This window comes from Affinundibacterium danionis (assembly GCF_042432465.1).
GTDB classification, from domain to species: domain Bacteria; phylum Pseudomonadota; class Gammaproteobacteria; order Burkholderiales; family Burkholderiaceae_D; genus Undibacterium; species Undibacterium danionis.
The window spans coordinates 57672-115342 of record NZ_JBHLXJ010000014.1 but is presented as its reverse complement, the minus strand read 5'-3'; the positions used below and the strand labels follow the sequence as shown (position 1 = coordinate 115342).

General features: G+C 45.3%; 53 protein-coding genes (1 of these 53 only partly in view). 31 read left to right on the top strand and 22 right to left on the bottom strand.

Features of this window, described 5'->3' with window-relative positions; all coding sequences use genetic code 11:
• The 18 genes from gspK to ACFFJH_RS13125 all read left to right on the top strand — a co-directional run.
• Window positions 1-590 carry the 3' portion of a type II secretion system minor pseudopilin GspK gene (gene gspK, locus ACFFJH_RS13210; protein WP_390213299.1) on the top strand. It extends 487 nt beyond the left edge of the window, so the window shows 590 of its 1077 coding nt (coding positions 488-1077); its start codon lies beyond the left edge, outside the window; its stop codon occupies window positions 588-590.
• Between the two features lie 168 nt (window positions 591-758).
• Window positions 759-2114, top strand: a complete 1356-nt coding sequence (gspL, locus tag ACFFJH_RS13205) for a type II secretion system protein GspL (RefSeq protein WP_390213298.1) — start codon at window positions 759-761, stop codon at window positions 2112-2114.
• On the top strand, window positions 2111-2614 hold the full coding sequence (gene gspM / locus ACFFJH_RS13200) for a type II secretion system protein GspM (protein ID WP_390213296.1): 504 nt from the start codon (window positions 2111-2113) through the stop codon (window positions 2612-2614). Before gspL ends, gspM begins: the two co-directional genes overlap by 4 nt.
• 39 nt (window positions 2615-2653) lie before the next feature.
• Window positions 2654-3433 (top strand): type II secretion system protein N, encoded by a 780-nt coding sequence (locus tag ACFFJH_RS13195; protein WP_390213295.1) that lies wholly within the window; start codon window positions 2654-2656, stop codon window positions 3431-3433.
• Between the two features lie 46 nt (window positions 3434-3479).
• Window positions 3480-5636: a type II secretion system secretin GspD gene (gene gspD / locus ACFFJH_RS13190; protein ID WP_390213294.1), complete on the top strand. Its 2157-nt coding sequence runs from the start codon at window positions 3480-3482 to the stop codon at window positions 5634-5636.
• Window positions 5637-5641: 5 nt separating this feature from the next.
• A complete protein-coding gene (gspE, locus tag ACFFJH_RS13185) occupies window positions 5642-7072 on the top strand; it encodes a type II secretion system ATPase GspE (RefSeq protein WP_390213293.1) in 1431 nt (476 codons plus the stop codon).
• Window positions 7073-7132: 60 nt separating this feature from the next.
• The gene (gene gspF, locus ACFFJH_RS13180) at window positions 7133-8353 is read left to right on the top strand and encodes a type II secretion system inner membrane protein GspF (RefSeq protein ID WP_390213291.1); all 1221 of its coding nucleotides are present in this window, start codon (window positions 7133-7135) and stop codon (window positions 8351-8353) included.
• 115 nt (window positions 8354-8468) lie between these two features.
• On the top strand, window positions 8469-8948 hold the full coding sequence (locus ACFFJH_RS13175; protein WP_390213290.1) for a type II secretion system protein N: 480 nt from the start codon (window positions 8469-8471) through the stop codon (window positions 8946-8948).
• 18 nt (window positions 8949-8966) lie between these two features.
• Complete coding sequence (locus ACFFJH_RS13170; RefSeq protein WP_390213289.1) at window positions 8967-9758, top strand: uracil-DNA glycosylase family protein; 792 nt, start codon at window positions 8967-8969, stop codon at window positions 9756-9758.
• A gap of 369 nt (window positions 9759-10127) precedes the next feature.
• Entirely contained in the window at window positions 10128-11384 is a 1257-nt protein-coding gene (locus ACFFJH_RS13165) for an HD-GYP domain-containing protein (protein ID WP_390213288.1), read from the top strand.
• Between the two features lie 110 nt (window positions 11385-11494).
• Window positions 11495-12232, top strand: a complete 738-nt coding sequence (surE, locus tag ACFFJH_RS13160; RefSeq protein WP_390213287.1) for a 5'/3'-nucleotidase SurE — start codon at window positions 11495-11497, stop codon at window positions 12230-12232.
• On the top strand, window positions 12229-13092 hold the full coding sequence (locus ACFFJH_RS13155) for a protein-L-isoaspartate(D-aspartate) O-methyltransferase (RefSeq protein WP_390213286.1): 864 nt from the start codon (window positions 12229-12231) through the stop codon (window positions 13090-13092). The genes surE and ACFFJH_RS13155 overlap by 4 nt, the downstream gene beginning before the upstream one ends.
• Window positions 13093-13128: 36 nt before the next feature.
• Window positions 13129-14094: a peptidoglycan DD-metalloendopeptidase family protein gene (locus ACFFJH_RS13150; protein WP_390213285.1), complete on the top strand. Its 966-nt coding sequence runs from the start codon at window positions 13129-13131 to the stop codon at window positions 14092-14094.
• Window positions 14095-14193: 99 nt separating this feature from the next.
• Window positions 14194-15261 (top strand): RNA polymerase sigma factor RpoS, encoded by a 1068-nt coding sequence (gene rpoS / locus ACFFJH_RS13145; protein WP_390213284.1) that lies wholly within the window; start codon window positions 14194-14196, stop codon window positions 15259-15261.
• 144 nt (window positions 15262-15405) lie between these two features.
• Window positions 15406-16740: a 23S rRNA (uracil(1939)-C(5))-methyltransferase RlmD gene (gene rlmD, locus ACFFJH_RS13140; RefSeq protein WP_390213283.1), complete on the top strand. Its 1335-nt coding sequence runs from the start codon at window positions 15406-15408 to the stop codon at window positions 16738-16740.
• Between the two features lie 266 nt (window positions 16741-17006).
• On the top strand, window positions 17007-18377 hold the full coding sequence (gene ppnN, locus ACFFJH_RS13135; protein ID WP_390213282.1) for a nucleotide 5'-monophosphate nucleosidase PpnN: 1371 nt from the start codon (window positions 17007-17009) through the stop codon (window positions 18375-18377).
• Window positions 18378-18752: 375 nt separating this feature from the next.
• Window positions 18753-19709: a chemotaxis protein gene (locus ACFFJH_RS13130; RefSeq protein ID WP_390213280.1), complete on the top strand. Its 957-nt coding sequence runs from the start codon at window positions 18753-18755 to the stop codon at window positions 19707-19709.
• A 192-nt stretch (window positions 19710-19901) separates the two neighbouring features.
• The gene (locus ACFFJH_RS13125; protein ID WP_390213279.1) at window positions 19902-20126 is read left to right on the top strand and encodes a hypothetical protein; all 225 of its coding nucleotides are present in this window, start codon (window positions 19902-19904) and stop codon (window positions 20124-20126) included.
• A 128-nt stretch (window positions 20127-20254) separates the two neighbouring features.
• Here the strand turns inward: ACFFJH_RS13125 and ACFFJH_RS13120 are convergent, their stop codons facing one another.
• The 3 genes from ACFFJH_RS13120 to ACFFJH_RS13110 all read right to left on the bottom strand — a co-directional run bounded on the left by ACFFJH_RS13120 (window position 20255) and on the right by ACFFJH_RS13110 (window position 24428).
• A complete protein-coding gene (locus ACFFJH_RS13120) occupies window positions 20255-20521 on the bottom strand; it encodes a hypothetical protein (RefSeq protein ID WP_390213278.1) in 267 nt (88 codons plus the stop codon).
• 123 nt (window positions 20522-20644) lie between these two features.
• Complete coding sequence (locus ACFFJH_RS13115; RefSeq protein WP_390213276.1) at window positions 20645-22933, bottom strand: OPT family oligopeptide transporter; 2289 nt, start codon at window positions 22931-22933, stop codon at window positions 20645-20647.
• A 208-nt stretch (window positions 22934-23141) separates the two neighbouring features.
• Window positions 23142-24428 carry an MFS transporter gene (locus tag ACFFJH_RS13110; RefSeq protein ID WP_390213275.1) on the bottom strand — a complete coding sequence of 429 codons (1287 nt, stop codon included), beginning with the start codon at window positions 24426-24428 and terminating at the stop codon, window positions 23142-23144.
• 185 nt (window positions 24429-24613) lie between these two features.
• Here ACFFJH_RS13110 and ACFFJH_RS13105 point away from each other — a divergent pair, with 185 nt between their 5' ends.
• The 4 genes from ACFFJH_RS13105 to dcd all read left to right on the top strand — a co-directional run bounded on the left by ACFFJH_RS13105 (window position 24614) and on the right by dcd (window position 27300).
• Window positions 24614-25270, top strand: coding sequence for a 3'-5' exonuclease (locus ACFFJH_RS13105; protein ID WP_390213274.1), 657 nt, complete (start codon window positions 24614-24616; stop codon window positions 25268-25270).
• Between the two features lie 43 nt (window positions 25271-25313).
• Window positions 25314-25514, top strand: coding sequence for a DUF1653 domain-containing protein (locus ACFFJH_RS13100; RefSeq protein ID WP_390213272.1), 201 nt, complete (start codon window positions 25314-25316; stop codon window positions 25512-25514).
• Between the two features lies 1 nt (window position 25515).
• Complete coding sequence (locus ACFFJH_RS13095; RefSeq protein ID WP_390213271.1) at window positions 25516-26511, top strand: XdhC family protein; 996 nt, start codon at window positions 25516-25518, stop codon at window positions 26509-26511.
• A gap of 222 nt (window positions 26512-26733) precedes the next feature.
• Window positions 26734-27300: a dCTP deaminase gene (gene dcd, locus ACFFJH_RS13090; protein WP_390213270.1), complete on the top strand. Its 567-nt coding sequence runs from the start codon at window positions 26734-26736 to the stop codon at window positions 27298-27300.
• A 187-nt stretch (window positions 27301-27487) separates the two neighbouring features.
• Here the strand turns inward: dcd and ACFFJH_RS13085 are convergent, their stop codons facing one another.
• The 5 genes from ACFFJH_RS13085 to rarD form a co-directional block, all read right to left on the bottom strand.
• Window positions 27488-28939, bottom strand: a complete 1452-nt coding sequence (locus ACFFJH_RS13085) for a DUF1501 domain-containing protein (protein WP_390213269.1) — start codon at window positions 28937-28939, stop codon at window positions 27488-27490.
• 13 nt (window positions 28940-28952) lie between these two features.
• On the bottom strand, window positions 28953-31442 hold the full coding sequence (locus ACFFJH_RS13080; RefSeq protein ID WP_390213268.1) for a DUF1800 family protein: 2490 nt from the start codon (window positions 31440-31442) through the stop codon (window positions 28953-28955).
• A 105-nt stretch (window positions 31443-31547) separates the two neighbouring features.
• Complete coding sequence (locus ACFFJH_RS13075) at window positions 31548-32534, bottom strand: flagellar brake protein (protein ID WP_390213266.1); 987 nt, start codon at window positions 32532-32534, stop codon at window positions 31548-31550.
• 163 nt (window positions 32535-32697) lie between these two features.
• The gene (locus tag ACFFJH_RS13070) at window positions 32698-34968 is read right to left on the bottom strand and encodes an Orn/Lys/Arg family decarboxylase (RefSeq protein ID WP_390213265.1); all 2271 of its coding nucleotides are present in this window, start codon (window positions 34966-34968) and stop codon (window positions 32698-32700) included.
• 284 nt (window positions 34969-35252) lie between these two features.
• On the bottom strand, window positions 35253-36146 hold the full coding sequence (gene rarD, locus ACFFJH_RS13065; protein ID WP_390213264.1) for an EamA family transporter RarD: 894 nt from the start codon (window positions 36144-36146) through the stop codon (window positions 35253-35255).
• 279 nt (window positions 36147-36425) lie between these two features.
• Here rarD and ACFFJH_RS13060 point away from each other — a divergent pair, with 279 nt between their 5' ends.
• Window positions 36426-37232, top strand: coding sequence for a M90 family metallopeptidase (locus ACFFJH_RS13060; RefSeq protein WP_390213263.1), 807 nt, complete (start codon window positions 36426-36428; stop codon window positions 37230-37232).
• Between the two features lie 55 nt (window positions 37233-37287).
• On the opposite strand, the gene ACFFJH_RS13055 is transcribed toward ACFFJH_RS13060, so the two are convergent.
• From ACFFJH_RS13055 to ACFFJH_RS13010, 10 genes are all read right to left on the bottom strand, one after another.
• Entirely contained in the window at window positions 37288-38130 is an 843-nt protein-coding gene (locus ACFFJH_RS13055) for a cobalamin-binding protein (protein WP_390213262.1), read from the bottom strand.
• A gap of 95 nt (window positions 38131-38225) precedes the next feature.
• Window positions 38226-39065 (bottom strand): pantoate--beta-alanine ligase, encoded by an 840-nt coding sequence (gene panC / locus ACFFJH_RS13050; RefSeq protein WP_390213261.1) that lies wholly within the window; start codon window positions 39063-39065, stop codon window positions 38226-38228.
• 72 nt (window positions 39066-39137) lie between these two features.
• On the bottom strand, window positions 39138-39992 hold the full coding sequence (locus ACFFJH_RS13045; RefSeq protein ID WP_390213260.1) for a segregation and condensation protein A: 855 nt from the start codon (window positions 39990-39992) through the stop codon (window positions 39138-39140).
• A gap of 75 nt (window positions 39993-40067) precedes the next feature.
• Entirely contained in the window at window positions 40068-40277 is a 210-nt protein-coding gene (locus ACFFJH_RS13040) for a DUF3460 family protein (protein ID WP_390213259.1), read from the bottom strand.
• 180 nt (window positions 40278-40457) lie between these two features.
• A complete protein-coding gene (locus ACFFJH_RS13035) occupies window positions 40458-41033 on the bottom strand; it encodes an LOG family protein (RefSeq protein WP_390213258.1) in 576 nt (191 codons plus the stop codon).
• A gap of 9 nt (window positions 41034-41042) precedes the next feature.
• The gene (locus tag ACFFJH_RS13030; protein WP_390213257.1) at window positions 41043-41717 is read right to left on the bottom strand and encodes a TetR/AcrR family transcriptional regulator; all 675 of its coding nucleotides are present in this window, start codon (window positions 41715-41717) and stop codon (window positions 41043-41045) included.
• Between the two features lie 218 nt (window positions 41718-41935).
• A complete protein-coding gene (locus ACFFJH_RS13025; protein WP_390213256.1) occupies window positions 41936-42457 on the bottom strand; it encodes an RDD family protein in 522 nt (173 codons plus the stop codon).
• Between the two features lie 63 nt (window positions 42458-42520).
• The gene (locus ACFFJH_RS13020; RefSeq protein WP_390213255.1) at window positions 42521-43120 is read right to left on the bottom strand and encodes a DUF3106 domain-containing protein; all 600 of its coding nucleotides are present in this window, start codon (window positions 43118-43120) and stop codon (window positions 42521-42523) included.
• 83 nt (window positions 43121-43203) lie between these two features.
• The gene (locus ACFFJH_RS13015; protein WP_390213253.1) at window positions 43204-43635 is read right to left on the bottom strand and encodes a DUF3619 family protein; all 432 of its coding nucleotides are present in this window, start codon (window positions 43633-43635) and stop codon (window positions 43204-43206) included.
• On the bottom strand, window positions 43632-44201 hold the full coding sequence (locus tag ACFFJH_RS13010; protein ID WP_186920584.1) for an RNA polymerase sigma factor: 570 nt from the start codon (window positions 44199-44201) through the stop codon (window positions 43632-43634). The genes ACFFJH_RS13015 and ACFFJH_RS13010 overlap by 4 nt, the downstream gene beginning before the upstream one ends.
• Window positions 44202-44826: 625 nt before the next feature.
• Between ACFFJH_RS13010 and ACFFJH_RS13005 the strand changes: the two genes are divergently transcribed.
• From ACFFJH_RS13005 to ilvC, 3 genes are all read left to right on the top strand, one after another.
• Window positions 44827-46611 carry an acetolactate synthase 3 catalytic subunit gene (locus tag ACFFJH_RS13005; RefSeq protein ID WP_390213251.1) on the top strand — a complete coding sequence of 595 codons (1785 nt, stop codon included), beginning with the start codon at window positions 44827-44829 and terminating at the stop codon, window positions 46609-46611.
• A complete protein-coding gene (gene ilvN / locus ACFFJH_RS13000) occupies window positions 46611-47102 on the top strand; it encodes an acetolactate synthase small subunit (RefSeq protein ID WP_186889435.1) in 492 nt (163 codons plus the stop codon). Before ACFFJH_RS13005 ends, ilvN begins: the two co-directional genes overlap by 1 nt.
• A 168-nt stretch (window positions 47103-47270) precedes the next feature.
• Window positions 47271-48287: a ketol-acid reductoisomerase gene (ilvC, locus tag ACFFJH_RS12995; RefSeq protein ID WP_390213250.1), complete on the top strand. Its 1017-nt coding sequence runs from the start codon at window positions 47271-47273 to the stop codon at window positions 48285-48287.
• Window positions 48288-48351: 64 nt separating this feature from the next.
• On the opposite strand, the gene ACFFJH_RS12990 is transcribed toward ilvC, so the two are convergent.
• Window positions 48352-49206: an AAA family ATPase gene (locus ACFFJH_RS12990; protein WP_390213248.1), complete on the bottom strand. Its 855-nt coding sequence runs from the start codon at window positions 49204-49206 to the stop codon at window positions 48352-48354.
• A 294-nt stretch (window positions 49207-49500) separates the two neighbouring features.
• On the opposite strand from ACFFJH_RS12990, the gene ACFFJH_RS12985 reads away from it, so the two are divergent.
• Entirely contained in the window at window positions 49501-49833 is a 333-nt protein-coding gene (locus tag ACFFJH_RS12985; RefSeq protein WP_390213246.1) for a c-type cytochrome, read from the top strand.
• A gap of 13 nt (window positions 49834-49846) precedes the next feature.
• Window positions 49847-50191 carry a c-type cytochrome gene (locus ACFFJH_RS12980; protein ID WP_390213327.1) on the top strand — a complete coding sequence of 115 codons (345 nt, stop codon included), beginning with the start codon at window positions 49847-49849 and terminating at the stop codon, window positions 50189-50191.
• A gap of 93 nt (window positions 50192-50284) precedes the next feature.
• Here the strand turns inward: ACFFJH_RS12980 and ACFFJH_RS12975 are convergent, their stop codons facing one another.
• The gene (locus ACFFJH_RS12975) at window positions 50285-50716 is read right to left on the bottom strand and encodes a DUF1841 family protein (RefSeq protein WP_390213245.1); all 432 of its coding nucleotides are present in this window, start codon (window positions 50714-50716) and stop codon (window positions 50285-50287) included.
• A 160-nt stretch (window positions 50717-50876) separates the two neighbouring features.
• On the opposite strand from ACFFJH_RS12975, the gene ACFFJH_RS12970 reads away from it, so the two are divergent.
• Window positions 50877-51461 carry a malonic semialdehyde reductase gene (locus tag ACFFJH_RS12970; protein ID WP_390213243.1) on the top strand — a complete coding sequence of 195 codons (585 nt, stop codon included), beginning with the start codon at window positions 50877-50879 and terminating at the stop codon, window positions 51459-51461.
• Window positions 51462-51498: 37 nt separating this feature from the next.
• Here ACFFJH_RS12970 and nth read toward each other — a convergent pair whose 3' ends face one another.
• Both nth and rsxB read right to left on the bottom strand, forming a co-directional pair.
• Window positions 51499-52146, bottom strand: a complete 648-nt coding sequence (nth, locus tag ACFFJH_RS12965) for an endonuclease III (protein ID WP_390213242.1) — start codon at window positions 52144-52146, stop codon at window positions 51499-51501.
• A gap of 23 nt (window positions 52147-52169) precedes the next feature.
• The gene (gene rsxB / locus ACFFJH_RS12960) at window positions 52170-52841 is read right to left on the bottom strand and encodes an electron transport complex subunit RsxB (protein ID WP_390213240.1); all 672 of its coding nucleotides are present in this window, start codon (window positions 52839-52841) and stop codon (window positions 52170-52172) included.
• A 367-nt stretch (window positions 52842-53208) separates the two neighbouring features.
• On the opposite strand from rsxB, the gene carA reads away from it, so the two are divergent.
• Window positions 53209-54375, top strand: coding sequence for a glutamine-hydrolyzing carbamoyl-phosphate synthase small subunit (gene carA / locus ACFFJH_RS12955; RefSeq protein ID WP_390213326.1), 1167 nt, complete (start codon window positions 53209-53211; stop codon window positions 54373-54375).
• Window positions 54368-57586: a carbamoyl-phosphate synthase large subunit gene (gene carB / locus ACFFJH_RS12950; protein WP_390213239.1), complete on the top strand. Its 3219-nt coding sequence runs from the start codon at window positions 54368-54370 to the stop codon at window positions 57584-57586. The genes carA and carB overlap by 8 nt, the downstream gene beginning before the upstream one ends.
• Window positions 57587-57671: the final 85 nt, after the last annotated feature.

Sequence of the window (57671 nt, the reverse complement as noted above, 5' to 3'; positions counted from 1 at the left end):
CTCAAATTGCTTTGACCCAAGAGCGTCCATTTACTGGACCTCCTGGGCCTGGTGGTTCGACTGGTACTACCGATACCGACAAAGGTAGTGATAAGGGTAGCGGCTCCACTAGCAAACCAGGAAGTGAAACGCCTGTTGGAGAATCGTCTAGTGGTCTATCGACAAGCTCAGGTTCCGAAGTACAATTCTTAAGATTTAGTCAAATCGATGACTTATTGGCAGTACCCGGTTTTTCGCCGGAGATGCTGATTCGCTTAAAGAATTTTGTGACGGTATTGCCTGTTGAAACAAAAATTAATGTCAATACTACCAGCCCCGAGGTATTATCCGCGCGTCTGGAAAATGTCAGCGTGAGTGATGCGGCATTGATGATCGCAGCCCGAGACCGTGCGTATTTTTTGGATTTTGAACGGTTTAAGTTGCAATTTTCAGATAAAGTCAGTGAATCGGCGAGAGACGTGCTGGATTTTAGAACTAAGTTTTTTGTGATTAATGGCAGAGTGAAATTGAATCGTTCTTTGTTAGAAGTCAACGCTTTATTTGAGCGCGATGGGCAACGTGTACAAGTGTTATGGATAAAAGAGAGTTAAGTTAGCTCAGAGAATTGAGACAGTTCGGATTGAGCGCATATCAAGCGCATATTCAGCGCACGTAAGTTGCAATATGAAACCTAGGCAGTGTTTTTCTAAGCGTTACAGAAATAAAAATGAGATAAAAAAGAGCAAAAAAACTCAATTGATCAAGGGATATGGGAGAACATGGCAAGTACGCTTTATTTACAAATGCCTGCAAGGGCAGCCGTTGTTGGCAATGCAGCCGTCAGCAAGATGGGCGCAGGCACTGCGCTTGGCGCCGATCAGCAATGGCGTGAATTTCTATTTCCTTATTGCGTAGCGTCAGCTGAAAAAAATATCCTACAGCAGGGAAAGTTGAGTCTAGCGGCTTTGTCGCCGCTGGCACAAAGCGTTGCACAAATTTTTGTATTGGTATCTGCCAGTGACGTGACGATGTTAAAGGTCAAGGTGCCACCTATGCCTTTTGCAAAATTGAAGTTGGCATTGCCTAATCTCTTAGAAGAACAATTGTTGGCAGATCCTGCGGACTTATTGTTTATTGCCGCACCACCGGTAGATGGCATGTGTGTGGTTGCGGTTGCATCCCGCTCATGGATGGAACTGCTTTCTCGTCTGTGTGAGTCATTTGCTGTTCGAAAAATTGCTGCATACTCGATAGCATCTGGTTTGCCATTAAATGCAAAAGAGCTTGGTGACTCAGATACAGCAATTAAAACGTCAGTTTTAATCGAGTCTTTGCCAGAAATTCATGGCGGTTTTGACCTCAGTGTTTGTGCACGAGATCAACTAGCTGCCGGTCTTTATCTTGACGCCTCTCCGAGTGCTTCGAATCCTACCGCTTTCAATGAGCTCATATGGAATGCCTTGCAGCTATTGGCACCGCGAGGTGACTTGGATGTGTATGTTGATCCTAGTTTGATGCCTGTGCTAAAAAATAACGCGTCCTTAGCACAAGAGCGAACCGTACATTTTTTTTCTAATGATTGGAAATGCAAACTCGCATCCATTTCATCTCACTCTTTAGATTTGTTTTCTAGCTTGCAATTAGAGGGTAAAAAAACCTTCGATTGGATGCGATGGCGCTGGTCTATCATGTTAGCCGCATGTGCATTGTTGTTGAGCGTGTTGGGATTGAATTGGGAATGGTGGACCTTGCAACGAGAATCAGATTTGATTCGTGCTTCCGTACTAGCAACTTACAAGACAAGTTTTCCAAATGAAACTGTGATACGCGATCCATTGGCGCAAATGCAGCAAAAAATTAATGCTGCAAAAAAAATGACTGGGCAGTCAAGTAACGATGATTTTCTGGTGTTGAGTGGTTTATTTGCGCAAGTATGGGAACAAACCCTTGGTGTCTTACCTGTCGCGAGTGTCTCGAGCATGGAATATCGTGAACGTAGTTTGTATGTGACGCCTAAAAATATGGGTGATGTGCCAATTGATCGATTACGTGCTGGATTGAAAGAGCGTAGCCTTAGTTTGGACATCAAAGAAGGTATTTTGAAAATCTCAGTAGATACAGGTGTAGCACGATGAATCAGCTAGCTTTTTTGAATGAATTGCGTGAGCACTGGGATAAACGTGAGTTAGGCGAACGACGCATTTTATTAGTCGTGGGCATTTTAATTTTTGCGAGTTTAGTTTATTTGATCGCGGTACAGCCTGCTATGAGTCACAGTAAGAATTTACGTGAGTTCACGCCCAAGTTGAAACAACAAGCCGCAAGTATGGCAATGATGGCAGATCAATACGCGCAATTGTCTAAGACTATGACCGAGGCCGTACCGGTTGTGACGCGCGAATCGATAGAGGCGAGTTTGTTACGCAGAAATATTAAAACGCAGTCTTTGACGGTGGTGAGCGAGACAGTGCGTTTACAGGTCAATGCGGTCGCCTATGCCAATTTGATGGAATGGATGTTGGAAATGCAAAGAGCGGCGCGCTTGACGGTCGATGACGTCAAATTGACTGCTTTGACCGAGCCTGGGCAAGTGGGTGCAGTGATTAGTTTGCGTCAACAAAGACCGAATAGCTGAGATGTAAAAATTAAGATGTGAAAGTTGAGATGTGAAGAGATGTTCAGAAAAAAAGTTTTATTTTTGTCGGTTGTAGCGCTCATTAGTATTGTTGCGACGATTTTATTTTCATTGCCCGCAAGCTGGGTTGGATTGTTGATAGAGAAGCAGACGGCAGGGCGCATCGTATTAGGTGATGTCCAAGGAAGTTTCTGGCGCGGTTCTGCATTTATTGGTGTGGCTGCTGATAAAAATTCTGCGGTTACGCCTTTATTTCCAGGTCGGTTTAATTGGCAAATTTCTCCCATGGTTTTGCTGGGGCAAGTGTCGGTAAGCATTGAGAATACAGCCTCTTTATCGGCTCCCGTACAGGTGACGGGGAGCTTTGCGCAATGGCGAGTAAGCCCTGCTAGTTTGAATTTGCCGTCGGAGCGCTTGGAGGGATTAGGGGCACCTTTGAATACCATAGGACCGACTGGGAAAATTGTGTTGAGTTGGGCCGAGTTAGAGCTGATGCACATGGAGGCGAAATTGATGTTGAATGGACGTATGGAATTGGAGATGAGCGAAATGGCTTCGAGAGCGTCTTCAATTAAACCTCTGGGGAGTTATAAAGTCGCGATGCAGTGGCGCGGTGATGCAGCAGACTTGAATTTGACGACTACCAAAGGACCTATGATGTTGGAAGGAAATGGCAAGCTTAATCAAGGACGGTTTCAGTTTTCTGGTAAGGCCTATGCGGAAACTGGGCAAGAAGAAAAAATGGCAAATCTATTGAATTTGCTGGGGAGACGTCGCCAAGAAGGTGACAAACAAATCATCGCTTTAGAATATAAGTGAGTCGAATAGTATGAAGAATAAAATGAAAACATCAGGATCAACACCAATGTCAAAGCAAATCGTGAACAGTAGTTTGGTGACCAGTATGCAAAGAAAATGGCAAAGTGTATTGGTCGGTGGAGTCGCATTTACTGCACTGAGTTTGAGTGCTGCCCTGTTGCCACATACCGTACTCGCACAAGATGCTGCGCGCGATGCTGCTAGTTTGAATTTTGTGAATGCGGATATTGAATCCGTGATTAAAGCCGTGGGCCATTACACAGGCACCACGTTTGTGATTGATCCTCGGGTTAAAGGTCAATTAACTTTGGTCGCTGAAAAACCACTAAGCAAAGAGCAGGCTTTCAAACTCTTGACATCCAACTTGCGCATGCAAGGTTTTGCAGTGGTCACTTCAGATGGTTTTTCTAAGGTCGTTCCTGAGACCGATGCTAAATTACAAGGTGGCCCGACCCAAGTTAAAAGTATTAAGGGCGATCAAATTATCACGCAAGTTTTTCGGGTGAATTACGAACAAGCCAATAATATCGTAACAGCTCTGCGTCCTTTAATTTCGCCCAATAATGTGATCAATGTTAACCCGGGCAATAATTCCATCGTGATCACTGATTACGCCGATAACATGCGCAGGATGGCGGAGGTAATTGCCTTGTTGGATGTGCCAGTCAACCCAGAGCTAGAAATTATTCCTATTAAACATGCGATTGCAAGCGATATCGCCGCATTAGCATCACGTTTGACCGAGGGACAGGCGCCAGCAGATTCAGGGCGAACCGTGATTCTTGCAGACTCCAGAACGAATTCAGTATTAGTGAAAGCGCCATCTGTTGCTCGTACTAATTTGGTTAAGTCATTAGTTAAATCATTAGACCAGCCGACCGAGTTACCCGGCAATGTTCATGTGGTGTATTTAAAGAATGCAGAGGCCGTGAAGTTGGCGCAAACCTTGCGCTCGATTTTAAGTGGAGATAGCTCTTTGCCCGCCAGTTCGGCCAACAATTCGAGCTTATCTGGTAGTACATCAGGGAGCAATATCAATAGTAATCAATCTATGGCAGGTACCGCCTCATCGAGTGGTAGTAGTAATCTAAGCTTGCCGATTAGTTCATCGAGTACTTCGCAAGCACAGGCAGGTGGAAGTGGTGGTTTTATTCAGGCCGACCAAGCGACCAATACCTTAATTATTACCGCCAGCGATACCGTGTATCGTAATTTGCGTGCCGTGATTGATCAACTCGATGCACGACGGGCGCAAGTCTATATTGAGACGCTCATCGTAGAAGTGTCGAACGAAAAAGCCAGCGAGTTAGGTGTTGAGTGGCTGGGGGCGACTGGCGATGCGAATAGTAAATATCGCTTAGGTGGTGTGACTTCCTTTCCAAGCGATACTGGTTTAGTTGCCCTTGGTGGTAATTCCACAGCACAATTGGGGGCAGTGACCGGTAAGGGCTTGACCGTTGGTTTGTTTCGACAAGTGGGAGGGCAGTTGGGCTTAGGTGCACTGGCGCATGCTTTGGCGACCGACGGCAATACTAATGTGTTGTCTGTTCCTAACTTAGTCACCTTGGATAACGAAGAAGCCAGCATAGTCGATGGTAAAACGGTGGGGGTAGTCACTGGGCAGTACACATCGAATACCGGTACAGTAGGTCAAAATCCGTTTCAAACGATAGCCCGAACAGAAATTGGTATTAAATTGAAAGTGAAACCGCAGATTTCCGAAGGTGGCACGGTACGTTTAGCCATCGCGCAAGAAGTGTCTAGCATTGGTCAACCGGTGGCGGGCGGCGTTGGTATCACAACCATAGTGCGCTCCATTGCAACCAATGTTTTGGCAGAAGATGGTCAAATTATTGCCTTGGGTGGATTGATACGCGACACCAACGATGATGCCGTTGAAAAGGTGAGCGTGCTGGGCGATATCCCCATTATCGGTAATTTATTTAAGTACAAAAAACGTACCAACGGTAAAGCCAACTTGATGGTGTTTTTGCGTCCAACTGTGATCCGTAGTGCTGAACAAAGTAATAGCGTGTCGGTCGATCGCTACGATTATTTGCGGACTCAATATTTACAATCTTTGGATAAAGATACTAACGGTGAATTGTTGAAACTGGAAAAAGGGAAGTTAATCGTCCCCGCCTCGATGGATGCGGCGAAAGATAAAGCGGCCGATAAAAATGCTGCCAAAGAAGGTAAATAATTCGTATGTCAGACAATCGATTATTACCTTTTGCCTTTGCGCGTGATTTTTCAATTTTGGCGAATCGTCGCGACGATTTGGAAGGCGCTCCGGTAGAGCTGAAAGTCTCTTCTGAGTCTAAGCAGAGCGCAATTTTAGAAGCAGGACGCCGCTTTGGACGGGTTCATTTGCAGCTGATGCCGCATGCAGATTTATTGGCAGAAATTGCCCGTGCTTATGCCGGATCAGGTGGTGACGCGGCTGATGTGGTGGGTGAAGTTGAGTCCGATATGGATTTGGCTAAACTCATGCAAGACATGCCAGCGATTGAGGACTTGCTAGAATCCGCCGATGACGCGCCCGTGATTCGTATGATTAATGCCTTGTTGACGCAGGCTTTGCGTGAAGGGGCATCGGATATTCATATTGAACCGTTTGAGCAAATTTCCGTGGTACGTTTTCGAGTCGATGGCGCATTGCGCGACGTGATTCGTCCCAAGAAAGCGATTCATGCCTCTTTGGTATCGCGTATCAAAATTATGGCGCAATTGGATATTGCAGAAAAACGTTTGCCTCAGGATGGTCGGATTACTTTGCGCATAGGTGGCAAGCCGGTTGATGTGAGGGTTTCTACCTTACCGACTGGTCATGGCGAACGCGCCGTATTACGTTTGTTGGATAAAGAAGCCGGTAAGTTAGATTTGACTCATCTGGGGATGAGCGCAGAAGTGCTTACACAATTTGATCATTTGATCGCACAACCGCATGGCATCGTTTTGGTAACTGGGCCAACAGGCTCTGGTAAGACTACCACGTTGTATGCAGCACTTTCGCGCGTGAACGCTGGCACCACGAATATTCTGACGGTCGAAGATCCGATCGAATATGAATTAGCCGGAATTGGACAAACTCAGGTTAATGCCAAGATTGACATGACCTTTGCGAAAGCTTTACGGGCAATTCTGCGACAAGATCCTGACGTTATTATGATAGGTGAGATTCGCGATCTAGAGACTGCGCAAATTGCCGTTCAAGCTTCATTGACAGGTCACCTGGTATTGGCGACTTTGCATACTAACGACGCAGCAGCAGCCGTAACGCGCTTGTTAGATATGGGCATAGAACCTTTCTTATTGTCGTCCTCTTTGTTAGGTGTGGTTGCGCAACGCTTGGTGCGTAAATTATGTAAGCACTGCAAGTTACAAGAGGCGGGTGTTTGGAAATCGGTTGGTTGCGAACACTGCGGTCATACAGGTTATCAGGGGCGAGTTGGTGTGTATGAATTGTTGCTGACGACAGAAGCGATTTCCGCCCAAATTCATCATCAAGCCTCAGAAGCGGAAATTCGTCTGGCGGCGCAGGGGGATGGTATGAAGGTCATGCGTGAAGACGGGCAGCGTTGGTTGGATGCCGGCGTGACGACGCGGGAAGAGTTGTTGCGCGTGACCAAAGAATAGTAATCGTCATAATGCGAAGTTTGTTCTGAAGACATAAAAACATAGAAGAGAGTACAGCAAGTGCCAGCATTTCGTTATGAAGCTATAGATCAACTAGGCGTGAATAAAAAGGGTGTGCTTACCGCTGACAGTGCACGTGCGGCACGTTCTGATTTAAGGAGCCAGCACTTGGTTCCGGTCTCGGTAGAGTTGATTACCACTCAAGCCGCTGGTGACGCAAAAAAATCTAGGGCTTTTTTCGGTGAACATCTGTCTACTGTCGAGCTTGCTTTATTTACGCGCCAGCTCGCCAGTTTGTTAGAGGCAGGTTTGCCTTTGGAACAGGCATTCTCGGCCTTATTGGAACAAGCCGAACGTGTATATATTCGTGATTTAATCGCCTCGGTTCGTTCGGAGATTTTGGCCGGATCTTCTTTATCGGACGCATTGAAACAGCACCAAAATGATTTCACGGATATTTACTGCGCTCTAGTCGCTTCAGGTGAACAGATCGGGCAATTGTCACGCGTCTTGTCGCGCTTAGCGGATTACATTGAACGCCGCAACGCCTTAACGCAAAAAGTGAAATTGGCGTTTACTTATCCGGCTATCGTGACCGTCGTTGCATTTGCGATTGTGATTTTTTTGCTGACTTATGTGGTACCGCAAATTGTTTCTGTGTTCGCCAACACTAAGCAGAAATTGCCTATTTTGACGGTGATCATGTTGGCTGTTTCCGATTTTGTGCGTGCCTATGGCTGGATGCTTGCGGTCGCCATAGTCGGTATCGTGTTTGGATGTCGCAAAGCCTTACAGAACCCGCAAATTAAAATGCGTTGGCATACTTGGTTGCTTGATGCGCCTATGTATGGAAAGTTTGAACGCAGTTTAAACACGGCGCGATTCTCTAGCACTTTGTCGATTACCACCGGATCGGGCGTACCAATTTTAACGGCCTTGCAGACTAGTCGAGAAACCTTGTCTAACGTCGCTATGCGGGCGCAAGTTGAAGATGCGACCAATAGCGTGCGTGAAGGTGTGAGCTTAGCGCGAGCGCTATCGGCAAATAAACATTTTCCTCCCATGTTGATTCACATGATACGTGCTGGTGAAGTCACAGGGGAATTGCCTGCGATGTTGGAACGAGCCTCTTCAGCGCAAGAGCAAGATTTGGAACGTCGTGCTTTGACCATTGCCGGTATGTTGGAGCCACTGTTGATTCTTGCCATGGGGGTGGTGGTCTTGCTGATCGTTTTGGCGGTCTTGATGCCGATTATCGAAATTAATCAATTGGTGCGATAGTGTAGTGTGTGTTCGCGTGCGTTGGCGGGCGATCAATGTGCTCGTCAAGCAACGTGTATGAGCTGTAATCGGCCGAGATAAAGTAATTCAGAAAAGATTGAGAAATGAGTAAATTATGAAGCGTCTTCCTATGTTAGCGACGGTAGTCGCATTCGCGCTACTTTGTGCAGTAATCAGTTATTGGGGTTTGCAGATTTTTAAACCAAAAATTCGTCCGATAGCAGCACCTGTCATGACCGCAAGTTATGAACCTGCGGTAGGTCAGTGGGGGAGCCTATTTGGTCAATCTGCGGTAGCAGAGATCGCGCCTAGTAATTATCAATTGAAAGGCGTTATCGTCGCCGCGAAAGCGAAAGACAGTGCGGCCATTATCGCAGTCGAAGGCAAACCAACTATGACGATAGGCGTGGGTAAAGAGTTGCTCAATGGTGTGAGTTTGTCTGAAGTTCATCGTGATCATATTGTCGTATCTGAGGCGGGAATTAGTCGTCGTATAGATTTACCGGCTGTGCCTATGCATGCTGGTATCACATCTCCAGCGTTTCCTGCTAACGCTCCGTCTGCACCCTTACCACCGCCAGCGCAACGGCCATAATTTCCCCATTGAATAAAAATGAGTTTGCCAGTCTATTTTGAGCAAGCACTTGACACAGTGCATCCTAGTTGGCGTGAGATTTTGCATGACGCTTTACTTGCTATGCAAAGTAAATCGCCAGATTATTTAAAGGATTTGGCGCACGATGATTTTTTGCCTGATGGTCAGAGAATTTTTGCCGCATTCTCGCTTCCCATCGACAAAATTCGTTATGTTTTAGTGGGAGAAGGGCCGTATCCACGTGCGGCTAGCGCTAATGGTTATTGTTTTATGGATGCTGCGGTCGACAGTCTTTGGTCAAATGAAGCGAAGGGCGGCTTGAGTAAGTCAGTTAATCGTGCCACCTCACTGCGTAATTTCATGAAGATGCTGCTACTTGCAGAACGGGTGCTGACTATTGAAAATTTGAATTCAGAATCTATGGCAGCGGTGTCGCGCCGAGCGCGGGAAGACGACTCTGGAATGATTAAAACTATGGCGGATTTACATCGCAATTTTTTATCAAATGGATTTTTGATGCTCAATGCTTCTTTAGTTTTTCGGTCACATGTTGCGCCAACCATCGATGCCAGAGCTTGGGAAGTTTTTCTATTAGCGATATTTAAGGCTTTAAATGCATTGCCTCAAAAACCTGTCGTGATTTTGTGGGGGAAGATAGCGGACCGTTTGTCTGCTATCGGCGATGATCTTCATGTAAATTGTTTGGACCAATTTCAAATTGCGAAGTCAGAACATCCGTACAATTTGAGCTTTATCACCAATGCCTCTATGCATGCCTTGTTCGCAGAACTTAAGTTGCTGCGCACTTGACGATATTTGCGAGTTCGTATTTGCGACTGCTTAGTTGCTTCAGCTCACTTGCAACCGCTTACTTGATACTTCTTTGTACTATGCTCTTCTAATTTTGTCACGGAGCATGATTGCCATTGCTTGGTTAATCTGGCTGTGTCGGTAAAATGCACAAAATTACTCTAAATCAATAGTGACTTTGGAAACTTTGTGTTGAAGCGGAGTGGCCTACTGTAAAATAAATTGAAATTGCTTAAAATTGATTTTGGGAAATATATTAATATATAGCGCTAAATGAAGATGGTTTGTCAAAACCATAATTTAATAATTTTTGATGCCCTCTTTGAGCCGTCTATCGTATAACGAATACCTTGAAGGACAGTAGCTAGTATGTTAAAGAAAATTCAATTTGATCAAATCCGTCAAGGGATGTACATCAAAGAATTATGCGCGTCTTGGATGTCCTCACCCTTTTGGCAAAAATCTTTTCTGATAGATGACGCGGCTACTATTGAAAAAATTCGGCAAGCAGGAATACGTGAAGCCTGGATCGATACTAGCAGAGGCTGCGACGTGCTCGCACCTGTTGTCAAAGATGAGCCAGCGCCGACACCTGTTGAGCCGATTGAAGTCGTAGAAGTCGCTAAGCCAGTCGCTGCGCCGACGCCGTATAGCGAAATTGTTCCAACATCAATGGATGCCGAATTGGGTCGCGCCGCAAAAATCGTGGGCAAGTCTAAGACTGCGGTGTTTTCGATGTTTAGCGAAGCGCGTATGGGAAATGCGATTGAAGCCGAACACGCAATGCCGCTCGTCGAAGAGATTGCTACTTCGGTGATGCGCAATCCCGGCGCTTTGATCGGTTTGGCTCGTTTAAAAACGGCGGATGATTATACGTATATGCATTCGGTCGCGGTTTGCGCTTTGATGATTGCTTTGGCGCGCCAATTAGGATTGAGTGACGAGGAAACCCGCGAAGCAGGTTTGGCGGGGCTATTGCATGACATCGGTAAAATGGCGGTGCCGCCAGAAATTCTCAATAAGCCAGGACGATTGACCGATGAGGAATTCGTTTCGGTGAAAGAACATCCAAGCGCTGGTTATGAAATGCTGTTGGAAGCGAAAGGGGTAGGCAAGATTGCTCTGGACGTGTGTTTGCATCATCATGAGAAAGTCGATGGTAGCGGCTATCCTAAAGGCTTACACGGTGATCAGATTAGCTTATACGCGAAAATGGGAGCGGTATGTGATGTGTACGACGCTATTACATCGAATCGTCCTTATAAAGCGGGTTGGTGTCCTGCCGAATCCTTAAAGAAAATGTCGGAGTGGAGTAAAGGACATTTTGATGAACGTGTGTTTCAAGCTTTTATTCGTAGCATAGGAATTTATCCTGTAGGAACACTGGTCAAATTGCATTCGGGACGTTTAGGCGTCGTGGTTGAACAGCAAGCAGGTAAGTCACTACTACTTCCCAAAGTTCGGGCTTTCTTTTCTTCCAAATCGATGGCGTATATCCCACCAGTATTATTGGATCTTAGTGGTCCAGGTATTCAAGATAAAATCGTATCGCGTGAGGACGCGTCAGCGTGGGGATTAAAAGATGTAAATCGTTATTGGCTGGGAGATGCCGCCGAGAATATGTGATTCGTTCTCACATTTTGGAATAGTCGCTGAAAAACCAACGTCTTTACAACGACATGAAATAAATCCCATATGCTGTGATTTTCATAGTGCTCATCAGGTAAAATGAGCTTATGAAAATTTTGATTAGCAATGACGATGGTTACTTAGCCCCTGGGATTATCGCCTTGGCGGGTGCTTTAGCTGACATCGCTGAAATTACCGTGGTCGCGCCTGATAGTAATCGTTCCGGCGCCTCGAATGCCTTAACATTAGATCGACCATTATCGGTACAACGTGCCGATAATGGTTTTTATTTTGTGAATGGCACGCCTTCTGATTGTGTCCACATCGCTTTGACCGCATTGATGTCTGAAAAACCTGATTTGGTGGTGTCGGGTATTAATAACGGACAAAACATGGGAGATGACACGCTTTATTCCGGTACCGTTGCGGCAGCTACTGAGGCTTATTTATTCGGCATTCCTGCCATTGCTTTTTCGCAGGTAGAAAAGGGCTGGCATCAATTGGACAGTGCTGCACGTGTCGCTAGAGAATTAGTGCAACGTCAATTTTCTTCTCTAACTCGCCCTTTTTTACTGAATGTAAATATCCCAAATCTGGCTTATGCGGATATTGGCGGTGTCCGCAGTGCACGGTTAGGCAAGCGTCATATGTCTGAACCTGTCATTCAAACTCAAGATCCAAGCGGCCGTACCATTTATTGGATAGGGCCGGTGGGTGCAGTGAAAGACGCTAGTGAGGGAACCGATTTTGCGGTTACCTCGCAAGGTTTGGTGTCTGTGACACCACTGCAAATAGATATCACAGATATCCAACAAATGCATTCCTTGGCCGCGGATTTGGCATGACGACAAAAGAAAAACGTTTCCCATTAAGTCTGGCCTCGGTCGTTGAGCAACGTGGCAAATCATCGAGTCAAGCAGCTACCGCGATGCCTCAGACAGCGGTGAAAAATGCCGCTAACCATACCTTATCCAAATCACCTGTATTTGCCCCCACAAAGAAGTCATCAGGCTTTCCTTTTCTGCCAGATCATGGCAAATCGATTCATAGCACAGTACCAAGAACCGAAGTGATGGTTTCAGAAAAGATTCGTCAAGCAATGGTAGCGCGTGTCGCGCAGCAAGGTGTGAGGGATCAGTTGGTGCTAGGTGCGTTGGAGGCGATTCCACGACATATGTTTATTGAGCCAGGATTGTCGAGTCAAGCCTACATTGATGCGTCTTTACCGATAGGCCATCATCAAACGATTTCTCAACCCTATATCGTTGCGCGCATGACGGAGATTATGCGAAACGGTAAAGCACTCGATAAAGTGTTAGAAATAGGCACTGGTTGCGGTTATCAGGCGGCCGTATTATCTTTGGTCGCAAAAGAGGTTTACTCCATAGAGCGTATCAAAGCCTTGCACGAACTCGCTAAAGAAAATCTACGTCCTATGCGAATTCCGAATATTCGCTTGCATTATGGAGATGGCATGTTAGGTTTGCCACAAGTTGCGCCATTTGACGGTATTATATTGGCAGCAGCAGGAATGGAAGTGCCACAGGCACTCTTATTGCAATTGCGGATTGGTGGACGCTTGATTGCACCCGTTGGAGGGCGACATCAATCTTTGCAGTTGATAGAACGTATCGGTCAAAATGAATGGAATAGTACGAGTTTAGAACATTGCCATTTTGTGCCACTGCACCAAGGTGTAGTCTAAGATTTTTATGTAATTTAATTCGAGTAGAACATGCTTATGAAGCAAAGTTGTTTATTGAAAAAAAATGAAGCGCTGCGCTTGTTGGGCTTCGCTAGCATGGCCAGTTTATTGGCAGCTTGTACTTCGGTGCCTAATAATGCGCCTGTTATCGAGCGCAGTAGTGAGGTAGCCGCACCAGTGGCTAGGCCTGTAGTGGTGGCACCAGTCGTCAAGGAACAAGAAGTTCGCCCTAGTTATACCGTAAAACGTGGTGATACTTTATTGCGCATTGCCTTTGATCATGGTCAAAGTTACAGTGATTTGGTGGCGTGGAATAATCTTCGTAATCCGAATGATATTAAAGTCGATCAGGTCTTGTGGATAGGTCCACCGGAAGGTAGTTCTGTAGCTAAAGTCTCGCCTGTGACGACTTCGCAAGGTATAGAAATCCGCAGCCTAACTCCGGTCAATCCTTCTACCAATAAAACCGCACCAAGAGGTGATAAACGTACGTATTCAGAGAGCAATCTGGCAGAATTGCAAAAGGCTGCTGACGGCGCATCTACTCAGACTACAGTGGCGCAAAAAAATGAGACGCCAATAGCTAAAGCCGCAGAAAAACCAGTAGAAAAAACACCGGCGGTACCAGCTGCCGAAACGATAGATTGGATATGGCCAGCGGACGCAAAATTAATTGCTGGCTTTGACGATCAAAAAAACAAAGGTTTGGACTTGGGCGGTAAATTAGGGCAGGAGGTTGTGGCGGTGGCCGCCGGTAAAGTAATTTATGAAGGCGGTGCGATGCGTGGTTATGGCAATATGCTGATCATCAAACATGCCAATAATTACCTGTCTGCTTATGCGCATAATAAAGTCAATTTGGTTAAAGAAGGCCAGTCCGTGAGTAAGGGGCAGAAGATTGCCGAAATGGGAAACTCGGATAGTGATGTGGTTAAATTGCATTTTGAAATTCGTCAAGCAGGCAAGCCTATCGATCCTATGAAGGTATTGCCGGCGCGTTAAATCTTTGTTTTTTTGTGTGTTGTTCTTAAGACTTATCTGCAGGATTAAACTGAAATTATGATCAAGAGTTCTAAGCAAACAAAACAATCAACGTCATCCATGCACGTTACTTCAGATAGTTCGGATGACGGATTGCTAGTGTTAACGAACGATCTGAACGACGCCTTGCAAGTGGATGTCGACAAGGTGAAGGATAGCCTTGAATTGATTGATGAGAGCGACGATGAACTCGCAGAAGAAGGTAGGGGAGATGAGGGCGATAAATCCGATGAGCTATCAACCGTCGCCATTGCTCCGATTGATGAAATTAAAAGTATTCTCGCTGCAGAATTATCGACAGATACAACTCAACATTATCTAAATCAGATCGGAACACGCCCCCTGTTCTGTGCCGCAGAAGAATTGCATTTTGCGACCTTAGCAAAGCAAGGAGATTTTGACGCACGGCAGAAAATGATAGAGCACAATTTGCGCCTGGTCGTCTCTATCGCCAAGCACTACATCAATCGCGGTGTTGCCCTGCTCGATATGATAGAAGAGGGCAATTTGGGATTAATGCATGCGATTGATAAGTTCGAGCCAGAACGTGGATTTCGTTTTTCTACTTACGCGACTTGGTGGATACGTCAGAGCATAGAGCGTGCGATTATGAATCAAGCACGAACTATACGTTTACCTGTGCACGTCGTGCGCGAATTAAACCAGATCTTGCGCGCTAAATACCATTTGGAATCGCAACAACGCGATGGAAAAGATGCGACGATTGATGATATTGCGCACTTGGTAAGTCGCCCTTTGGATGAAGTGCAAGATATTCTGGCTTTATCTGAACACGCGATGTCACTGGACACGCCTTTAGATGGCGATCCTCAAAGTAGTTTGTTGGATATGTTGCCCGGTGATACCGATCACGCACCGGACACGCAGGCAGAACATCATGAAGTCACGGTATTGGTCAGAGACTGGTTGTCCAAATTGCCAGATAAGCAGCGTATCGTCATTATGCGTCGTTTCGGTTTGGATAATGACGATCCGGTGACGCTAGAAACGCTAGCTGATGAAATGGGAATTACGCGTGAACGGGTACGACAAATTCAACAAGAAGCCTTGATTAAGTTGAAACGTAGTTTTGCCTCGCGTGGCGTAGGGCGCGATGCCTTGTTATAGTCTGTGTATCCTGAATGTTGCTTGTATTGACTGAGTGTTGCCTGAGTTACCCGTGTTACCTGTAGGGGCGGGCAAGACGGTATAATGTCGGATTATCTTGAATCAATTTTCCTAGGCTAAGCTTTCGTCTCTAGCCTCATTAACATGAATACTCTGAATATCCGTTCCCTAGACATGGACGCGCGCGGTGTTGGTCATCTCGACAATGAAGATGGTTCACCTGGTAAAGTGGTGTTTGTCGAAGGTGCTTTGCCTGGCGAAGTTGTTGGTTTTAATACCTATCGTAAAAAGCCAAGTTGGGAAGCCGCAACGATGGGCGCCTTGGTGAAAGAATCTTCTCAACGGGTAACGCCAAAATGTCCTCATTTCGGCGTCTGTGGTGGCTGTTCTATGCAGCACTTGGATGCGAACGCACAAGTCGCAATGAAACAGCGTTTGTTGGAAGATAATCTTGCGCACATAGGCAAAGTAAAATCAGACATGGTGATGCGGCCGATTTATGGGCCAACTTGGGGTTATCGTTATCGTGCCCGCTTGTCGGTGCGTAATGTCCATAAAAAAGGCATCGTTTTGGTTGGTTTCCATGAACGAAAATCGCGCTATGTGGCGAACATGGAAACCTGCGACATTTTGCCACCGCATATCTCCAAAATGTTGATGCCTTTGCGTGACTTGATCACGTCCTTGACTATCATTGAAGCCCTTCCTCAAATTGAATTGGCGATAGGCGAAAATGTGACCGCGATGGTGCTGCGTATCATGCAGCCGCTGGGGCCGGGCGATGATGTGAAACTGAAGGCTTTTGCTGATAAGCATAATGTGCAATGGTGGCTGCAAACGGCAGGGCCAGACAGCGCCGCACCATATTATCCAGAAAACTCAGACCTGCACTATTTGCTTCCTGAATTTGGCGTGAAAATGCCATTCAAGCCGACCGATTTTACGCAAGTCAATCATCATATTAATCGTGTTCTAGTAGCGCGCGCATTGAGATTGCTGGACGTGCAAAAAGACGAACGTATTTTGGATCTGTTTTGCGGCTTGGGTAATTTCACTTTACCTATCGCCACGCTAGCTCGTGAAGTGGTGGGGATTGAAGGAAGTACCGCACTCACAGAACGCGCTTTGGAAAATGCGCGCGCCAACGGTTTGGATGCAAAAACCTCGTTTGCGACACGTAATTTATTTGAAGCTAAAGCAGAAGATTTCGTCGGTTTGGGCAAGTTCGATCGTTTCTTAATTGATCCTCCACGTGATGGGGCTATGGCAGTTTGTCAGGCCTTGATTGACCTAGGAAAGATTGTGCCAGAAATGCGTCCTAAACGTATCGTTTATGTTTCTTGTAGTCCTTCAACTTTGGCACGTGATGCTGGCATGTTAGTGAATGAAGCAGGTTATAAGATGAGCAAAGCGGGCGTCGTTAATATGTTTCCACATACTTCTCATGTCGAGTCTATGGCGGTTTTTGATCTGATTTGACGTTTTCAGTATGGCAGTAAGTCGCATATCCACTTTTCTAAAAAAACCGACCCTGTGTCGGTTTTTTTATTTCTAGGAAATGATTGCTAAGTTGTGGCAACTCGCGGCTTGTTTGGCGGCTCGCTCTAATATGAGACAAATTTGAAATTGCCATCTTGAAATATTTCTATTCAGAGTGGATACTGATTAACTGTACGAAGAGAAAAGAAATGTAGATAAACAAAGAAAACCACGGAAAACCGTGGAAAATATTAAGGAGTAAGTATATGCAGTATGAAGTTATGGATACACAAATTGCGCCAGAAGGGCACTTAGAAGTTTTGTCGAAAGCAGAAGTCGCCCGATTGCGCGACACCAGTCACGGAAGTTTGTATCAATTGTTTCGCAGTTGCGCATTAGCGGTGTTGAATTGCGGTAGTGGCTTAGATGATGGTAAAGAACTCTTAGAACGCTATAAAGAATTTGAAATTAGTATTGTGCAGCGTGAACGCGGCATTAAATTAGAAGTGAAAAATGCACCCGCCAGCGCCTTCGTCGATGGTGTAATGATCAAGGGGATACAAGAGCATTTATTCGCGGTTCTGCGCGATATTCTTTTCATTCACGGTGAAATCATTAAGAACGAGCATATCAATATTGACTCGACAGAAGGGATTACCGACGCCGTATTTCATATTTTGCGCAACGCGAATTTGTTGCAGCCGCAGATCAGCCCTAACTTAGTTGTCTGCTGGGGCGGCCATTCTATTTCTGGCGCCGAATACGATTATACAAAGTTGGTCGGGTATCACTTGGGTTTGCGTGCAATGGATATTTGCACGGGCTGCGGCCCCGGTGCGATGAAAGGACCAATGAAAGGTGCCACCATCGGTCATGCGAAACAGCGTATAGATAGTGGTCGTTATTTGGGCATTTCAGAGCCTGGCATTATCGCTGCCGAAGCCCCTAATCCTATCGTCAACGATCTGGTGATTTTGCCTGATATAGAAAAACGTTTGGAAGCATTTGTGCGCATGGCGCATGGCATTATCGTGTTTCCGGGTGGCGCAGGTACGGCTGAAGAGATTTTGTATTTGCTCGGCATTTTATTGCACCCCGATAATGCAGCTTTACCATTCCCAGTTGTTTTCACTGGTCCTGCCGTCGCTGCCGATTACTTCAAACAAATTGATCAGTTCATCGGTTTGACTTTGGGCGCTGAGGCGCAGAGCAAGTATAAGATTATTATTGATGACCCCGTCGCAGTGGCTCGCGAAATGCAAGAGGGTATTAAGAAAGTTCGCGCTTTTAGAAAAGCCCGTGGCGACGCTTACTACTTCAATTGGTTGCTAAAAATCGATGCCGAATTCCAGCATCCGTTTGAACCAACTCACGCGAATATGAAGGGTTTAGCTTTGCATAAACAGCAGCCAGCCCATTTATTGGCCGCTAACTTACGACGCGCTTTTTCTGGCGTAGTGGCAGGGAACGTCAAAGACCAAGGGATACGTGCGATTGAAAAGCATGGGCATTTTGAGATTTGCGGCGATCCGGAAATTATGCACGCTATGGATATCTTGTTGACTTCTTTTGTCGATCAGCACCGGATGAAATTACCTGGGAAAGCCTACATACCGTGTTATAAAGTAATTAAATAATTAATTGGTTTATTATTGGGTTTGTAATTGTGTGCTTAGTCGAGTGCTTGAATAAGCAATGTTGGTAGTCAGGCCTTGGGAAATTCAATGTGTATTACTAAGGTCTGATGTACTAGCAAAAATAGAAAGCAAAAATTTGCTTTTGATACGCTGATTGTTGCTTGCCTGCGTATTTTTGCTATTGCGACGAAAAAAACAAATATTTCAGAGGGGAAATTATTGTTTATTCAGAAAAAAGTAGCATAATGAGAAAAGGCTAAAACGACCAATGTTATAGCGACTGTTTTTCTTGATTTCTATTATTAAATACGCGTTAGTGATGGTGTGGTGTATGTGTGCCACCTCAGTCATTTCACTCACAATGGGGATATAAATATGAGCACTGTACAACATGAAGTTGATGAACGTACCAACTTGATCAGTTCAAATAAATTCGAGCTGTTGTTGTTCAGATTAGGTACCGATGCGGTCAATGACCGCTCTGAATTGTTTGGTATTAATGTGTTTAAAGTGCGAGAAATTGTCGCAATGCCAGAGATCACTGCTGTTGCAGGTGCTTTGCCGCATAACCTCGGCGTGGTTAATCTACGTGGACAAATTATCCCTGTGATTGATTTGCCTTCAGTCGTGGGACGCAAGCCAACTAGCGGTTTAAATATTATGTTAGTCACCGAGTTTGCTCGTTCAACGCAAGGTTTTGCGGTTGAGTCGGTCGAAGAAATTGTCAGGTTAGATTGGCGTCATGTTTTATCTGCCGAATCTAGTGCGGCTGGTGGTTTGGTAACGAGTATCGCTCGCCTTGATGGCGATTCTGAAGACACACGATTAGCTCAGGTATTAGACGTCGAGCAGATTTTGCGTCAAATTGCGCCTAAGGATGTCAAAGATGTTGATTCCGATACGATAGGGGCGAAACTGAAAATTAAACCAGGTGCGGTGATTTTGGCGGCGGATGATTCTGCTGTTGCACGCGGTTTGATTGGTCAAGCCTTAGAAGCTATCGGTGCGCCATTTATTATGTGCAAAACGGGCAAAGAAGCTTGGGAAAAATTACAAGCGATGCACACCGCCGCCAGCTCAGAAGGAAAAACGATACGAGATAAAGTCGGTTTGGTATTAACCGATTTGGAAATGCCTGAAATGGACGGTTTTACTTTGACTCGTAACATTAAGCAAGATGATCGATTCAAAATGGTGCCTGTGATTATTCATTCATCTTTATCCGGTACGACTAATGAAGATCATGTGCGTAGTGTTGGTGCTGATGCCTATGTGGCGAAGTTTGTTGCGGAAGAATTGGCAGCGACGATACGTGAAGTGATTACGCATTAAGCGAGTATTGAGCGATATTTAGTAAGATCAATTATCGATTGACGTTGTGAAATTCAACGAGAAGAAGCTGGTTCCCATATTAAGTGGTGCCAGCTTTTTTATTGCAGATGCAGAAGCAGTGTAAGATGTCGTCCGTTCAAACGAATTCTTGATGTAATAGGTAACCGATAAGAGGAAAATATGGAAAAGTTTATGACTTACGAAGAGTACTTAGATGAAGTCACTACTTTATTGACTGAGATGTACAAGATCAATGATGAAGCTGCCATCAAATATGTGATGCGTGCGCAGGCGGCAGATTATTTCAGTCCGCATGACGATCACGAAGAAATGCGCACTCAGGAGCGCGCCATACAGGACGCGAAGATCGTATATGAAACACGTAATAAGTCACGTCCTGAAATCTTTCGTAAATAAATTCACTTGCAGTAATTTTCGTTACAAGCTTGCATCGCAGGCTTGATTCAGCTGTAACTAGTCAGCTGTAACCAACCAGTAGCGCCCCAAGCAGATGTGATGTAGCGAGCTTGTTTCGGCCAACCACGTTACACCTTTTCCATTTCTTCCGCATCCAAAGCAATTACATGGGTTTGCAATTGGCCGCGCTCATCGTGCCATTCACGCATGATACAAGCTTGACCTTCTTCATCAATGGCAATGATTTTAAAGAAATTGCCTATCATTGATTCGATCAGAATTCTTTCGTCTTCAGGGAAGCTTTTAATGAATTGCCTGCTCAAAGTAGTGACGCGAACTATGTCACCTATTTCTACCGTTTGTTGTTTGGAATCGAGGATGGGTGTTTGGCTCATAATTGAAATTTAGTCTTTGAAGTATCTGTTATTTTATAAAATCATCGTGCGGCGTATTTTTGCGGTACGCCGCACGGGAAATGAGGGGAGACCTAATTTATTCGCTGCATATCTATTGCATGTCTATTGAGTGTCTTTTTTGCGGTCAGCTTTTTCTCTGCCAACCTTATAAAGAACCAAAGCGATTAGAGCAAATGGAATCAGTGACAGCATATCTGCACGTGCCCCTTCAAAGAAAGGATTATTGGCTTGTGCCCAGTCACCGATTTTTTTATCGAATTCAGTCATAATGCCAGCGCAAAAGGCGATCACGATACCCGCTAATGCGCCACCGGCGATATAACCGGATGATAATAAAACACCTTCACTGCGATCACCTGCGGCTTGCTTTTCTTCCTCGTTCAAATGCTTATTTTTCTCCAATCGATTATTTCGAAGATCAACCAGCCAACGTATCATGCCGCCAATAAAAAGCGGGGCTGAGGATGCCAGTGGCAAATAAACGCCGACCGCAAAAGCGAGCGAAGGAATGCCGGACATTTCTAACACTAAGGCGATAATGACGCCAAATAACACCAAAGCCCATGGCAGTTCGCCATCCAGTATGCCCTTAATGATATAAGAAATTAGTACGGCTTTAGGCGCGTCATATTTTTTAACTTCGGAGCCATCTGGTCGTGTGGTGTGGGTACCGTTGATACCCGGATCGATCAGATAAACGGCTTTGCCATTGGGATCAACTAGATATTTTCCTGCTGGCGCAGCTAATACACCTGAGGCATCGTTCTTGTGCCACACTTTGTAATGAGCGCTATCTTGAGCCGCTTGTGGCCCTTGTAATTGCATGGATTCATTGAGTTTGCTGACATCAGTGCTGAGGCCGGGAGCCACTTGGGCGATAGGGACATAAACGGTACTCGCATCGTTTAATTTTAATAGTATCGGTCCCAGAATTAAGGCGGAGCAAAAGACACCAATTAAAATCGCATACTGTTGATATCTAGGCGTTGAACCTACTAGATAACCAGTTTTCAAATCTTGCGAAGTACAACCGGCAACGCTAGAAGCGATACACACGATAGCGCCTACCGATAAAGCCGTTACATAATATTGACCGCCTATCCAACCCATTAAGAGAAAAATTAAACAGGTGAATAATAGTGTGGCGACCGTCATGCCCGAGATAGGATTTGACGATTGGCCAATTTGACCTGTGAGTTGAGAAGAAACCGTGGCAAATAGAAAGCCGAACACCAAAATTAAAATGGCACCCAACAGATTCATGTGCAAAGGTGTTGCGACGGTGATGACGGCAATGATTGCCAATGCGCCGATGACCACCCATTTCATCGCGATACTTTGTTCTGTGCGCGGAACAGCCTCATCTGCTGAGGTTTCTTTAATCTTGTTCTTACTTATACCCGATAAGCCTGACGCCAAGCTGCGCCAGATTAATGGCAGAGCACGTGCCAAACTAATTAGACCGCCAGTGGCAACCGCACCAGCGCCTATGTAGAGTACATAGGCACCGCGTATTTCGTTGGGGCTCATCGCGCTAATGAGTTTGGTGGCGGGCGCTAATGGCGTTAACAAGCCGTCGCCAAAGAACTTGATCAGTGGGATTAGCAACATGTATGACATTACGCCACCCGCCGCCATGATCGCCGCGATACGTGGTCCGATGATGTAACCCACACCTAGTAGTTCCGGTGAAATCTCGGTGCCGATAGAGCCACCTTTTAATGGCGCGGAAAATACGAAGTCAACCGTGTCTTTCCAGCCTTTGAGTGCAATATTGGCTACTTTGTAGATCAGGCCAATAAAGAAACCACCAAAAATAATTTTAGCTCGGCGATTTGCATCTGCTTGTGCATGGGGATTACTTGATTCTCCTGCGGCCTCGCGCGAGCTATCGGTCGCGGCTGCTTTTAACACTTCTGCGCACGCCGTTCCCTCGGGGTATTTCAGCTCATGATGTTTTTCGATAATCATGGTGCGGCGCATAGGAATCATTAATAGTACGCCGAGTAATCCTCCTAATACCGCCACCAGCATGACGCGATAAATCTCTAAATCAAAACCTAGAATCAGAATCGCAGGCATGGTGACGCCTAAGCCAAATGCCAATGACTCACCTGCCGAGCCAGCGGTTTGCGCAATACTGTTTTCTAAGATGCTAGAGTCTTTGCCGCCGAGCTTGTGAGTCAGGCGAAATAAAGTAATGGCGATCACCGCGACCGGAATTGAGGCGCTGACGGTTAAGCCGACTTTAAGCACCAGATACAAAGAAGATGCGCCAAATACCATACCCAATATCGTTCCCATAATCAGGGCACGTAAAGTAAATTCGGGTAAATGGGACGACGCAGGAATATAGGGTTTGAAATTAGATGAAGCGGGTGATGGCGGCATACTGCTCTTTCTGAAACGTCTCAAGGAGTAATTATTTTGCGCTTAAACTTATGGATAAAAATCCGTGCTTAAGCGATGCCCAGCATTATCCCGCTTTTCTTTTGGAATGTACAAATAAGTGCAAAATTGACACAATTGAATTTGATTGACGTCCTATTGTGTTATTTGCGGTGATTACCAGAAATTTGATCAAATAGCATGGATGTTTTTATAGTTTTGGTATGGATTTTATGGCTCGTATGGTGGGGCTGCGCCATGCCAAACTTGCCAGTAGCAGCGCGCAAAGGCAGGAAAATCCCAAGGTATAGCGCAGACCCAGATGTTCGCCCAACCAGCCGCCTAACAGTGCGCCTGGACCTGCGGGAATTAATGTTAGCCAACGCATTGTGCTGGTCGTGCGACCTAAAAGCGCTTCTGGCGTGACGGCCTGACGTAAAGCCAAGAAATTGATAAAGATAAACACGCCGCCGACTGCATAACATACCAGCATAAACGCAAAAGCGATGACACCAAACAGATTAGCGGGCGCAATGGCCAGCACGCCCCAGCCTAAACTGCAAATGGCGATACCGGTGATCATGCAAACGCCGGGACCTAATTTTTGACTGATCTTATTGCCGATAATGCTGGCCGAGATGGTGCCTATTCCCATGCAAACATAGCTTAATCCAACCGCATGCTCTGATAAACCCAAGATACGGGTGGCGAATAAAATCTGCACGACTAAGGCAGCGTTGTAGGCGAGTTGCCAAGTGCCCACCGTGATTGCCAGTGCCACCAAAATTTTATTGTGAGCGACGAACAGCAGACCTTGTTGTAAATCTCGCCAAAAGTTGGCGTCAGCGGCTAACTCGCGCACTTCGTGGATTTTGATTTTTCGTAAGATGGTAGCGGACAGTAAGAGCAAAAAAGCATCTGCGAATAAGGTAAGTGGTGCGCCTAATAATTTGATCAAGGCACCCGCAGTAGCGGGACCGGCGACCTCAGAACCAGAGCTAGCTAGAGCATTTTTTGCATGTGCCTCGACTAGTCGTTCACGCGGCACAATTTGCGTTAATACGATCTGTGCTGCGGTCCCAGCCGTGGTATTGACCGCGCCTATCATAAAGCCGACTACATACAACCAAGTCATATTCAAAAGGTCTAACCACCATGCGATTGGTACGCTGGCAACCGCAATGGAAATCGCTATTTCGCCCGCAATATAGACAGGTAGCTTTTTAACTCTGTCTAACCAAACGCCAGATGGGAGTGATAATAGAACATATGGAAAAATTTCCATGAAAGTCAGTAAGCCCATCTGAGTTGGACTGGCGTTCAGCAATACGGCGGCCGTCAACGGTAAGGCCAGCAGCGTAATCTGAGCGCCAAAGGAACTGATGAGTATCGATAGCCACAATCGGCGATACACAAAATCGCGTAGCAAATCATGTGGCGGAATGAGGTTCTTTAGTGAGTAGCGCTGCAGCCAACTGGGGCTTTGAGATTTTGGCATGGTAAAACCGAGATGATACAAAATAGGGATGATAGTTTGATCTGACAATAGCATCAAAGGTTCGCTTGTTCGATTGCTCGATTGTGTCAGCGACCTAGCTTTTCGAGAAAATTGAGACCATCAAAAATACTAAACTCAGTTTACAATAAGAAACATCAATAGTTAAAGATAGAGGTTGTTATTTAATGTTAAGCCGTTCTCAGGTAGAAAAAACAGTAAGCTGTTTTGATGATTTACCTTCTATCGTAATGCTGGATTTTGAAACCACAGGGATGAGTCCGGAACAGGGCGCCAGAATTACTGAAGTCGCTGCTATGCGCATACAAGATGGCAAAATTGTAGATCGTTTTGTATCGCTGATTAATTGTAATGTATTAATCCCTTCGTTCATTACTCAGTTGACCGGTATTACCCAGACAATGGTGAATAGAGCACCACCCGTGGCGCAAGTGATTCCAGAGTTATTGGACTTTATTGGAGATGATTTTTTAGCTGCCCATAATGCCAGTTTCGATGAAAAATTTTTATTGGCAGAAGCCCGTTTGCTCGGTTTGCAGTCTCGCCACCAAACCGCAATTTGCTCAGTTAAATTGTCGCGTCGTGTGTTGCCAGGTTTGTCTAGCTACGCACTAGGTAAAATTGCATCTCAATTGGGACTACGCTTTAAAGGACAAGCCCACCGAGCTGAGGCCGATGCGGAAGTAGCTGCGAACTTATTACTACACATTGAATCTCATCTGAAACAGCAATATTCATTCGCGCAAATACATCCCTCTCTGTTCGCTAGTATTAATCGCTTATCAGCGGCGAAAGTACCAGCTTATTTGCGCAGCATACAATAAAGATCGTAGTGAAAAAGAATGAGTCAATTAATCAAGGAAAGCTATGAAACAGAATCAGCGTTTTCGGCACTATAAAGGCGGCATTTATCAATTGGTGTGCGAAGCAACACAAGAGTCTGATTTGAGTCCGGTCATTGTGTATAGCGCACCTGATGGCAGTCTTTGGACACGTCCGCGGGCAGTATTTTTTGAGCAGATTGAAGTAAACGGGCAAACCGTGCAGCGCTTTGTTGAGATTGACTAATATGGATAGTCAAGATCTGGAGGTGCTGAAAACCTGTGAGCGTTGGCTTAATGGGGGGCAGGCTTGTGAATTGGTGACGGTGGTGAAAACTTGGGGTTCTAGTCCGCGTCCAGAAGGTTCAATGTTGGCGATAGGCGAGGGGGGGCAGCTTGTTGGATCGGTCTCCGGTGGTTGCATAGAAGATGATTTGATCGCGCGCGTTCAAGAATACGGATTTCAGCGAACCTGTCCCGAACTGCTCACGTATGGAATTACGGCTGACGAAGCACATCGTTTTGGATTGCCATGTGGCGGCACAATACAATTACTGATTGAGCCGTTGACACTAGACAGTAAGATTAGTGATTTGTTAGTTCGATTGGCGCAACATGAATTAGTTGCACGTCATGTCAACATCCATACTGGCGGCGTTATTTTAAAGACTGCGCAAGCTGATGATGCGTTGTCGATTGATCAGAATGAAATGACTAATATCCACGGACCACGCTGGCGTTTGTTGATTATTGGTGCGGGACAATTATCACGATTCTTAGCAACGATCGCTTTGGGCATGGATTATCAGGTTACCGTGTGTGATCCTCGCGAAGAATACCAGCAAGCTTGGCACGTTGACGGTGTGCGGCTGGTGCACGAGATGCCTGATGACACAGTAATGGCAATGCAATTGGATGGACGTAGCGCCGTGGTGGCTTTAACGCATGATCCTAAGCTAGACGATATGGCTTTGATCGAAGCCTTGAAATCCCCCGCGTTTTATGTCGGTGCCATTGGTTCACGCGCGAATAACGCAAAGCGTAAAGAACGTCTCTTGGAATTTGATCTCAGTGTAGCTCAAGTGGAAAAATTACATGGTCCGATAGGGATTTATATCGGGAGTAAAACACCCGCTGAAATCGCCATTTCAATTTTGGCGGAAATGACGGCGATTAAAAATAAGGTTGCTCTGGCACCAGAGAATCGTATCGACATTGGTAAGCAGCAAATGAGCAAATCATGAATTGGTAAGCACAAACTGATGTCTCAAATTATTCGGTCTAAATCAGTGAAGCACGTTTATTTTTGATTTGAAACACGAATATGGAAATTTTCTATTGGGATGTCGGCGAAAATCATAGAAAATCGGCTTTTTACATCGTTTTTATCAGATTTTCAAAAGGTTTTCGCGTAAAATTTCGGCTAATTTAAAATCGATCCCAGAATAAACTAGGCAGGAGCAAGAATGAGTATTAAATCCGATAAATGGATACGTCGCATGGCGGAACAGCATGGCATGATAGAACCGTTCGCTCCTGGTCAGGTACGTCAGGACAACGGACAAAAAATCATCAGTTATGGCACTTCATCTTATGGCTACGATATTCGTTGTGCTGATGAGTTTAAGATTTTTACCAATATCAATAGCACGATTGTTGACCCTAAGAATTTTGATGAAAAATCTTTTGTCGATTTCAAAGGTGATGTTTGTATTATCCCGCCGAATTCTTTTGCCTTGGCGCGCACTATAGAATATTTTCGTATTCCACGCAGTGTGTTGACGATTTGCCTCGGTAAATCGACTTACGCACGCTGTGGCATTATCGTGAATGTGACACCTTTTGAACCTGAGTGGGAAGGCTATGTCACTTTAGAATTTTCCAATACCACACCATTGCCAGCTAAAATTTACGCAGGCGAGGGTTGTGCTCAAGTCTTGTTCTTCGAAAGTGATGAAGTCTGCGAAACCTCGTATAAAGATCGTGGCGGTAAATATCAAGGGCAAGTGGGTGTGACTTTACCTAAGGCTTAGTAAGTTGCTTAATGGACTGCAGTTGAGCTCCATATGAGCCGCTAAATCAGTTGCTCATAGCTGTCATTGGGATTCAGTCAAATAGCGATACATACTTGTAGATGTATCGCTTTTTTGTTGGTAGTGCTTAGTTTGTAGTAAGCAATTGGCTAGCAATATTCTTTGCGGAGTGTCTTACAATTTGACGCTAAAGCATAAAGCCTAAATTGCGATTACTAAAGTTCACAATATTGGGAAAAACGTCATTGATCTGGGTATTACTCAGACCGAACCAGCTTGCCAAAGTTGCGCCATATTGATCGACCGAAAATTGCGGTAATAAACTGCCTGATCCAACATCTTGGTTGTGCTTAAGGCCGGTAACTGGAAACTCGCCGTAGATATCTCTTCCTTTGACCGCTCCTCCAACGATGAAATGATGTGATCCCCAGCCATGATCGGTGCCATCGCCATTGCTGGTGAAAGTACGTCCAAAATCGGAAGCTGTAAATAAAGTGACTTGATTGCGTAGATCACTTCCCATCAGATTAGCCAATGTCGTGTCGAAGTAGGAAATCGCATGGGAAACTCTTGCCAATAAATCCGCTTGTAGAGTGCGTTGTGCATCATGCGTATCAAAGCCACCAATGCTGACAAAAAAGACTTGGCGTTTTGCACCTAGGGTATTTCGACCCGCAATGATACGAGCAACAGTTTGCAGCTGGGTAGCGAGGGCATTGTTTGCTAAAGCACCAGTATTCGGGTTGGTGTATTGAGATGGATTAGGAACGCCACCTGTACCTGCAGCAGCCATTGCCGGACTGAGTAAGCTCTGGGCATTAATGGCTCGGCTGGTGATTGCATTTTGCTCTTTTTGGAAGTAATTATTCGAGTCTCCCGTAATAATCGAGCGCAATGTGCTACCTGCCGTGTTCGAGCCAAATAGACTGCCACTCAATCCAGCTATCGGTACCGCACCTGAGGCACTTACTTGGTATTGATTGACATTCCTTCCCGCGAGAAAAACAGCATTGCCTGAGGCAGAAATGGCGGTGAAAATAGTATTGCTGTTGCTGGCCGCCATCATGTCGCCCATCCGTCCACCCCAACCATAAGCGGCGCCTTCTGGGGCGTAGGCTTGCCATAAAGACTGCTGATCGTTATGTGAAAATAACTTAGGCGGAAGCTTGACGCTAGCCGCTTTGTACTGAGCTAACGTGGTTGGCATAACAAGTGGGCCCACGTTTGCAATCACCGCAGCTCTGCCATTATCGAACAGGTTTTTAAGCTCTGTCATATTTGGGTGTAAGGCAAAACTGCGACCTGATTGCGTGGTCTTGGGCACGATGGATATGACGCCACCGTTACTACCCTGAGCAGGTAAAGCAATTGAACCGCTCTCGTTGGTGGTGCGAACCGTTTGATATTGTTGCCATGAAGTGCTATCAGTCGCTAGTACGGTATTGGCGTGGTCATTCGCGCCATACAAAAACAAGCAAATGAGTGCTTTGTAGTCGCTCACGTTGTTTTGTGCTGCCGCCGCACCGACGGTTGCCAGGTTGACCGCAAAGGGAACACTGGCAAGACCTAAAGTTTGGCTAGCGGATAGTGCGCCAGTGAGTCTTAGAAATTCTCGGCGTGAGGCATTTAGTAAAGACATATCGTATTCGCTTTCATTTCTGTACCAAGTATTCTGGGGATGCCATAGTCAAGTAGATGCTTAAATAAACCCTGTTAAGTCGTGCTGTGTCGGCGCTACTAGCAGGGCTGCTAGGGATCGTGACAGAATTGATTGCCGCCAAAATTTGACTACGCAAATTACTACTCATTTGTCCAGCAGTAAGGAGTAAGTCTATTTCATTGATTAGTTGATCGGGCGTATTGGCGAGGCTGGTTAAGGTGCTGTAATCTGCTTTTACATCGCGTGAGGTTCCTGTTCCATTAGGTAAGGCATCGCGCATAAAATTAAGATAACCAACTACCGAGGTTTCTCCGGTTATTTGTAATTCGGGTGAGACCAAGCCAGCAATCGCAATGCTGGAATTCGGTGGGACATAACCAGGTCGGTAGAAATTAAAAACAGAGGGTGAACGCATAGGCGTCTGACCAATCGAGGTCAAGGGATCATCCATACTGGTCAAACGGAAAAAACCAGATGTTGATTTGGCGTTGAATGTTCGCATCCATTGTGCCAAACGCAAAACCGGTTCTCGTAATTTACCTAATCCTGAATTACTTAATACGGGGTCATTGCGTGCCTCTACATCCGTATAAATGGCTTTAATCACCGCGCGCATGTCGCCACGTACACCTTGTCCGTTATTCGCGAAAGCACTGGCTACTCTAGCAACGTATTGCGGACTGGGATTGCTACTCACTAAACGCTGTATTAGTTGTTTACTAAAAAACGGTGCAAGGTTGGGATGATTAAATAGCGTATCTAACGCGGTTTTTAGGCTCAGTTCGGGATTGGCTGGCGACTGCGGTGGTATCACGGTGCCAAGAAAGCTTTTTTCCGATACAGAGTGAGAGGCTGGATAAGATTGCATGGGCATCCAATCGCGGTTTGCGTCAGGGTTTCCACCAAAAAAACGGGTGCTAGATTTGTCTGTGCCAGCCCAACTCCAACCGGTAAATACCTTGGCCAAACCTGTGATATCTGCATTGCTATAAGTCTCTACGGGTTTGCCATTAATAAGGACATAACTACCATCAGGATTGAGTTTATATAAACCTATGGTGAATAATTGCATTACTTCGCGCGCATAGTTTTCATCCGGAACCTGCGTGCCAGATTCTTTTTGATTACGCAGTGAGGTCAGATATAAACCCATCATAGGGTGTAAGCTGACGGCCTCAAGCAGTTGTCTGAAATTGCCGAAGGCATGGGTGCCTAGCGTGTCGTAGTATGAGGCGACGCCGCGAGGATAGTTGGCAACGCTACTGTCTTGAAATGAGACGACAAAAATTTGTGACAAGGCGAAGTTAACACGCTGGCGGAGTTGGTCCTCACCGTTGATCGCTTGTTGCCAGAACGATTCCAAAAAGTGGTTTTGATTTAAATCTGCCACGCCTTTTGCTAAGGTGGCCGCTGTGCTGTCCATATAACTGCGATGCAGTTTTTGTGGAACGCTAAACTGCTGATTGAGCCAGCTATTGATGCCAATGGCACTGAGATTAGTGATGTCGGCTTTGCGAGCGCCAAAACTCGCTTGGCTTAAAAATCGCGAAGCCTGTGCAGGGCTTGGTATATCTGTCGTGGTTGCCTTGTAGCCGATAATGGAAGAAATATTATTATTCGCTATGCTAGTGTCGGTCGGCGTCACAGATTCTAGGAGGTAGATGCATTTTAAAATCGTATCCGTGTAACTGAGGTAAGTGATGCCTTGGTTAAGTGCAAATTCTTTGGCTACAGCGATTTTATTATCCAGCAGTTGAGCTACCCAACCATAGGTTTTGTCACCTGAATATCCATGTGCGGCAGCGAGAAAAACACGTATCAGATTGCCGCGCGTTTCGGTGCCAGCATTGAGCCTTTCGGTCCAATAATCCAAACCTGCTTTATCAGGAGGGGTACGGCTCAAAATATTACGGTAGGCGATAGTAATGAATTCGGCATTATTTGCGGTAGGCGAGTAACCAGTGTAAGCCGAATACTGTATGGCTGCAGCGTAGAAGGAGTCACCAATTTTATCGATACTCATACCATTTTTGTATTCGCCTATCCAGTATCCAAGACCATTGGCGTCAGGGACTCGGTTGAAATAAGCAATGTAGAGCTCAATGATGGCATTGAGTGCCTCATTATTGATTTCTTTTGATTTTGTTCCGATCTCTAGATTAATAGATACATCGGTAAATACCAGTAATTTGATACTAGGACTAAGATTAATTGTGCCATCGTTTCCAACTTTATCGACGACAGTCGTGCTGCCGTCGGTATTCTTGGTCGTCACATAGTTTGAGCGCGGGCCATTAAAATTCGCACTGTCAGCGCTGATTGTCGGCGGTGCTTGATACTTGCTTTCAGCTGGCGTTGGTGAGCTGGTGCTTGGATCTGATTGTCCGCAAGCGCTTAATAACAAAAGGCACACGCAGGCGATACCTACTTTGATTTTAGGATCGCGGATTGAGGTGTTTCTGAAAAATGGTAGCCAACGCATATTATTGCCTTTACTGGTAAGCTTGTGTTCACTGCAATCTAGACGGCCTAGATGGTCTTAATGCAGTGAGCGGCTCTATTTGATTAGTTCCTATTCGACCAGGTTCTATTCAATTTCGGCCAAAGTTTGATGCACGAACGACGATAGAATAATTTTCGATTGAGTTGGAATATTCACGAACTCAAATCCATAGCGAAACTCCTCTGAGTTTTCGGTCTGTACGATAGAGCGAATAACCAAAGGAATAATGAGGTAGGCATCTTCGCCCGCGGTATTGACTTTAAATTTAATCACGCCGCTGTCCCCCTTTTTTCCTATGCTTCGCTTGAGCAGACCAGATGTGCCTCCCATGCTGATATCGGTTAAAGTGGCTGCGCCGATTTGCTCTGGCTCGCCGACACTGAGCGATGCAATGATTTTGACGCTGGCGCGTGAGCTTTGACGTATTGCAGTACAACGTACAATTTTGGGATAGGACAAATGTAGATAGGGGTGCGGCGTATAAACCGATTTCAATGCCGAAGCGGTAAATGCGTACGCCTTCTTCCCTGGGAATGCACGAACTATAAAGGTTTGTCCGTCACGTATGATGGCACCACGACCATCGATCCGTGGTGCAGTGACCAAGATAGATTGATTTTTAACAAAACCTATTAGACGCACCGTGTAGCGAATGCTTGCATTGTCGTGAACCTGTAAAAAAAATGTTTCACCAACTTGCCAGCGCACGCTATCTAGATCCAACATCACCGATTCTTTATTGAGATCGCTGGTGTTGTTGGGATTGCTGTTCTCGTTAAGCTCACTTATTTCTATAGGGTTGAGTTTTACATCCAATTTGGGTGCTGGCTGAGAAAAACTGTTGGCCTGGCTGGCTTTGGGTAAAACTTGAGCATTGTCTGCGTCTTTGTCGTCCAAATAATCTTCGAAATAACCATCTTCAACAATGAGATTTAATTCTTCCTGATCCCTAATAACTGTACCAGCCTCATGCAAAGTATTTCCCCAGGCATCGTAGACGGCCCAAGGCAAAGCTTGGCCAAGCTTGAGTTGTTCTTTATTGATGGGAGTTAGCGCGCCGAGTTGACTCATCTTGCGTTTTCTACAGGAAGAATGGACTTAACTTCATTGTATATCGAATGTTGCAATGTCTAAAGCAAGAATAGATGAAAAAAAACCACGCTCTGTGTGAGCGCGGCTTTTCTTCTGATAAATGGGTGAGATTTGCTGTATTTCACCCACACAGTGTTCATCCTTATTCGATGTTTTCTGAACCGAGCGGTACACAGTCCACGAAATAGCCACGTTTCCCATTCACTTCAGCCTTCACCAAACCGTGACAGTCTGTCTCGAAACCTGGGAATTGTTCATTAAACGCGCGCACGAATTTTAAATAATCTACGATGGTTTTATTGAAGCGCTCACCAGGAATCAATAATGGAATACCGGGTGGATATGGCGTCAATAAAATTGCAGTAACGCGACCTTCCAAATCATCAATCGAGACACGTTCGATTTCACGATGTGCCATTTTGGCAAATGCATCAGAAGGCTTCATGGCTGGCTGCATGTCAGACAGATACATTTCTGTCGTTAAGCGCGCAACATCATGTGCTTTATAAACTTCGTGGATGCTTTGGCACAAATCGCGTAAGCCTGCACCTTCATAGCGTGGGTTGGCGGCAGCAAACTCAGGCAAGATGCGCCACATCGGTTGATTTTTATCATAGTCATCCTTGAACTGCTGTAAGGCAGTTAACAAGGTGTTCCAGCGGCCTTTGGTAATGCCGATGGTGAACATGATAAAGAACGAGTACAGACCGCATTTTTCAATGATAACGCCATGTTCCGCCAAGTATTTGGTGACGATAGAGGCTGGGATGCCCGTTTCGCCAAATTTACCTTCGAGGGATAAACCTGGTGTAACGATGGTGGCTTTGATCGGATCAAGCATATTAAAGCCCGGTGCCAATTTGCCGAAGCCATGCCAGTCATCTTCTGCATGGATCATCCAATCTTCTTGCGTGCCGACACCGTCTTCAGACAAGTGATCTGGGCCCCATACTTGGAACCACCAATCTTGTCCCCACTCTTGGTCGACTTTGCGCATCGCACGTCGGAAGTCTAGTGCTTCTAAAATCGATTCTTCAACCAGTGCGGTTCCGCCCGGGGCTTCCATCATGGCAGCAGCAATATCGCAAGAAGCGATGATCGAATATTGTGGTGAAGTCGATGTATGCATCAGATAAGCTTCGTTAAAGCTATCTTTATCCAATTTGACCGTCTCAGATTCACGCACCAAAATTTGTGATGCTTGCGAAATGCCTGCCAATAATTTGTGGGTTGATTGTGTCGAGAAAATCAACGACTTCTTCGCACGTGGGCGTTCCTTGCCAATCGCGTGCATATCTTGGTAGAAGCTATGGAAAGTTGCATGGGGCAACCATGCTTCGTCAAAGTGCAAAGTATCGATTTCTCCATCGAGCAAATCTTTGAGCGTTTCGACGTTGTACAACACGCCATCATAGGTTGATTGCGTAATCGTCAAAATACGAGGCTTTTTATTTTTCGCTTTACTCGCAAATGGATTGGCTTCGATTTTCTTGCGAATGCTCTCCATGGAAAATTCTTCCAATGGAATCGGCCCAATAATGCCGAGATGATTACGTGTTGGCATCAAGAATACAGGGATCGCGCCGCACATAATAATGGAGTGCAAAATCGATTTGTGGCAGTTACGATCAACAACAACGATATCGCCTGGCGCTACCGTAGAGTGCCACACCATTTTGTTGGAAGTAGAGGTACCGTTCGTCACGAAGTAGCAGTGGTCAGCATTAAAAATACGTGCGGCATTGCGTTCCGATGCAGCGACAGGACCGGTATGATCGAGCAATTGACCTAGTTCTTCCACCGCATTACAGACGTCGGCGCGCAGCATGTTTTCACCAAAGAATTGATGAAACATCTGACCAATCGGTGACTTTAAGAACGCCACGCCGCCTGAGTGACCTGGGCAATGCCAAGAATAGGAGCCATCATTTGCATAATGAACCAAGGCGCGGAAGAACGGTGGTGCCAAGCCGTCTAAATAAGATTTGGCTTCACGAATGATATGACGGGCGACGAATTCAGGTGTGTCTTCAAACATGTGAATGAAGCCATGCAATTCACGCAAAATATCATTAGGAATGTGACGTGATGTGCGTGTTTCACCGTACAGGTAGATCGGAATGTCTGCGTTCTTGTAGCGAATTTCTTCTACGAAGGCGCGCAAAGGCTTTAAGGCGAAATCGCTTTCTTCGTCGGTACCTTCACCGAATTCTTCATCGTCAATCGACAAAATAAAAGCAGAGGCGCGTGATTGTTGTTGGGCGAACTGAGATAAGTCGCCATAGCTAGTCACACCCAGAACTTCCATACCTTCTTTTTCCATGGCGTCAGCAAGCGCGCGGATGCCAAGACCAGAAGTGTTTTCAGAACGGAAGTCTTCGTCAATGATGACGATGGGGAAGCGGAATTTCATTTAGGTCTCCAAAAAGCCTGTTACGGGAGACGCCTGGGCCAGTGTGTTAAACCGCTTGCGCGCCGAAAAAATAAAGATGCGAATTTTCGCAGAAATGCTGCTTCAGATGTCAAAAATATTGCCCTAATTTGTGCAGAAGGTACGCAAATCTATGATATTTCATCTACCTGTCATATAAAGCTACAAGATGTGATGGTTTGCGAGTCATTTGTGCAATATAAAAAGATAATTGAGCGCGTGCTTGCGGTTGGCGATTTCATCCTCTTAGGTAAATTTAAAAACACTTAACTCGCCGTGTTCTCCGCTTGTTTTTGACTGAAGTTGATGCGTAGTCCATCAATGGAATACAGCGCAAGACCAGTCCAAATCCCAATAAATCCTAGCATGCGTTCATGGCTAAATTGCTCATGGTAAAGCCATACGCCGATCAATAACTGCAGGCTAGGAGAGATGTATTGCATTAAGCCTAAAGTCGCCATAGGAATCCGGCGGGCTGCGGCAGCGAACATCAATAAAGGGATGGCGGTGATGGGACCTGCTGCAAGCAACAGTAATTGGGTTTGCATCGGGGCTGAGACAAACACGCTTTGACCGTGTATCGCAAGATAGATTAAATACGCTAAAGCAAATGGAAACAGCAACATGGTTTCCAATGACAAACCTTCGAGTGCGCCAAGAGCCGCCGTTTTTCTGAGTAAGCCGTACATGCCAAACGTTGTCGCTAATATTAATGCAATCCATGGGGGATGACCGGTTTGCAGGCTGAGCCAAATAACACCGAGTGCTGCGCAGGTGACGGCTAGCCATTGTACTTGCCGCAAACGTTCTTTGAGTAAAACAAAGCCTAAAAATACATTGACTAGCGGCGTCATAAAATAGCCAAGACTGGCATCAATGATTCTGTCGTTATTAATAGACCAGATATATAAAAACCAATTGGCAGAAAGTAGCAGGGCGCTCGCGGCAAAGCCTGCCAATAATTTAGGTTGACGCAGAACCTCAGGCAGCCATGCCCACTGTTTGCGCCAGGCCAGCACTAATAACAAAAACATCAAGGCCCATACCATGCGGTGTAGCAAGATTTCTACCGAAGGAATTGCGTGTAAAGCTTTGAAGTAAAGTGGGAATAAACCCCAAGCCGAATAGCACGCCGCAGCGTACAGTATGCCTTTGCGCATAGGAGATCAATCAGGAATAGTGGCTGGCAGAAGTGAAGCAAACGAGCTTCGCTGCACAAAGTATTATTATCGCAGTTAATCTTTAAGCTCGCTGAACGTCGCGAATGTCCAACTCAAATTACGGCTATTGCTATTGAGTTCGTGCAACTGATGCCCATCTTGTTTTGGTCAGCTTTGGTTGGTGTTGCTTAGTGTTGGTTAGCTCAACATTGGCGCAAAAATAATGCCTATCGTATTTAGGTGTATCGTAACCATAGCTTTTTGGATTAAAGGAAAACGATGGGCTTTCTTGCTGCATTAGTCGCTATATTGGTATTCGCGTTTGTTGTCGTGCCAAGGCTCAGGTTGCGCTATGTGCTGGCGCAAGCGTTTCCTTCGAAATACTCCAAGGTACTAAGAAAGAATCTGCCGGGCTACAGCAAAATGCCGACGGATTTGCAACTGCAATTAAAGCGCAGAATCAAACAATTTCTTTTTGAAAAAACCTTTGTGGCTTGTGACGATCTAGTGATGAATGATGAAATCAAAGTCACGATCGCAGGCAAGGCATGTTTGCTCTTGCTAAATCGTGAAACAGAGATTTTCCCTAAGCTGACGCATGTTTTAGTTTACCCGCATCCTTTTGTCGTGCCCAGGCAGCAAACGTTGGCGGGTGGAATTGTGACGCCTACTAATCAGGGTTTAAGCGGTGAATCATGGAGCGATGGCCGAGTGATTCTGGCGTGGGATCAAGTTGCACGTAATCCAGACGCCGAGACTCTTGGACAAGATGTGGTCTTGCATGAATTTGCCCATCAGCTCGATAGCGAAACCGGTAATACAAATGGCGCTCCCGATCTGAAAAGTGCTGTAGCGTATCAAGCTTGGTCGCAGGTCATGGAGGTAGAGTACACCAATTTGTTACGCGCGATTGAGCGTCAAGAAGCGACTATCATCGATCCTTACGGCGCCACCAATCCCGCCGAATTTTTTGCGGTCACGACAGAAGCCTTTTTTAGGAAAAGTCAGGCTTTAGCGCATCATCATCCTGAATTGTTTGCGCAGTTAAGAAGCTTTTATCAAGTCGACCCACGCGAATGGGTCTAATAATTTTGAGAATGATGAGATAGTGCAGCGCGGTGAATGTATGAGGTCTTAGGTATCAACTATTTTTTTGACGCACATCACGAATGGCTTTGCACAACTGTTCCGTCCCGTCCAAGATGCGCGGCCCTGCGCGGTGTAGCCAATCGCCGTTGATGCTATAGAAATTTTGTTTTTTTACTGCGGTTAAATTTGGAAATTGTGACCAATTTTGACGTAATTCTTGATCATCCTTGCCGCTACTAAAAATCATGTCAGGGTTGGCAAGCAATAAGGCCTCGGTGGTGATAGTCGCGCTGATATCCTTGAGTTCAGCGAAAACATTGTGCCCACCGCATAAGGTGATCATTTTCGAGATAAAGTGTTCACGATTGACTGTCATCAGGGGACTTTTTATCATTTGATGAAAGACGTTGACAGGTTTTTCCTTGTCTTTAAGGCGGTAAGTGTCGCTGAGGTTTTGCAGTCTTTGACGAAACAGCTTCGCCGCATTTTTCCCGATAGTCTCTGTTCCCGCTAAGGTGGAAATGCGTTCTAGTGAACTAGCAATATCTTCGAAGTTATGTGGTTCACTTTCAAAGACGGTGACTTTGTTGTCTCGCAATTTCTTTGCCAATTGTTTGGCATTGCCAGAACCCCAGATGACGATCAGATCTGGTTTAAGCGCGAGCACACGCTCTAGATCGAGTGCAAAAACATTACCGACTGAGGCAATTTTTTTTGCTTGTTCTGGATAATCACTGTATTCGCTGACGCCGACCAGTAAATTACCAGCGCCTGCCGCAAAAATCATTTCGGTCACGTGCGGCGCTAGACTGATGATGCGTTTTGCAGGTTTTTCTAAGCGTACCGTGCGTTGCGCATCATCCAGTACGCTGACATCGGCAGCGGCCGTTTGCATTATGCTAGTCGCCAGTATTATTGCTGCTAGCGCGAATTGGATTCGGCTTAAACTTCCTTGCGTGGCGAAAGACATAGCGCTTATTCTAAAAAAAATTAAACTTCTAAATTGTCGATCAGACGAGTATTCCCAAGCTTGGCAGCGCTCAGTACTACCAACTCTTCTTTGTTGGCGATCTCTTCCATGTTCGGTGCTTGTAAATTACTGCGCTTACGAATCGCAACATAATCCGGTTTCCACTCACGTTGTGCTAGTTGCTGCATGGCTTGCTGTTCTATCGCAAGTAAATCGCGGCGACCAGCGCGTACTTCGTCTGCAACTTGATTCAGAATTTTGTAGAGTGCTGGGGCTTCGGCACGTTCTTCTGTGCTCAAGTAGCCATTGCGCGAGGAGAGCGCTAAGCCATCCTCGGCACGCCAGGTTTCTGCCGCGATAATTTCCGTCTGTAAAGCGAATTGTTTCGCCATATTGCGAATGATCATTAATTGCTGATAGTCTTTTTTACCGAATACGGCAACGCGAGGTTGTACACAGGAGAAGAGTTTTAATACGACGGTACTCACGCCATTAAAAAAACCGGGGCGGAATTCACCTTCCAGAATATCGCCTAAGTCATTTGGTGGTTGTACGCGGTATTCTTGTGGTTCTGGATAAAGATCTTTCTCGGTTGGTGCGAAGAGTACGTAAACACCTTCTTTCTCCAATTTTTCGACATCCGCTTGAAAAGTTCTGGGATATTTATCGAAGTCCTCGTTGGGACCAAACTGTAGACGATTGACGAAAATAGAGGCGACCACAGGATCGCCATGGCGGCGAGCTAGGCGCATTAAAGATAAATGACCTTCGTGCAGATTTCCCATTGTAGGAACGAAAGCGGTGCGTAATTGACCACGTAGTTGATCGCGTAGTTCTTCAATGGAGGAAATGATTTTCATTGGGCAAATTATAAAAATTATGGGGCAATTGGGTAATGCAATTAGTTGCAGTATTGTGTTTTTTTGATTCGCTTAAACTGGCGCGTAAGCTAGTCGTACATAGATGGGAGCATAGGCTTCTGCTTGGGTAATCTCAATCAGCGTCTCCTTGGCTAATTCAAGTAGCGCAACGAAATTGACGACTAACACTGGGGCGCCTCGGCTGGGATCAAATAAGTCGGCAAATTCCACAAATTTGCTCGATTGTAGTCTACGCAAAATGCTACTCATGTGTTCTCGAACGGATAATTCTTCACGACTAATTTTGTGATGTGCGACTAATTTAGCACGGCCTAGGACGTCTGCCCAAGCCTGTTGAAGGTCAGCAACACGTACTTCAGGCCAATGCAAAATGGTATTTTGTTCTATAAATACCTGGGCATGTAAGAAATCACGACCTAGTTGTGGTATCGCATTTAAGTCGTAAGCAGCTAATTTCATTTGCTCATATTCGAGCAAACGACGTACTAAGGCGGCACGAGGATCATCGGCTTCTTCGCCTTCCTGTGCTTTGTTGCTAGGCACCAGCATACGTGATTTAATTTCGATCAACATCGCCGCCATTAGCAGATACTCTGCCGCAAGCTCAAGATTGTGCTTACGAATTTGATCAACATAGAGTAAGTATTGTTGAGTCACCTGCGCCATGGGAATATCAAGAATATTGAAATTCTGTTTGCGAATCAGGTAAAGCAAAAGATCTAAGGGGCCTTCGAATGCCTCTAAGAAAATTTCTAGCGCATCTGGTGGAATGTAGAGGTCGTTGGGTAACTTGAATAAAGGCTCGCCATATAATTTGGCGAACGCTAGCCCATCCACCACATTGGGTGTGCTATCGGCAGCACCGATGATCGGTAGCTCTGTTGCCGGTAAATTGGGGGTAGACATGCGTCTGCGCTCTCGTAGCTACTGGTGTCGTCGAAAAATTAGAACAGGCGCTATACCAGTAGCTTTAGATTTCACTTAATTTTTGCTCTGATAAACATAAGGCTGCTGCATGACTTTGGATTCTATGATGCGGCGTTGACTGTCTAAATCAATCGGCGCTTTATCCCATAACAAAGCGCGGCCATCGCGTTGGCTTTGTTCTAATTGTGGATTGGATTCTTTTAAGCCGTTGATAAATTGCGTGGCTTCGGATTGATAGAGAGAAAATTGTTTGGAAAATTTCATTGTTTTTCAATCGAAAGTAAAAGTCATTGATTTGGGTCAGCAAGGCAAATGAGGCTGCTTAGCGCGCCATCGGGGTTCGCATTTTACCTTGTTATTGGGAAAAATCATGCGATTACAGCGTGCCTAGTGGGAAAATGTTGCTTCCTGAGAAGGGCACGGTCCCATTTGTTGAGAAAAATCTTAAGAAAAATCAATTCCTTTGGCTAGGATCGCATCTTCAAAATGTTGCATGCGATTTAACAGGAGTGAGGGATCAATTTCCTTGATTAATAATGCATTGTGTTCCGCTTTTAAAAAACCAGAAAATACCGCATGTTCCAGAAACTGCAGTAGGTGATCATAGAAGCCATTCACATTGAGTAAGCCAAGAGGCTTATGATGAAATCCTAGTTGCAGCCAAGTAAACATCTCAAATAATTCTTCTAAGGTGCCTATGCCACCCGGTAAGGCGATAAAACCATCGGATAATTGTGCCATTAGTGCTTTGCGCTCATGCATATTGGCTACTACATGAAGCTTACTCAGCGTCGTATGTCCAACTTCGCGCTCCATCAGTGCTTGTGGAATAACCCCCGTGACATGGCCGCCTAAGCGCAACATCTCGTCGGCGATGATTTTCATCAGGCCCACATCGCCACCGCCATAGACTAATTCTAGCTCGTGAGAAACCAGTTGGTTCGCCAGCGCGATAGCGGCACGATGAAATGCAGGAGAATTACCACTGGCAGAGCCACAATAAACGCAAATTGATTTCATGATAAAGCCCTAAGCTTGACGTTTGATCTTGAGTAAATAATCTTGCGATAATTTTTCAAACACTTCTTTAGTATGTCCGCGCAAATACGGACTAATTTGGACGATCACTTGGTAGCAACCACGTGCTAGCGATTCGGACATTATTTGTAATTCAGTATATTTACGCGGATTGCGAACGTATTCGTACGATAACCAATAGGTAGCAACCACGACCATGTTGGTCGCCAACGCATCAATGGTGATGTCATCCGCCTCAAATTCGCCATCTGCGCGTAGACCGATACAAAGTTCAGTTGCTACCTTGATTTTGTGATTGAGAATTTGTTTGAAAGTGAGTTCCAACTTACGATTGCGGGATAGCAAGTCGTTCAAATCACGATAAAAGAATCGATAACGCCAAATAAGTTCGAACGTCAAATGAAGATAAGTCCATATATCCTGAATATTGGCTTTACGACCTTCAGGAAAGGCTAATTTCTTATTGATTTCTTCTTCGAATTGAGTGAATAAGGAGTTAACGATGTCTTCTTTATTTCGAAAGTGGTAGTACAGATTGCCGGGAGAAATGCTCATTTCATCGGCAATGATGGTGGTGGTGATATTGGGTTCGCCAAAGTCATTAAATAATTTCAGCGATAAATCTAAAATTCGGTCTCGTGTTCGTCTTGGTGTTTTGGTTTGCATCTTGAATGCCTATTGATCTTGTCGTATCGCAAGTTGCGATGATTTGGCAATAGAATATCATTGAATTATACAAGTGCCCAAATTTAAGGGCGTAAAAAAGCGTTTGAGCGAAATCAAATACGAAATGCGATGTGCTTAGCTTAGGTGGTAAGTGTGATTCAGAACTTGTACAGTACGGCTTTTCTGCTCAATTTTCTGTCAGTTCGGATGAATAGCAATTACTTTTGTTCAGTTGGCTTAGGTACTTCGACTAAACGAGTTTTGGCTAACTTATCGTGTAAAAACTGCCCATCTTTAACAAATAGAGCCGTAGCGGCCCACGCACAGAAACCAATCGCGACTGGTATGCCGATTTGACTATTCTTCAGTCCTAATTGATAAGAGACGATGAAGCCTGGCAAGAACCACATCCATGCTAAACAGTAGCGCACAATCGCCTTAACCAGAGGAACGCGCTGATTGTCGTCATTGACCAACTTAATCCGCCAAGTTTGCATGGCTAAAGTTTGTCCACTGCGACGCCAAAAGAATACGAAATAGCTGCCTATGACAAAGAAAAGAAATATCTCACGTGCCAAGCGCATAGTTAGTGCGCTCTTGCTCTGTGTACTTACGTCGAAAATAAAGCTGGCAAAAAAAATCACGCCAAAAACTAAAGCCGCTTCGTAAATCATCATGCATACGAGGCGGCGTTTAAGTGTGGGTGTGGGGTAGTGGGGTACAGTTTTGGTTTGATTCACTTGCAATTTTCTAATCTCAACTAGTGGCGAAGCTTGCTTGCTAAATTTAATTCAGTGGTGCTGCTAGTTGTTGTTGACAGGTTTTACACTAGCCTGAGATGCAGCGCTGCTAGCAGGATTAACAACTGGCGGACCTTTTTTGAGCGGGGCTAAAATTGGGGTCGTGCGTTTAGATTCCGGTTGAATAGTTGTAATTATTTTTTTTGTTTTAGCTTCATTTGCTAACTTTGCTTTTTCTTCTTCACTTAATTGTTGATATTGCTGCCATTGCGCAGACTTTTGTTCAGGCGATTTTTTTGCCGTATTAGCAAAATTTTCCCTAACTGCCATACGTTGTTCCGGCGTCATTTTAACCCAAGCTTGCACGCGCTCTTGCACTCGGAGTTGCTCTTCGGGTTTCATATTGGCGTACTTATTGGCGATGCCTAGCCATTTTTTCTTGCGTAGGTCGTCCATTTTGTCCCACTCTTTTGCGAGTGGTGCTAATGCCGCTCTTTGCTCCGCAGACAAATCCGCCCAGTTGGTTTTATTCATGGCGGGCAGTGTCGTCAGGGTAATGGCTTTGGTACTAGCTGGTTTGGGGTTTGTTTCTACCGCAGGATTGACTACCTGCGCACTTGTGGCGGCACTGGATGGCGCCACAAATGCAGGTGGATTTTGCACAGCAAACGCTACGCTAAAGACGTTAGTTATTGCTAAGAGCGTAATTGCACTTTGGACTGAAAAAAATTTGCTAATGCGCACTCTTATTCCTCTGTCTTCGCAGGTGGTGTTTCTTTATTTAAGTAAGCGTTAAAGCCGTTGTCTAGATAAGCGTCAGGCGGCAATTCATCAACGAGAACTGCGGCGTCAATTTCGGCCAAATCGTTAATTTGTTGCTCTTGTTCATACTCATAAATGCCATACAAGCCTACCATTAAGACTAGGAGCGGCAATGCGAGCCACATTTTCTTTACCCAATTCTTTTGAGAAAAGGAAACGCCGTTGCTACCTGCCAGCACGCCACCAAATGCTAATGCGCGGCTAGGTTCAGCTTGCTTTTGACGCGACAAGGCCAATTGACGCGCAGTCGCTAAGCGTTCCAAAGTCGCTTCTGGAAGGTTTTCGCTTGATTCAGTCATCGCTCGGCGTACTTTGTAGGCGAAGTCGATTTCTTCTTTGTCTTTTGCGTAAGTCATAAATGTATCCCTATTGCTTTAAGTGAAGCTGCCAGTGCGTGAGTTGCTCTTGAGCAATGTGTTTTCACGCTCCCCTCTGAACAACCCATAGCGGTCGCGGTTTCGGCGACGTCCATGTCTTCCCAGTAACGCATGAGAAAGGCTTCCCGTTGACGCGTAGGTAGCTTTTTTATTTGCTCATCAATGATATTTAAAACTTGCTCTCTTTCCAACTTTTGTTCGGTCGATTCAGCTGCTTCGCTGCCTTCTTCCGAAGAATGCACCTCTAATATATCAAAATTATCGTCGTCTTGATTGTTTGTGGTGATATTGGAAAATAAACTGATTCGATTATTTCTGACTTTTTCTCTTCGGAAAAAATCTAATATCGTATTTTGTAGAATGCGTTGAAACAGCATGGGTAATTCATTCGCTGGCTTGTCGCCGTATTTCTCTGATAATTTGATCATTGCATCTTGCACAATGTCTAATGCTGATTCATCGTTGCGAACCATGTACACCGCATGTTTATATGCGCGACGTTCAACGCCTTCGAGGAAGTTGGATAATTCTTTAGTGGTTGCCATTCGGGGGATGGTGCCTTGGAAAACGTAAAGTTTCTAAAATATTAGAAAAAGAAGTAGGTACGCGTAAATCGCTCAACGTTGAAGTCTTAGGTTTGGTTTACTTATCATGCACATTTTCGGTGCGAAAGCTTTTCTACGCGTGTTCTAAAAGTGCGCACATGCTAGCAAAAAAGCGTAAGGATGTCCTCTTATTTTATGAAAATCTTGGTTTAATGGGATGGTAAGCGCTTGAATTTATGGATTTCTTTAAATTTTCTTGTCATTAGGCCTTAAATGGTCTTGACCAATTTGCTGCATCGCAGTAGTGTAGAGCCTCGCTCCAAAATCTCGGAGTACCAACACTTGTTTGATCTGGCTCACAATGCCTCTGTCAACAAGTCACTATCAGTAAATGTTAGTAGCAGTTTGTTCTAACCCATGCCACAAGCGTGAGAAATTCGTTATTTCTTAGCTTTACCCTGACCGCACGAGTCGCCATTAAGCTTTGCCTGGAATATTGTCCAACGGACAGTAGAAGGGGAGAGTGACCGCACAAAAAGGAACGTCAGCAGACCGCTTTTGAAATCTGAATTTCGTCAGGAAAGAACATCCGATCAATCTCCAATGGATCTTGAAAGGAAACAAGATGAGTTCAGAACGACCGTCCGATCGTCAATCGGAACGCGGTGCAGATCGCGCAGAAAAAAATACTGACAGAAGTACTGAATACACTGGCGCAGAAATTCTGGTCAAGTGTCTCGCAGAGGAGGGGGTAGAGCATGTATTCGGTTATCCGGGTGGTGCTGTGCTTTATATCTACGACGCGATTTTCAATCAAAGTAAATTCCAACATATCTTAGTGCGTCACGAGCAAGCCGCAATTCATGCTGCTGATGCGTATTCTCGCTCATCCAATAAAGTCGGTATTGCATTGGTGACCTCTGGTCCCGGCGTCACGAACGCGGTGACGGGCTTGGCAACTGCCTACATGGATTCGATTCCTATGATCGTTATTTCTGGTCAAGTTCCTAGCCATGCGATTGGCGAAGATGCGTTCCAGGAATGTGATACCGTGGGCATTACTCGTCCTTGTGTTAAGCACAATTTCTTGGTGAAAGATGTACGTGAATTGGCCGATACGGTGAAGAAGGCATTCTTCATCGCGACGACTGGACGTCCAGGCCCAGTGTTGATTGATATCCCTAAGGATATTAGCAATCACAAGACGACTTACCACTATCCCAAAGAAATTGAAATGCGTTCTTATCGCCCCGTCGATAAAGGTCACGCGGGACAAATTCGAAAAGCAGTTCAATTGCTGTTGCAAGCCGAACGTCCCATGATTTACACCGGTGGTGGTGTGATTTTGGCGAATGCTGCACCAGAATTAAATAAATTAGTCGATCAATTAGGCTTCCCAGTCACCAATACCTTGATGGGTTTGGGCGGCTATCGTGCCACTGATGAAAAATTTGTCGGTATGCCGGGTATGCACGGCACTTACGAAGCGAACATGGCGATGCAACACTGTGACGTGTTGATTGCGATTGGTGCGCGTTTTGATGATAGGGTGATTGGTAATCCTAAACATTTTGCCTCGCATCCACGCAAAATTATTCACGTGGATATTGATCCTTCGTCCATCTCTAAGCGCGTCAAAGTTGATATTCCTATTGTTGGCAATGTGAAAGACGTTTTAGTCGAAATGTTGTCACAGTTGGCCGCATCCGAAGCAAAACCAAACGCCAAGCCTTTGGCTGATTGGTGGAAGCAAATTAAGAAGTGGCGCGCACAAGATTGTCTCGCTTATACCGATTCTTCTGACGTTATCAAGCCGCAGTCTATCATTCAGAAAGTCTGCGAAATCACCAAAGGCGATGCTTTTGTGACCTCTGATGTTGGTCAACATCAAATGTGGGCAGCTCAATATTACAAGTTCAATCAACCGCGTCGTTGGATTAATTCGGGTGGCTTGGGCACGATGGGTGTTGGCTTGCCATATGCGATGGGCGTACAAATGGCGAATCCAGATGCAACCGTGGCCTGTATTACGGGTGAAGCGTCTATACAAATGTGTATTCAAGAACTCGCCACTTGTAAGCAATATCATCTGACGCCAAAAATTATTTTATTAAATAATCGTGCGCTTGGTATGGTACGCCAATGGCAGCAAATAGATTACGCTGGACGTTATTCTGAATCCTATATGGACTCTTTGCCGGACTTTACTAAATTAGTGGAGGCCTACGGTCATGTAGGGATGAAGATAGAAAACCCAGCGGATGTGGATGGTGCTTTGCAAGAAGCATTTGCCATGAAAGATAAGTTGGTGTTCATGAATTTCCTAACAGATCAAGACGAAAAAGTGTGGCCTATGGTGAAAGCTGGTAAAGGTCTGACTGAAATGTTGCTTGGTTCGGAGGATTTGTAATGCGACACATTATTTCCGTATTGCTCGAAAACGAAGCGGGCGCTTTATCACGCGTAGTCGGCTTATTCTCTGCGCGTGGTTACAACATCGAAACCTTAACGGTCGCACCGACCGAAGACGCAACGCTATCGCGTATGACTATCGTCACCACAGGTTCAGATGATGTGATTGAACAAATCACCAAACATTTGAATCGCTTAATTGAAGTGGTGAAGGTGGTTGACTTAACCGAAGGTGCACATATCGAACGTGAGCTCATGCTTATCAAGGTACGTGCGGTTGGTAAAGAGCGTGAAGAGATGAAACGTACGGCGGATATTTTCCGCGGGCGCATCATCGACGTCACTGAAAAAAGCTACACCATAGAATTGACCGGTAACAAAGGAAAGCTCGATGCCTTCATCGATTCCATTGAGCGTACCGCCATTCTAGAAACCGTTCGTACCGGTGGTTCTGGTATTGGGCGTGGTGAACGCATACTCAAAGTGTAATCAGATTTAGCAGAAGAAGTAAAACCGCGAAGGCGCAGAGGATACAGAGAATTGAAAAATTCTTCCTCCGTGCTCTCGGTGTCTCTGCGGTCTAGGTTATCGCTTGGATGATGATTGAATCAAACAAGCATTTTCAATTTCGAATTATTTAAAATATAGGACATCAAAATGAAAGTTTTTTACGATAAAGATTGTGATCTCTCTTTGATCAAAGGCAAAAAAGTTGCCATCATCGGTTATGGTTCACAAGGTCATGCACATGCCTTGAATATGAGTGAATCTGGTTGCCAGATCACAGTCGCTTTGCGCAAAGGTGGTGCCTCTTGGGATAAAGCCAAAAATGCTGGATTAAAGGTCGCGGAAGTTAATGATGCGGTTAAAGAAGCTGACGTTATCATGATCTTGTTACCAGACGAAAATATCGCTCAGGTGTACAACGAAAACGTCGCGCCACACGCGAAGCAAGGTGCTGTATTGGCATTCGCTCATGGCTTTAACGTTCATTATGGTCAAGTAGTACCACGTGCCGATATGGACGTGATCATGATCGCACCGAAGGCACCTGGTCACACTGTACGTGCAACTTACACCCAGGGTGGTGGCGTGCCACATTTGGTCGCTGTGTATCAAGATAAATCCGGTTCTGCACGCGATATCGCCTTGTCTTATGCGATGGCAAATGGCGGTGGTCGTGCTGGTATTATCGAAACTAACTTCCGTGAAGAAACTGAAACTGATTTGTTCGGTGAGCAAGCGGTTTTGTGCGGTGGCGCAGTGGAATTAATCAAGGCCGGTTTTGAAACTTTGGTTGAAGGTGGTTACGCACCAGAGATGGCCTACTTTGAGTGCTTGCACGAATTAAAATTGATCGTCGATTTGATCTATGAAGGCGGTATCGCTAACATGAATTACTCGATTTCTAATAACGCGGAATACGGTGAATATGTGACTGGTCCATGTATCGTTACAGATCAAACGAAACAAGCGATGCGCCAATGTTTGAAAGATATTCAGACCGGTGAATATGCGAAGAGCTTTATCTTGGAAAACAAAGCTGGCGCGCCGACTTTGATTTCTCGTCGTCGTTTGAATTCCGAGCATCAGATTGAACAAGTCGGTGCAAAATTGCGCGCCATGATGCCTTGGATTGCGAAAAATAAAATGGTTGATCAGTCTAAGAACTAATCAATTAATTTAATATGAAAAAGCCGTCGATATTGACGGCTTTTTTGTGGTTCAAAATTTGATGTTAGCGATGATTGCGTGACATCATCATGAGGCGTTCAAACAAATGAACATCTTGTTCATTTTTGAGTAGCGCGCCATGTAGTGGCGGAATCGCATTTTTACTGTCTTTGGCGTGTATAACTTCTGCCGGGATATCTTCCGCTAGCAATAACTTAAGCCAATCTATCAGTTCAGATGTCGATGGCTTTTTCTTGAGACCATTTACTTCGCGAATTTGATAAAAAGCTTCGAGCGCATTGTTTAGCAGATCCAATTTTAAATTGGGAAAATGCACATTCACGATCGCCTGCATGGTTTCTTTGTCAGGAAATTTGATGTAATGAAAAAAGCAGCGGCGCAAGAATGCATCCGGTAATTCCTTTTCATTGTTGGATGTAATAATCACCAAGGGGCGATGCTTTGCTCGTACCATTTCGCGTGTTTCGTAAACATAAAATTCCATGCGATCCAGTTCTCGCAATAAGTCATTGGGGAATTCAATATCCGCTTTGTCGATTTCGTCAATTAACAAAACGACTGGCTCATCCGCCGTGAATGCCTGCCATAGAACACCTTTGACTATGTAATTGTGTATGTCTTTGACTCGTTCGTCGCCGAGTTGCGAATCACGTAAACGCGATACGGCATCGTATTCGTAGAGGCCTTGCTGCGCTTTGGTGGTGGATTTAATGTGCCATTGCATGAGTGGCATGTTGAGTGCCGCTGCCACTTCTTCTGCTAGCATGGTTTTGCCGGTGCCAGGTTCGCCTTTAATTAGCAATGGGCGCTGTAAAGTGAGCGCAGCGTTGACTGCGAGTTTTAAGTCATCGGTTGCGACGTAGTTGTCGGCACCTTCAAAGCGTAGCATGGTATTCATTGAAATTAAGTTGTGGCGTATCAAGCGTCGTTTATGGATAGGTCAAAAAATGAGATCATGAGTATAAACAAAAAATGCTTAACTATCATGACGCGTGTTTGTTCTGGTAGAAAGTCTCGAATCTCGGAAAATTGCAGAATTGTATTTTCATTCGACTTGCAAAAATGATGTTGTCAGAGGAATTTGTGTCTGAAATACGCATGAAATTTGCGCAAAATTAATGGTTATCGGCTAAAATGCTGACTTCGATCAAATCGCTGTTTTGATTTTCCTGATTATTTTCTCTCAGCTAATATGAAAAAATTATTTGCTCTACTCGCTTTGGCGAGCGTCGCACAGCTTGCTGTGTCGGCTGAAGTTGTTGGTAACGCGAAAGCCGCAGAAAACAAAGTGGCGATGTGTATCGGCTGCCATGCTATTCCTGGCTATAAAGCGACATTCCCTGAAGTCTACCAAGTGCCTATGATAGGTGGTCAGTCCGCAAAATATATTGAAAGTGCATTAAAGGCTTATCGCAAAGGTGATCGCAAGCATCCATCTATGCGCGGTATTGCAGGTAGCTTGAGCGATCAGGATATTGCTGATTTGGCTGCTTACTATTCACAACAAACCGCACAACAAAAATAAGCTGAGGATTATGATGAAAAAAATCGCTTTAGTCGCCGTCGCTTTAACATTCTCTGCGAGTGCGTTTGCTGCTGGTAATGTCGAGGCTGGCAAAGTTGCCGCTACAAAATTTAATTGCGCATCATGTCACGGCGCGACGTACAACGAACCTATCGATCCTAGTTACCCAAAGTTGGCAGGTCAACATAAGGATTATTTGATGCAAGCTCTGAAATCCTATCAGCGTGGTGCGGTGGGCACTTCTGGACGTAGTAATGCCATTATGGAAGCTCAGGCAAAAGCATTGAGTAACGCGGATATTGAAAATATTGCGGCGTACTTGCACAGTTTGCCGGGTAGTTTGGTGTTGAAGAAATAATTTCTGATGATTTTCTGATTGTCAGTATCGTATAAAAAAGCCACGAAATTTCGTGGCTTTTTTATTGCAGCGATATTGATTTGCTATTTGTGCTTATTGACCAGCTTTACGCATCAATGACGATAAGTAGGCTTCGCCATCGGGTGGGGTGCCATTGCGTTGTGAATTCCAGATCATTTCACCCAAGGAGTCCATCATTTCGTGATGAGCTTCATGAATGGAGTTTTTCTTATGCGCAAGGGCTTCGTAAGCAATGCGAACCCCTTGTGGTTGATTGATCGTCACTTGTTCAGCGATGGTTAAATGCATGGATAAATGCAGAAAAGGATTGGTCTTACCTGAGTCGACGCTGTAATTGCGTTGCAATGCCGCGTCGACATTACGAAAATCATCGGCGTATTCAGGATGCTGAGAAATCCAATCTGCGGCGATGGTTTCTAATGGGGTGAGAATTTCTTTGGCGTGATATTTGCGAAAAGTCTCGCAAAAAAAACGGCGTACATCGTCTTGACTTGGATTAAACATGTTTGGCTAGATTCGGTTTATGGCTCGGTGGTGACTTCTGAGATAGGTATCATTTTACTGGGAAATTGATAGGCGAGCAGTTTTCTCATTGTTTGCTCAATCTGAAGAAAAAGTAATTTTCGGTTATGATCCCAACTTCATTTTTTAAAGGTGGTGTGACATGTTAAATCAAGAATCCTTAGACTTATTATTTGCGTCTGCGCGTACCCATAATGTTTGGCTGAATAAGCCTGTGAGCGATGAGCAAATTCAGGCGATTTATCATGCGATGAAATGGGCGCCGACATCGGCTAATTCTTGTCCGGCACGCTTTGTGTTCGTTAAATCTGCGGAGCAAAAAGAGAAACTGGTTGAGTGTATGTCACCGGGTAATGCTGCAAAGACCCGCCAAGCGCCTGTGACTGTGATCATTGGTATGGATTTGGCCTTTTATGAAAAATTGATCAAATTATTTCCACATGCGCCTGATGCGCGTTCTTGGTTTGAAGGTAATCAAGCTAATATTGAGGCAACGGCCTTCAGAAATTCTAGCTTGCAAGGCGCTTATATGATGATGGCAGCACGTGCTTTAGGTTTGGATTGCGGTCCTATGTCCGGATTTGATGCAGATAAAATTAATGCGACTTTCTTCGCGGATTCTCCAGTGAAAGTGAATTTTGTGTGTAGTATTGGTTATGGTGATGTAGAAAAATTATTCCCACGTTCACCACGTTTGGATTTCGATGAGGCTTGTCAAATCGTTTAATGCAGGCAAAGGTTATATTCGTGATCTGAAAACGCTCTTACGCATTATCTGGTAAGGGCGTTTTTTGTTTGAATTCGCATAAATCCGCAATCATGCAATTCCAGCATTTGGGCGTGCGGGCGATGCAGGTGTAGCGACCATGCAAAATTAACCAATGATGGGCGTCAAGCTTGAAATCATTTGGTACAAATTTCAATAATTTTTCTTCTACGACATCGACATTTTTACCTGGTGCAATACCGGTGCGATTCGAGACGCGAAAAATATGCGTATCGACAGCAATTGTCGGTTCGCCAAATGCCGTGTTGAGCACCACATTGGCGGTTTTTCTGCCGACTCCTGGCAGTGCTTCTAAAGCTTCACGCGTGCGTGGGACTTCACCTTTGTGTTGTTCTAATAGAATGCGGCAAGTCTCGATGGTGTTCTTTGCTTTGGTGCGAAATAATCCTATTGTTTGTATGTAGGGAATTAAGCCGTCGACACCTAAATCAAAAATCTTCTGCGGCGTGTTCGCGATTGGGTAAAGTCGTTTGGTGGCTTTATTGACCGAGATGTCGGTCGCTTGCGCGGATAACAGCACCGCAATTAGTAATTCAAATGGCGTGGTGTATTCGAGTTCGGTAGTTGGATGCGGATTTTGTGCTCGCAAGCGAGTAAATATTTCTATGCGTTTGTTGGCGTTCATGAAAATTGCTTAACCCAATTTAATTATTTGGCTAGCGCATCTTTTTTGGTGGATGCGCGTAGGATCGCATTAGCGATAATTTTTTTCTTACGCTCTTTTTCGTCTAACTCGGATTGTGTTTCTGCTACTTCCAGTGAAACTAGTTTGAGTTTTTCATGGGCTTTTGCGAGCAGGCGTTTTTCGTTGTCTTGTTTTTCTCGAATTAAGCGTTGTTCTCTATGCTGATAGCGTTGTTTTGCGTCGTTCGCTTGTTCTTGTGACCAAGCTTGCCAGCCGGTTGATGTGTTCGCCGTCGGTAGCATGGTGATGCAATCAACGGGGCAGGGTGCTACACATAAATCACAGCCCGTACACAATTCAGGAATCACCGTATGCATCTGCTTATTGGCACCCATGATGGCATCGACAGGGCAGGCTTGTATGCACAATGTGCAGCCTATGCAAACTGCCTCGTCAATAAAGGCGATAGTTCGCGGTTTTTCTATACCGTTGGCCGGATTGAGAGTGATGCTTACTTTTCCTAATAAATGCGCGAGCCGGTCAATGCCTTCTTGTCCGCCGGGTGGGCATTGGTTGTAGTTGGCGCTACCATCGGCAATGGCTTGAGCATAAGCTTGACAAGCGGGGTAACCACATTTGGTGCATTGTGTTTGCGGCAATAAATTATTGATTTGGTCAGCGAGAAAAGGTGCCACGGTTTTGCTTATGGATGCGAAAAAAATTGCATTATCCGCTCAAAGGAAAGCGCGGACAAGAAAGCGTGGGAAAATTATTGCGTCATCTCTATGATTTGCTCAGCTAAATGGCGGCCAAAAATCCAGAAAATGCTTTTTGGAAAGAATTCTGCGATTGCCTGAGGGGCTTAATTGCGCTATAATTCGAGGGTTTAGCTTATTCAAATCTCGTCGTAGCGCATATCCAAAAAATCACTCTCTACTTTGATTGTTCCTCATTCTCCGGATAGCGCTTTGATATTCAAGGCGAAGTTCAGAGAACAGCAAGTAACGATCGATGTTTGGGCGCGCAACGGCGACAACACTACAGGAGTTGCCCTTGCTGCCCATTCCGCAGTCCCTAAGTTCCAATCCCGATTCCATCGCCATTCTTGCCCTCGCTGATGGCACGATATTTACTGGTGTTTCGATTGGAGCATCCGGTCACACGATCGGTGAAGTTGTTTTCAATACTTCTATGACTGGTTATCAAGAAATTTTGACTGATCCAAGTTATAGCTCCCAAATCGTCACCTTGACTTATCCGCATATTGGTAACACAGGTGTGAATTCGGAAGACGTTGAGTCAGACAAAATTCATGCTGCAGGTTTGATCATTAAAGATCTGCCTATGTTGGTTTCTAATTTCCGCTCGGAACAATCTTTATCTGATTACTTAAAGTCACAAAATATTGTTGCCATCGCTGGTATCGATACGCGTAAGTTGACACGCATTTTGCGCGAAAAAGGTGCGCAAGGTGGTGCGATTTTGGTGGGCTCGGATGCGACAAAAGCGCTTGAGTTAGCAAAATCTTTCCCAGGATTGGCTGGTATGGATTTGGCGAAAGTGGTTTCTGTTTCGAAGTCTTACGAATGGACGGAAGCAGAGTGGAAACTCGGTCAAGGCTATGGCACTTTAAGCAATCCAGAATTCCATGTGGTTGCTTTTGACTTCGGTGTCAAACGCAATATTTTGCGTATGTTGGCAGAGCGCGGTTGCAAAGTAACAGTACTGCCAGCGCAGTCAAGCGCGGCTGAAGTGTTGGCATTGAATCCTGATGGCGTATTTTTATCGAACGGTCCTGGCGATCCAGAACCATGTGATTACGCGATCGCAGCAGCAAAAGAATTGATTGAAAAAGGCATTCCTACTTTTGGTATTTGTTTGGGTCATCAAATTATGGCCTTGGCTTCTGGCGCAAAAACTTTGAAGATGAAGTTTGGTCACCATGGTGCTAACCATCCTGTGCAAGATCTCGATACTAAGCAAGTGTTGATCACTTCACAAAATCACGGTTTTGCAGTCGATGCTGCATCGTTGCCAGACAATTGCCGCGTTACGCATGTGTCTTTGTTTGACGGCTCTTTGCAAGGTTTTGCGCGCACTGACAAGCCAGCATTTTGCTTCCAAGGTCATCCTGAAGCATCGCCAGGTCCGCATGATATTGCCTATTTGTTTGACCGTTTTACGAATTTGATGAAGACCGCGAAGTTGGAGAAGAACAAAAATGCCTAAGCGTATAGACATAAAAAGTATTTTAATTATCGGCGCGGGCCCTATCATCATTGGTCAGGCTTGTGAGTTCGATTATTCCGGCGCACAAGCTTGTAAAGCATTGCGTGAAGAAGGCTATAAAGTCATTTTGGTCAATAGCAATCCAGCGACCATCATGACAGATCCAGATATGGCCGATGTCACTTACATCGAGCCTATCACTTGGCAAGTATTAGAGCGCATTATTGATAAAGAACGTCCTGATGCGATCTTGCCAACGATGGGCGGTCAAACAGCCTTGAATTGTGCACTCGATCTGCACCGTCATGGCGTCTTAGAAAAGTACAAATGTGAATTAATCGGCGCAACGCCTGAGGCGATTGATAAAGCTGAAGATCGCTCTAAGTTTAAAGATGCGATGACCAAGATTGGTTTAGGTTCTGCGCGCTCTGGTGTAGCGCATACCATGGATGAATCTTGGGAAGTGCAAAAGCGCATCGGTTTCCCTGTGATTATTCGTCCTTCGTTCACGATGGGTGGAACAGGCGGCGGTATTGCTTACAACGAAGAAGAATTCGAAACCATCTGCAAACGTGGCTTGGAAGCGTCGCCAACGAGTGAGCTATTGATCGAAGAATCTTTGATCGGTTGGAAAGAATATGAAATGGAAGTTGTACGCGATAAAGCGGATAACTGCATCATCGTTTGCTCCATCGAAAATCTGGATCCTATGGGTGTGCACACCGGTGACTCCATCACTGTGGCACCAGCACAAACGCTGACTGATAAAGAATACCAAATCATGCGTAACGCTTCATTGGCGGTATTGCGTGAAATCGGTGTCGATACTGGTGGTTCAAACGTGCAGTTCTCAGTTAATCCAAAAGATGGCCGCATGATCGTGATTGAAATGAATCCACGTGTTTCACGTTCATCTGCATTGGCATCAAAAGCGACTGGTTTCCCCATTGCGAAAATTGCGGCGAAGCTGGCGGTTGGCTTCACTTTGGATGAGTTGCGTAATGAAATTACAGGTGGTCAAACGCCCGCATCTTTCGAGCCATCGATCGACTATGTTGTGACGAAGATTCCTCGTTTCGCATTCGAAAAATTCCCACAAGCGGACAATCGTTTGACGACGCAAATGAAGTCAGTTGGTGAAGTGATGGCGATTGGTCGCACCTTCCAAGAGTCTTTCCAAAAAGCTTTGCGTGGTTTGGAAGTCGGCGTGGATGGTATGAATGAAAAGACCACAGACCGTGAAGTCTTAGAGAAAGAATTGGGCGCGCCTGGTCCTGATCGTATTTGGTACGTGGGCGATGCGTTTGCACAAGGTTTTTCTCTGGAAGAAGTGCATCAGTTGACCCATATTGATCCTTGGTTCTTGGTGCAAATTAAAGATATCGTCGATATCGAATTGTGGTTGGAAACGCAAAGCTTGGATGGCATTGATAAAGATCTGTTGTTGAAGCTGAAGAAAAAAGGTTTCTCAGATCGTCGTTTGGCTAAATTGTTGAAAACAACCGGCACGGCAGTACGTGAAAAACGTAAAGCCTTGAACGTGCGTCCAGTGTACAAACGCGTCGATACGTGTGCTGGTGAGTTTGCGACGAAGACCGCGTATATGTATTCCACCTATGAAGATGAGTGTGAATCTGCGCCAAGCGATAAGAAAAAAATTATCGTGTTAGGCGGTGGTCCAAATCGTATCGGCCAAGGTATTGAGTTTGATTATTGCTGTGTACACGCTGCGTTTGCAATGCGTGATGACGGCTACGAAACGATTATGGTTAACTGTAATCCAGAAACTGTTTCAACTGATTACGACACGTCTGATCGCTTGTATTTTGAGCCGCTGACCTTGGAAGACGTATTGGAAATCGTTGATCTGGAAAAACCAGTTGGCGTGATCGTGCAGTATGGTGGTCAAACACCATTGAAATTGGCATTGGAATTAGAAGCGAATGGCGTGCCTATCGTTGGTACATCGCCTGACATGATCGATGCCGCAGAAGATCGTGAACGCTTCCAAAAAATGTTGCATGAGTTGGGCTTGCGTCAACCACCAAATCGTACTGCGCGTACCGAAGATGAGGCCATCACTTTGGCGCAAGAAATTGGTTATCCACTCGTGGTTCGCCCTTCCTATGTGTTGGGTGGTCGTGCGATGGAAATCGTGCATGAACAACGAGACCTTGAGCGCTATATGCGTGAGGCCGTAAAGGTTTCACACGATTCTCCAGTATTGCTAGATCGGTTCTTGAATGATGCGATCGAAGTTGACGTCGATTGCTTGTCGGATGGCACGCGTACTTTCATCGGTGGTGTGATGGAGCATATCGAGCAAGCGGGTGTGCACTCTGGTGACTCCGCCTGTTCATTACCACCATACTCTTTAAAACAAGCGACAATCGATGAATTGAAGCGTCAAACAAGTTTGATGGCAAAGGGCTTGAATGTTGTTGGTTTGATGAACGTTCAGTTCGCAATTCAGCAAAAAGACGGTGAAGATGTGGTGTACGTGCTAGAAGTGAATCCACGTGCTTCACGTACCGTGCCTTATGTGTCAAAGGTGACTGGTTTGCAATTGGCAAAAATCGCTGCGCGTTGTATGGTTGGTCAAACTTTGGATTCGCAAGGCATTTACAAAGAAGTGGTTCCAAGTTATTTCAGCGTCAAAGAAGCGGTCTTCCCATTTGTGAAGTTCCCAGGCGTGGATACCATCCTCGGGCCAGAGATGAAATCGACCGGCGAGGTGATGGGTGTTGGTAAGACCTTCGGCGAAGCTTTTGTGAAGTCGCAATTAGGTGCAGGAACGAAATTGCCAAAGTCGGGTAAGGTATTCTTGACCGTGAAAAACGCAGACAAACCTCGTGCGATCAATATTGCGAAGAACTTGGTTGCAATGGGCTTTGAACTGGTCGCGACCAAAGGTACGGCAGCAGCGATTTCTGCGGCTGGCATTGCTTGCGCGCCTGTGAATAAAGTGGCTGAAGGCCGTCCACACGTGGTTGATCTACTGAAAAACCGCGAAGTGGTGATGGTCATCAACACGGTGGAGGAGAAGCGCAACGCGATTGCCGATTCTCGCTCGATTCGCGTTTCCGCTTTGGCATCGGGAGCAACGACCATTACAACGATTGCGGGAGCTGAAGCAGCAGTGGAAGGGATGCGTCATCTCAACGAATTGCATGTCTATGATTTACAAGGTCTGCATAAGTCTTTACACTAAGCGAAATCCTGCGAATATCCAATAACAGGAAATTCGCATTCTGAGAGGTCACAATTAACAATGAGCTATCATTGTTCTTGTGACC

What these genes read in the sequence shown, in the direction of transcription:
- gspL (WP_390213298.1), top strand. Translation starts at nt 759, where the DNA reads ATGGCAAGTACGCTTTATTTACAAATGCCTGCAAGGGCAGCCGTTGTT.
- gspM (WP_390213296.1), top strand. Translation starts at nt 2,111, where the DNA reads ATGAATCAGCTAGCTTTTTTGAATGAATTGCGTGAGCACTGGGATAAA.
- ACFFJH_RS13195 (WP_390213295.1), top strand. Translation starts at nt 2,654, where the DNA reads ATGTTCAGAAAAAAAGTTTTATTTTTGTCGGTTGTAGCGCTCATTAGT.
- gspD (WP_390213294.1), top strand. Translation starts at nt 3,480, where the DNA reads ATGTCAAAGCAAATCGTGAACAGTAGTTTGGTGACCAGTATGCAAAGA.
- gspE (WP_390213293.1), top strand. Translation starts at nt 5,642, where the DNA reads ATGTCAGACAATCGATTATTACCTTTTGCCTTTGCGCGTGATTTTTCA.
- ACFFJH_RS13175 (WP_390213290.1), top strand. Translation starts at nt 8,469, where the DNA reads ATGAAGCGTCTTCCTATGTTAGCGACGGTAGTCGCATTCGCGCTACTT.
- ACFFJH_RS13170 (WP_390213289.1), top strand. Translation starts at nt 8,967, where the DNA reads ATGAGTTTGCCAGTCTATTTTGAGCAAGCACTTGACACAGTGCATCCT.
- ACFFJH_RS13165 (WP_390213288.1), top strand. Translation starts at nt 10,128, where the DNA reads ATGTTAAAGAAAATTCAATTTGATCAAATCCGTCAAGGGATGTACATC.
- surE (WP_390213287.1), top strand. Translation starts at nt 11,495, where the DNA reads ATGAAAATTTTGATTAGCAATGACGATGGTTACTTAGCCCCTGGGATT.
- ACFFJH_RS13155 (WP_390213286.1), top strand. Translation starts at nt 12,229, where the DNA reads ATGACGACAAAAGAAAAACGTTTCCCATTAAGTCTGGCCTCGGTCGTT.
- ACFFJH_RS13150 (WP_390213285.1), top strand. Translation starts at nt 13,129, where the DNA reads ATGAAGCAAAGTTGTTTATTGAAAAAAAATGAAGCGCTGCGCTTGTTG.
- rpoS (WP_390213284.1), top strand. Translation starts at nt 14,194, where the DNA reads ATGCACGTTACTTCAGATAGTTCGGATGACGGATTGCTAGTGTTAACG.
- rlmD (WP_390213283.1), top strand. Translation starts at nt 15,406, where the DNA reads ATGAATACTCTGAATATCCGTTCCCTAGACATGGACGCGCGCGGTGTT.
- ppnN (WP_390213282.1), top strand. Translation starts at nt 17,007, where the DNA reads ATGCAGTATGAAGTTATGGATACACAAATTGCGCCAGAAGGGCACTTA.
- ACFFJH_RS13130 (WP_390213280.1), top strand. Translation starts at nt 18,753, where the DNA reads ATGAGCACTGTACAACATGAAGTTGATGAACGTACCAACTTGATCAGT.
- ACFFJH_RS13125 (WP_390213279.1), top strand. Translation starts at nt 19,902, where the DNA reads ATGACTTACGAAGAGTACTTAGATGAAGTCACTACTTTATTGACTGAG.
- ACFFJH_RS13120 (WP_390213278.1), bottom strand. Translation starts at nt 20,521, where the DNA reads ATGAGCCAAACACCCATCCTCGATTCCAAACAACAAACGGTAGAAATA.
- ACFFJH_RS13115 (WP_390213276.1), bottom strand. Translation starts at nt 22,933, where the DNA reads ATGCCGCCATCACCCGCTTCATCTAATTTCAAACCCTATATTCCTGCG.
- ACFFJH_RS13110 (WP_390213275.1), bottom strand. Translation starts at nt 24,428, where the DNA reads ATGCCAAAATCTCAAAGCCCCAGTTGGCTGCAGCGCTACTCACTAAAG.
- ACFFJH_RS13105 (WP_390213274.1), top strand. Translation starts at nt 24,614, where the DNA reads ATGTTAAGCCGTTCTCAGGTAGAAAAAACAGTAAGCTGTTTTGATGAT.
- ACFFJH_RS13100 (WP_390213272.1), top strand. Translation starts at nt 25,314, where the DNA reads ATGAAACAGAATCAGCGTTTTCGGCACTATAAAGGCGGCATTTATCAA.
- ACFFJH_RS13095 (WP_390213271.1), top strand. Translation starts at nt 25,516, where the DNA reads ATGGATAGTCAAGATCTGGAGGTGCTGAAAACCTGTGAGCGTTGGCTT.
- dcd (WP_390213270.1), top strand. Translation starts at nt 26,734, where the DNA reads ATGAGTATTAAATCCGATAAATGGATACGTCGCATGGCGGAACAGCAT.
- ACFFJH_RS13085 (WP_390213269.1), bottom strand. Translation starts at nt 28,939, where the DNA reads ATGTCTTTACTAAATGCCTCACGCCGAGAATTTCTAAGACTCACTGGC.
- ACFFJH_RS13080 (WP_390213268.1), bottom strand. Translation starts at nt 31,442, where the DNA reads ATGCGTTGGCTACCATTTTTCAGAAACACCTCAATCCGCGATCCTAAA.
- ACFFJH_RS13075 (WP_390213266.1), bottom strand. Translation starts at nt 32,534, where the DNA reads ATGAGTCAACTCGGCGCGCTAACTCCCATCAATAAAGAACAACTCAAG.
- ACFFJH_RS13070 (WP_390213265.1), bottom strand. Translation starts at nt 34,968, where the DNA reads ATGAAATTCCGCTTCCCCATCGTCATCATTGACGAAGACTTCCGTTCT.
- rarD (WP_390213264.1), bottom strand. Translation starts at nt 36,146, where the DNA reads ATGCGCAAAGGCATACTGTACGCTGCGGCGTGCTATTCGGCTTGGGGT.
- ACFFJH_RS13060 (WP_390213263.1), top strand. Translation starts at nt 36,426, where the DNA reads ATGGGCTTTCTTGCTGCATTAGTCGCTATATTGGTATTCGCGTTTGTT.
- ACFFJH_RS13055 (WP_390213262.1), bottom strand. Translation starts at nt 38,130, where the DNA reads ATGCAAACGGCCGCTGCCGATGTCAGCGTACTGGATGATGCGCAACGC.
- panC (WP_390213261.1), bottom strand. Translation starts at nt 39,065, where the DNA reads ATGAAAATCATTTCCTCCATTGAAGAACTACGCGATCAACTACGTGGT.
- ACFFJH_RS13045 (WP_390213260.1), bottom strand. Translation starts at nt 39,992, where the DNA reads ATGTCTACCCCCAATTTACCGGCAACAGAGCTACCGATCATCGGTGCT.
- ACFFJH_RS13040 (WP_390213259.1), bottom strand. Translation starts at nt 40,277, where the DNA reads ATGAAATTTTCCAAACAATTTTCTCTCTATCAATCCGAAGCCACGCAA.
- ACFFJH_RS13035 (WP_390213258.1), bottom strand. Translation starts at nt 41,033, where the DNA reads ATGAAATCAATTTGCGTTTATTGTGGCTCTGCCAGTGGTAATTCTCCT.
- ACFFJH_RS13030 (WP_390213257.1), bottom strand. Translation starts at nt 41,717, where the DNA reads ATGCAAACCAAAACACCAAGACGAACACGAGACCGAATTTTAGATTTA.
- ACFFJH_RS13015 (WP_390213253.1), bottom strand. Translation starts at nt 43,635, where the DNA reads ATGACTTACGCAAAAGACAAAGAAGAAATCGACTTCGCCTACAAAGTA.
- ACFFJH_RS13010 (WP_186920584.1), bottom strand. Translation starts at nt 44,201, where the DNA reads ATGGCAACCACTAAAGAATTATCCAACTTCCTCGAAGGCGTTGAACGT.
- ACFFJH_RS13005 (WP_390213251.1), top strand. Translation starts at nt 44,827, where the DNA reads ATGAGTTCAGAACGACCGTCCGATCGTCAATCGGAACGCGGTGCAGAT.
- ilvN (WP_186889435.1), top strand. Translation starts at nt 46,611, where the DNA reads ATGCGACACATTATTTCCGTATTGCTCGAAAACGAAGCGGGCGCTTTA.
- ilvC (WP_390213250.1), top strand. Translation starts at nt 47,271, where the DNA reads ATGAAAGTTTTTTACGATAAAGATTGTGATCTCTCTTTGATCAAAGGC.
- ACFFJH_RS12990 (WP_390213248.1), bottom strand. Translation starts at nt 49,206, where the DNA reads ATGAATACCATGCTACGCTTTGAAGGTGCCGACAACTACGTCGCAACC.
- ACFFJH_RS12985 (WP_390213246.1), top strand. Translation starts at nt 49,501, where the DNA reads ATGAAAAAATTATTTGCTCTACTCGCTTTGGCGAGCGTCGCACAGCTT.
- ACFFJH_RS12980 (WP_390213327.1), top strand. Translation starts at nt 49,847, where the DNA reads ATGAAAAAAATCGCTTTAGTCGCCGTCGCTTTAACATTCTCTGCGAGT.
- ACFFJH_RS12975 (WP_390213245.1), bottom strand. Translation starts at nt 50,716, where the DNA reads ATGTTTAATCCAAGTCAAGACGATGTACGCCGTTTTTTTTGCGAGACT.
- ACFFJH_RS12970 (WP_390213243.1), top strand. Translation starts at nt 50,877, where the DNA reads ATGTTAAATCAAGAATCCTTAGACTTATTATTTGCGTCTGCGCGTACC.
- nth (WP_390213242.1), bottom strand. Translation starts at nt 52,146, where the DNA reads ATGAACGCCAACAAACGCATAGAAATATTTACTCGCTTGCGAGCACAA.
- carB (WP_390213239.1), top strand. Translation starts at nt 54,368, where the DNA reads ATGCCTAAGCGTATAGACATAAAAAGTATTTTAATTATCGGCGCGGGC.